This window comes from Neobacillus sp. GCM10023253 (assembly GCF_042653105.1).
Classification (GTDB): Bacteria; Bacillota; Bacilli; order Bacillales; family Cytobacillaceae; genus Neobacillus; species Neobacillus citreus.
This window is the reverse complement of the sequence record NZ_JBHSHV010000001.1, coordinates 1-57671: the sequence shown is the minus strand read 5'-3', so window position 1 is coordinate 57671 and position 57671 is coordinate 1. Positions and strand designations below refer to the sequence as shown.

At 39.8% G+C, this 57671-nt stretch carries 55 protein-coding genes, 9 tRNA genes and 1 pseudogene (1 of these 65 running past the window's edge); 20 read left to right on the top strand and 45 right to left on the bottom strand.

Translation table 11 applies throughout. The features are described from left to right. The 3 genes from ACFPA1_RS00325 to ACFPA1_RS00315 form a co-directional block, all read right to left on the bottom strand. A protein-coding gene (locus tag ACFPA1_RS00325; RefSeq protein WP_378580765.1) for a J domain-containing protein crosses the window boundary here: on the bottom strand, positions 1 to 30 show its 5' portion. 336 nt of this gene lie to the left of the window's left edge; 30 of the gene's 366 nt are visible here — the first part of the coding sequence; its start codon is at positions 28 to 30; its stop codon lies off the left edge, out of view. A 141-nt stretch (positions 31 to 171) separates the two neighbouring features. Continuing rightward, the gene (locus ACFPA1_RS00320; RefSeq protein ID WP_378580764.1) at positions 172 to 1326 is read right to left on the bottom strand and encodes a serine hydrolase domain-containing protein; all 1155 of its coding nucleotides are present in this window, start codon (positions 1324 to 1326) and stop codon (positions 172 to 174) included. A gap of 144 nt (positions 1327 to 1470) precedes the next feature. Then, positions 1471 to 3762: an ATP-binding cassette domain-containing protein gene (locus ACFPA1_RS00315; protein ID WP_378580763.1), complete on the bottom strand. Its 2292-nt coding sequence runs from the start codon at positions 3760 to 3762 to the stop codon at positions 1471 to 1473. A 317-nt stretch (positions 3763 to 4079) separates the two neighbouring features. On the opposite strand from ACFPA1_RS00315, the gene ACFPA1_RS00310 reads away from it, so the two are divergent. Continuing rightward, positions 4080 to 4322, top strand: a complete 243-nt coding sequence (locus ACFPA1_RS00310; protein WP_378580762.1) for a hypothetical protein — start codon at positions 4080 to 4082, stop codon at positions 4320 to 4322. Between the two features lie 137 nt (positions 4323 to 4459). Here ACFPA1_RS00310 and ACFPA1_RS00305 read toward each other — a convergent pair whose 3' ends face one another. The 3 genes from ACFPA1_RS00305 to ACFPA1_RS00295 form a co-directional block, all read right to left on the bottom strand. Beyond that, positions 4460 to 5617 (bottom strand): trans-sulfuration enzyme family protein, encoded by a 1158-nt coding sequence (locus ACFPA1_RS00305; RefSeq protein ID WP_378580761.1) that lies wholly within the window; start codon positions 5615 to 5617, stop codon positions 4460 to 4462. Positions 5618 to 5908: 291 nt separating this feature from the next. Then, on the bottom strand, positions 5909 to 7414 hold the full coding sequence (locus ACFPA1_RS00300; protein ID WP_378580781.1) for a tripartite tricarboxylate transporter permease: 1506 nt from the start codon (positions 7412 to 7414) through the stop codon (positions 5909 to 5911). Positions 7415 to 7462: 48 nt separating this feature from the next. Beyond that, a complete protein-coding gene (locus ACFPA1_RS00295; protein ID WP_378580760.1) occupies positions 7463 to 7915 on the bottom strand; it encodes a tripartite tricarboxylate transporter TctB family protein in 453 nt (150 codons plus the stop codon). 296 nt (positions 7916 to 8211) lie between these two features. Here ACFPA1_RS00295 and ACFPA1_RS00290 point away from each other — a divergent pair, with 296 nt between their 5' ends. Then, positions 8212 to 9255 (top strand): tripartite tricarboxylate transporter substrate binding protein, encoded by a 1044-nt coding sequence (locus ACFPA1_RS00290; protein ID WP_378580759.1) that lies wholly within the window; start codon positions 8212 to 8214, stop codon positions 9253 to 9255. Between the two features lie 92 nt (positions 9256 to 9347). Here ACFPA1_RS00290 and ACFPA1_RS00285 read toward each other — a convergent pair whose 3' ends face one another. The 3 genes from ACFPA1_RS00285 to ACFPA1_RS00275 form a co-directional block, all read right to left on the bottom strand. Then, a complete protein-coding gene (locus ACFPA1_RS00285) occupies positions 9348 to 10049 on the bottom strand; it encodes a response regulator (protein ID WP_378580758.1) in 702 nt (233 codons plus the stop codon). Positions 10050 to 10060: 11 nt separating this feature from the next. Next, a complete protein-coding gene (locus ACFPA1_RS00280; RefSeq protein ID WP_378580757.1) occupies positions 10061 to 11656 on the bottom strand; it encodes an ATP-binding protein in 1596 nt (531 codons plus the stop codon). Positions 11657 to 11852: 196 nt separating this feature from the next. Beyond that, positions 11853 to 12596 (bottom strand): amidohydrolase family protein, encoded by a 744-nt coding sequence (locus ACFPA1_RS00275; protein ID WP_378580756.1) that lies wholly within the window; start codon positions 12594 to 12596, stop codon positions 11853 to 11855. Positions 12597 to 12707: 111 nt separating this feature from the next. Here ACFPA1_RS00275 and ACFPA1_RS00270 point away from each other — a divergent pair, with 111 nt between their 5' ends. Next, the gene (locus ACFPA1_RS00270; RefSeq protein ID WP_378580779.1) at positions 12708 to 12908 is read left to right on the top strand and encodes a PepSY domain-containing protein; all 201 of its coding nucleotides are present in this window, start codon (positions 12708 to 12710) and stop codon (positions 12906 to 12908) included. After that, the gene (locus ACFPA1_RS00265) at positions 12899 to 13033 is read left to right on the top strand and encodes a PepSY domain-containing protein (protein ID WP_378580777.1); all 135 of its coding nucleotides are present in this window, start codon (positions 12899 to 12901) and stop codon (positions 13031 to 13033) included. The genes ACFPA1_RS00270 and ACFPA1_RS00265 overlap by 10 nt, the downstream gene beginning before the upstream one ends. Positions 13034 to 13655: 622 nt before the next feature. On the opposite strand, the gene ACFPA1_RS00260 is transcribed toward ACFPA1_RS00265, so the two are convergent. The 10 genes from ACFPA1_RS00260 to ACFPA1_RS00215 all read right to left on the bottom strand — a co-directional run bounded on the left by ACFPA1_RS00260 (position 13656) and on the right by ACFPA1_RS00215 (position 27334). Continuing rightward, entirely contained in the window at positions 13656 to 13985 is a 330-nt protein-coding gene (locus ACFPA1_RS00260; RefSeq protein ID WP_378580755.1) for a hypothetical protein, read from the bottom strand. Positions 13986 to 15048: 1063 nt separating this feature from the next. Beyond that, complete coding sequence (locus tag ACFPA1_RS00255) at positions 15049 to 16512, bottom strand: Na+/H+ antiporter NhaC family protein (RefSeq protein WP_378580753.1); 1464 nt, start codon at positions 16510 to 16512, stop codon at positions 15049 to 15051. A gap of 58 nt (positions 16513 to 16570) precedes the next feature. Continuing rightward, positions 16571 to 17620 carry an aldo/keto reductase gene (locus ACFPA1_RS00250; RefSeq protein ID WP_378580750.1) on the bottom strand — a complete coding sequence of 350 codons (1050 nt, stop codon included), beginning with the start codon at positions 17618 to 17620 and terminating at the stop codon, positions 16571 to 16573. Next, positions 17620 to 17964, bottom strand: a complete 345-nt coding sequence (locus tag ACFPA1_RS00245) for a TIGR04076 family protein (RefSeq protein WP_378580747.1) — start codon at positions 17962 to 17964, stop codon at positions 17620 to 17622. Before ACFPA1_RS00245 ends, ACFPA1_RS00250 begins: the two co-directional genes overlap by 1 nt. A gap of 619 nt (positions 17965 to 18583) precedes the next feature. Next, positions 18584 to 19591: a DUF3231 family protein gene (locus tag ACFPA1_RS00240; protein WP_378580744.1), complete on the bottom strand. Its 1008-nt coding sequence runs from the start codon at positions 19589 to 19591 to the stop codon at positions 18584 to 18586. Between the two features lie 409 nt (positions 19592 to 20000). Next, positions 20001 to 21182 carry a cyclically-permuted mutarotase family protein gene (locus tag ACFPA1_RS00235; protein WP_378580741.1) on the bottom strand — a complete coding sequence of 394 codons (1182 nt, stop codon included), beginning with the start codon at positions 21180 to 21182 and terminating at the stop codon, positions 20001 to 20003. A 76-nt stretch (positions 21183 to 21258) separates the two neighbouring features. Next, positions 21259 to 22107 (bottom strand): MurR/RpiR family transcriptional regulator, encoded by an 849-nt coding sequence (locus tag ACFPA1_RS00230; protein ID WP_378580738.1) that lies wholly within the window; start codon positions 22105 to 22107, stop codon positions 21259 to 21261. A 178-nt stretch (positions 22108 to 22285) separates the two neighbouring features. Next, on the bottom strand, positions 22286 to 24691 hold the full coding sequence (locus ACFPA1_RS00225; protein WP_378580735.1) for a sialidase domain-containing protein: 2406 nt from the start codon (positions 24689 to 24691) through the stop codon (positions 22286 to 22288). Between the two features lie 600 nt (positions 24692 to 25291). Beyond that, entirely contained in the window at positions 25292 to 25756 is a 465-nt protein-coding gene (locus ACFPA1_RS00220; protein WP_378580775.1) for a cupin domain-containing protein, read from the bottom strand. A 174-nt stretch (positions 25757 to 25930) separates the two neighbouring features. Next, on the bottom strand, positions 25931 to 27334 hold the full coding sequence (locus ACFPA1_RS00215) for a PLP-dependent aminotransferase family protein (protein WP_378580732.1): 1404 nt from the start codon (positions 27332 to 27334) through the stop codon (positions 25931 to 25933). A gap of 114 nt (positions 27335 to 27448) precedes the next feature. On the opposite strand from ACFPA1_RS00215, the gene ACFPA1_RS00210 reads away from it, so the two are divergent. After that, positions 27449 to 28168 carry an AzlC family ABC transporter permease gene (locus ACFPA1_RS00210; RefSeq protein WP_378580773.1) on the top strand — a complete coding sequence of 240 codons (720 nt, stop codon included), beginning with the start codon at positions 27449 to 27451 and terminating at the stop codon, positions 28166 to 28168. Continuing rightward, complete coding sequence (locus ACFPA1_RS00205; protein WP_378580729.1) at positions 28159 to 28485, top strand: AzlD domain-containing protein; 327 nt, start codon at positions 28159 to 28161, stop codon at positions 28483 to 28485. The genes ACFPA1_RS00210 and ACFPA1_RS00205 overlap by 10 nt, the downstream gene beginning before the upstream one ends. A 202-nt stretch (positions 28486 to 28687) precedes the next feature. Here ACFPA1_RS00205 and ACFPA1_RS00200 read toward each other — a convergent pair whose 3' ends face one another. After that, positions 28688 to 29332, bottom strand: a complete 645-nt coding sequence (locus tag ACFPA1_RS00200; protein ID WP_378580726.1) for an SdpI family protein — start codon at positions 29330 to 29332, stop codon at positions 28688 to 28690. Continuing rightward, entirely contained in the window at positions 29319 to 29594 is a 276-nt protein-coding gene (locus ACFPA1_RS00195) for an autorepressor SdpR family transcription factor (RefSeq protein ID WP_213146116.1), read from the bottom strand. Before ACFPA1_RS00195 ends, ACFPA1_RS00200 begins: the two co-directional genes overlap by 14 nt. Positions 29595 to 29884: 290 nt before the next feature. Between ACFPA1_RS00195 and ACFPA1_RS00190 the strand changes: the two genes are divergently transcribed. Continuing rightward, a complete protein-coding gene (locus ACFPA1_RS00190; protein ID WP_378580723.1) occupies positions 29885 to 30814 on the top strand; it encodes an ABC transporter ATP-binding protein in 930 nt (309 codons plus the stop codon). 1 nt (position 30815) lies between these two features. Continuing rightward, positions 30816 to 31937, top strand: coding sequence for an ABC transporter permease (locus tag ACFPA1_RS00185; RefSeq protein WP_378580720.1), 1122 nt, complete (start codon positions 30816 to 30818; stop codon positions 31935 to 31937). 531 nt (positions 31938 to 32468) lie between these two features. On the opposite strand, the gene ACFPA1_RS00180 is transcribed toward ACFPA1_RS00185, so the two are convergent. The 3 genes from ACFPA1_RS00180 to yycF form a co-directional block, all read right to left on the bottom strand. Next, a complete protein-coding gene (locus ACFPA1_RS00180; protein ID WP_378580717.1) occupies positions 32469 to 33254 on the bottom strand; it encodes a nitroreductase family protein in 786 nt (261 codons plus the stop codon). Positions 33255 to 33460: 206 nt separating this feature from the next. Continuing rightward, the gene (locus ACFPA1_RS00175) at positions 33461 to 33709 is read right to left on the bottom strand and encodes a hypothetical protein (protein ID WP_378580714.1); all 249 of its coding nucleotides are present in this window, start codon (positions 33707 to 33709) and stop codon (positions 33461 to 33463) included. Between the two features lie 210 nt (positions 33710 to 33919). After that, positions 33920 to 34645 carry a response regulator YycF gene (yycF, locus tag ACFPA1_RS00170; RefSeq protein WP_378580711.1) on the bottom strand — a complete coding sequence of 242 codons (726 nt, stop codon included), beginning with the start codon at positions 34643 to 34645 and terminating at the stop codon, positions 33920 to 33922. Between the two features lie 651 nt (positions 34646 to 35296). Between yycF and ACFPA1_RS00165 the strand changes: the two genes are divergently transcribed. Next, a complete protein-coding gene (locus tag ACFPA1_RS00165) occupies positions 35297 to 36529 on the top strand; it encodes an NAD(P)/FAD-dependent oxidoreductase (protein WP_378580708.1) in 1233 nt (410 codons plus the stop codon). 146 nt (positions 36530 to 36675) lie between these two features. Here ACFPA1_RS00165 and ACFPA1_RS00160 read toward each other — a convergent pair whose 3' ends face one another. Both ACFPA1_RS00160 and ACFPA1_RS00155 read right to left on the bottom strand, forming a co-directional pair. After that, a complete protein-coding gene (locus ACFPA1_RS00160) occupies positions 36676 to 37446 on the bottom strand; it encodes a type VI secretion system tube protein Hcp (RefSeq protein WP_378580705.1) in 771 nt (256 codons plus the stop codon). Positions 37447 to 37776: 330 nt separating this feature from the next. Beyond that, positions 37777 to 38613, bottom strand: coding sequence for an aldo/keto reductase (locus ACFPA1_RS00155; protein ID WP_378580702.1), 837 nt, complete (start codon positions 38611 to 38613; stop codon positions 37777 to 37779). Between the two features lie 228 nt (positions 38614 to 38841). On the opposite strand from ACFPA1_RS00155, the gene ACFPA1_RS00150 reads away from it, so the two are divergent. Beyond that, on the top strand, positions 38842 to 39846 hold the full coding sequence (locus ACFPA1_RS00150; protein ID WP_378580699.1) for a DUF3231 family protein: 1005 nt from the start codon (positions 38842 to 38844) through the stop codon (positions 39844 to 39846). A 105-nt stretch (positions 39847 to 39951) separates the two neighbouring features. Here ACFPA1_RS00150 and ACFPA1_RS00145 read toward each other — a convergent pair whose 3' ends face one another. Further along, positions 39952 to 41853, bottom strand: coding sequence for an FAD-dependent oxidoreductase (locus ACFPA1_RS00145; protein WP_378580696.1), 1902 nt, complete (start codon positions 41851 to 41853; stop codon positions 39952 to 39954). Positions 41854 to 42240: 387 nt separating this feature from the next. Between ACFPA1_RS00145 and ACFPA1_RS00140 the strand changes: the two genes are divergently transcribed. Next, positions 42241 to 43155 (top strand): SDR family NAD(P)-dependent oxidoreductase, encoded by a 915-nt coding sequence (locus tag ACFPA1_RS00140; protein WP_378580693.1) that lies wholly within the window; start codon positions 42241 to 42243, stop codon positions 43153 to 43155. A gap of 32 nt (positions 43156 to 43187) precedes the next feature. Further along, positions 43188 to 43778 (top strand): TetR/AcrR family transcriptional regulator, encoded by a 591-nt coding sequence (locus ACFPA1_RS00135; protein ID WP_378580690.1) that lies wholly within the window; start codon positions 43188 to 43190, stop codon positions 43776 to 43778. Positions 43779 to 44000: 222 nt separating this feature from the next. Here ACFPA1_RS00135 and ACFPA1_RS00130 read toward each other — a convergent pair whose 3' ends face one another. From ACFPA1_RS00130 to ACFPA1_RS00120, 3 genes are all read right to left on the bottom strand, one after another. Then, positions 44001 to 45407 (bottom strand): hypothetical protein, encoded by a 1407-nt coding sequence (locus tag ACFPA1_RS00130; RefSeq protein ID WP_378580687.1) that lies wholly within the window; start codon positions 45405 to 45407, stop codon positions 44001 to 44003. A gap of 39 nt (positions 45408 to 45446) precedes the next feature. Beyond that, on the bottom strand, positions 45447 to 46325 hold the full coding sequence (locus tag ACFPA1_RS00125; RefSeq protein WP_378580684.1) for a hypothetical protein: 879 nt from the start codon (positions 46323 to 46325) through the stop codon (positions 45447 to 45449). 1064 nt (positions 46326 to 47389) lie between these two features. Next, a complete protein-coding gene (locus tag ACFPA1_RS00120; protein ID WP_378580681.1) occupies positions 47390 to 48115 on the bottom strand; it encodes a 3-ketoacyl-ACP reductase in 726 nt (241 codons plus the stop codon). Between the two features lie 232 nt (positions 48116 to 48347). Between ACFPA1_RS00120 and ACFPA1_RS00115 the strand changes: the two genes are divergently transcribed. Beyond that, positions 48348 to 48881: a CueP family metal-binding protein gene (locus tag ACFPA1_RS00115; RefSeq protein WP_378580678.1), complete on the top strand. Its 534-nt coding sequence runs from the start codon at positions 48348 to 48350 to the stop codon at positions 48879 to 48881. Between the two features lie 582 nt (positions 48882 to 49463). Here the strand turns inward: ACFPA1_RS00115 and ACFPA1_RS00110 are convergent. The 3 genes from ACFPA1_RS00110 to ACFPA1_RS00100 all read right to left on the bottom strand — a co-directional run bounded on the left by ACFPA1_RS00110 (position 49464) and on the right by ACFPA1_RS00100 (position 51589). Then, positions 49464 to 50171: a M48 family metallopeptidase gene (locus tag ACFPA1_RS00110; protein WP_378580675.1), complete on the bottom strand. Its 708-nt coding sequence runs from the start codon at positions 50169 to 50171 to the stop codon at positions 49464 to 49466. 17 nt (positions 50172 to 50188) lie between these two features. After that, positions 50189 to 50677 carry a DUF1456 family protein gene (locus ACFPA1_RS00105; RefSeq protein ID WP_378580672.1) on the bottom strand — a complete coding sequence of 163 codons (489 nt, stop codon included), beginning with the start codon at positions 50675 to 50677 and terminating at the stop codon, positions 50189 to 50191. A gap of 138 nt (positions 50678 to 50815) precedes the next feature. Next, entirely contained in the window at positions 50816 to 51589 is a 774-nt protein-coding gene (locus ACFPA1_RS00100) for a CPBP family intramembrane glutamic endopeptidase (RefSeq protein ID WP_378580669.1), read from the bottom strand. A 138-nt stretch (positions 51590 to 51727) separates the two neighbouring features. Here ACFPA1_RS00100 and ACFPA1_RS00095 point away from each other — a divergent pair, with 138 nt between their 5' ends. The 7 genes and pseudogenes from ACFPA1_RS00095 (at position 51728) to ACFPA1_RS00065 (ending at position 55492) form a co-directional block, all read left to right on the top strand. After that, a complete protein-coding gene (locus ACFPA1_RS00095) occupies positions 51728 to 52267 on the top strand; it encodes a hypothetical protein (RefSeq protein ID WP_378580666.1) in 540 nt (179 codons plus the stop codon). A gap of 128 nt (positions 52268 to 52395) precedes the next feature. Next, positions 52396 to 53076 carry an SIMPL domain-containing protein gene (locus ACFPA1_RS00090; RefSeq protein WP_378580663.1) on the top strand — a complete coding sequence of 227 codons (681 nt, stop codon included), beginning with the start codon at positions 52396 to 52398 and terminating at the stop codon, positions 53074 to 53076. A gap of 121 nt (positions 53077 to 53197) precedes the next feature. Further along, positions 53198 to 53999 (top strand): annotated as a pseudogene (locus ACFPA1_RS00085) (putative protein N(5)-glutamine methyltransferase). 196 nt (positions 54000 to 54195) lie between these two features. Then, positions 54196 to 54405 carry a hypothetical protein gene (locus tag ACFPA1_RS00080; protein WP_378580660.1) on the top strand — a complete coding sequence of 70 codons (210 nt, stop codon included), beginning with the start codon at positions 54196 to 54198 and terminating at the stop codon, positions 54403 to 54405. A 92-nt stretch (positions 54406 to 54497) separates the two neighbouring features. Further along, entirely contained in the window at positions 54498 to 54992 is a 495-nt protein-coding gene (locus tag ACFPA1_RS00075; protein ID WP_378580657.1) for a DUF2321 domain-containing protein, read from the top strand. A 19-nt stretch (positions 54993 to 55011) separates the two neighbouring features. Further along, on the top strand, positions 55012 to 55191 hold the full coding sequence (locus ACFPA1_RS00070; RefSeq protein ID WP_378580654.1) for a hypothetical protein: 180 nt from the start codon (positions 55012 to 55014) through the stop codon (positions 55189 to 55191). A 109-nt stretch (positions 55192 to 55300) separates the two neighbouring features. Then, positions 55301 to 55492 (top strand): hypothetical protein, encoded by a 192-nt coding sequence (locus ACFPA1_RS00065; RefSeq protein ID WP_378580651.1) that lies wholly within the window; start codon positions 55301 to 55303, stop codon positions 55490 to 55492. A gap of 141 nt (positions 55493 to 55633) precedes the next feature. On the opposite strand, the gene ACFPA1_RS00060 is transcribed toward ACFPA1_RS00065, so the two are convergent. The 12 genes from ACFPA1_RS00060 to ACFPA1_RS00005 form a co-directional block, all read right to left on the bottom strand. Beyond that, entirely contained in the window at positions 55634 to 55771 is a 138-nt protein-coding gene (locus tag ACFPA1_RS00060; RefSeq protein ID WP_378580771.1) for a tyrosine-type recombinase/integrase, read from the bottom strand. Continuing rightward, the gene (locus ACFPA1_RS00055) at positions 55753 to 56073 is read right to left on the bottom strand and encodes a tyrosine-type recombinase/integrase (RefSeq protein ID WP_378580648.1); all 321 of its coding nucleotides are present in this window, start codon (positions 56071 to 56073) and stop codon (positions 55753 to 55755) included. Before ACFPA1_RS00055 ends, ACFPA1_RS00060 begins: the two co-directional genes overlap by 19 nt. Further along, positions 56027 to 56518 carry a phage integrase SAM-like domain-containing protein gene (locus ACFPA1_RS00050; protein WP_378580646.1) on the bottom strand — a complete coding sequence of 164 codons (492 nt, stop codon included), beginning with the start codon at positions 56516 to 56518 and terminating at the stop codon, positions 56027 to 56029. The genes ACFPA1_RS00055 and ACFPA1_RS00050 overlap by 47 nt, the downstream gene beginning before the upstream one ends. Positions 56519 to 56710: 192 nt before the next feature. Then, positions 56711 to 56784: transfer RNA gene (locus ACFPA1_RS00045), tRNA-Arg, on the bottom strand. A gap of 10 nt (positions 56785 to 56794) precedes the next feature. Continuing rightward, positions 56795 to 56885 (bottom strand) — tRNA-Ser (locus ACFPA1_RS00040). Between the two features lie 10 nt (positions 56886 to 56895). Next, a tRNA-Asn gene (locus ACFPA1_RS00035) sits at positions 56896 to 56970 on the bottom strand. A gap of 15 nt (positions 56971 to 56985) precedes the next feature. Continuing rightward, positions 56986 to 57062 (bottom strand) — tRNA-Ile (locus tag ACFPA1_RS00030). A gap of 5 nt (positions 57063 to 57067) precedes the next feature. Further along, positions 57068 to 57141: transfer RNA gene (locus ACFPA1_RS00025), tRNA-Met, on the bottom strand. A gap of 167 nt (positions 57142 to 57308) precedes the next feature. Continuing rightward, positions 57309 to 57401 (bottom strand) — tRNA-Ser (locus ACFPA1_RS00020). Positions 57402 to 57413: 12 nt separating this feature from the next. Continuing rightward, positions 57414 to 57490 (bottom strand) — tRNA-Met (locus ACFPA1_RS00015). Positions 57491 to 57511: 21 nt separating this feature from the next. Next, a tRNA-Ala gene (locus ACFPA1_RS00010) sits at positions 57512 to 57587 on the bottom strand. A 7-nt stretch (positions 57588 to 57594) separates the two neighbouring features. Continuing rightward, positions 57595 to 57671: transfer RNA gene (locus tag ACFPA1_RS00005), tRNA-Pro, on the bottom strand.

The window sequence follows — 57671 nt, the reverse complement described above, 5'->3', positions numbered from 1 at the left end:
AATACGATAGTAATTTCTAAAGGATCCCATGTATTTTCCACCCTCTTTTGCTTACTTGCTTGCCCTTTTTAATCCTTCCAAAATAGTATTCTGTTTGTTTATGAAATATTCATGTTTTAAAACCGCTAAAATATCCATTTTCAAAATACAGGAGTTAACAGCGTACTTTAACTAAACCGCACCATATATAACATTCCGCAGCCTTGGGTGGTGAACTGCTTCAAAGTTCGGAACCATTTGCTGCATGTAAACAGCTGATAAATTTTCTTTCATATCGACCATTAGCCATGTACCGGCCCTGCCCATCCATCCAAATTCGCCTAACGAGCTATTGCTGCCCCCGGCGGCTGGATTGATCATCGTGCGAACACCAAGGCCATACCCATAACCTTTCAGAGCATCCCAATTATAATGCTGCAAAAGTTCTGGTGATAGATGGTTGGTAGACATGAGCTCAATGGTTTTCCGCCCTAAAATGCGAATACCATCCAGCTCTCCTCCATTCGCCAGCATATGCCCGAAGCGGCTATAATCCTCCAGCGTAGACAGAAGTCCCCCTCCTCCGCTTTCAATAAGAGTACCCGGCTGGTATCGCGAATCCATGCTGGTATTTTTGATTAACTGACCTTCTTCGCTGCGGTCATATAAGCTGCAAAGCCGGTGCTTCTTCTCCTCAGGAATCTTGAAAAATGTGTCCTTCATTCCAAGCGGCTTAAAGATTTCATCCTTTAAAAATTGACCAAAGGTTTTACCGGACAACACTTCAATCAGGGCGCCAAGAATATCATGGCTAAATCCATAATGCCAACGGGTCCCCGGATCAAATGCGAGTGGAATGGATGCAAGGGTTTTTGACAAGCTTCGTACATTCCAATCCTCGCGTTCAGCTTCTGTTTCTAACCTCTTGGCCACTTGGCGTTCCGTTTCAAACTGGTTTCCTGCGTATGTCAGACCGGAAGTCATCGTAAATAAGTCTTTAACGGTAATAGACCTTGTGGCAGGTACTATTTCAAGCTCATTATCTTTGCCAGTTTGATAGACTTGAGGATGTTTAAATTCTGGCAAATACTCTTCAAGCGGATCATTTAGCAAAAAGAGGCCGCGCTCATATAACATTAAAGCAGCCACGCAGGTAATCACTTTTGAGTTTGAATAAATTCGATAAATGGTGTCGGGTGCAATCGGCTTTTTCGTTTCCATGTCCTCATTGCCAACATAATCTTCAAACACAACTTCTCCATTATGCATGACTGATAAAGCACAGCCTGCAGGACCGTTTTCTACAAATCTTTTTAATAACGAGCTTAATCTATCTAAGTATTCCAACTGCTTCCTCTCCTTTTTTGTTAGATGACTGCTAATTAAAATTAGTAAAACAAGAAACATAAGAAGGCAAATAACACCCAGGGTGTTATTTGCCTTCTTTATGTTTCTGTTCAATACTCCTAGCACCTCTTGAACTCTATAATATCACCATACCGCCTGTCCTGAATGTTTGCTAACTCCATCCCTTAACCATTTCGCTGTCAATGTTTCTGCATGTAACATCTCTTCCGGTGTGCCTTCGAATATAATTTGTCCGCCTTGTTTTCCTCCTCCTGGACCCAATTCGATTACCCAGTCGCTCGCCGCTATAAAGTTTTGATTGTGTTCGATTATGATGACAGAATTTCCTCTGTTTACGAGCTTTTGAAATACGTCTAGGAGTTTTTCATTATCTTCCGTGTGTAGTCCTAAGGATGGCTCGTCTAATAAGTAGATTTGCCCTTCTTTTTGTAAGTGGCTTGCGAGTTTCAGACGTTGGATTTCTCCTCCGCTTAGGGAACTTGTCGTCTGTCCTAAGGTCAGATACCCTAATCCTACATCTTTTAGCGTTTGCACTCTTTTTATGATTTTTGGTATTTCAACATAATTAATAGCCTCGTCTATTGTTAAATCTAAAATCTCCACTATATTTTTATCTCGATATCGATATGATAGTGCCTCGTTTGAATATCTCGTTCCGGCGCACGCTTCGCAAGGGATTGTCACCGGATCTGCAAATGCTACTTCTGGAGTCAGGACTCCCTTTCCTTTGCAGATAGGACATGCTCCCGACGAGTTAAAGCTGAACAAACCTGCTGGCTGTCCGGTTTCTTTTGAAAATATGGTGCGAATATCGTCCATTATTCCCATATATGTAGCCAGGGTCGAACGGCTGGAGATTCCTATGCCGCCTTGTTCTACCATTATGGTTCCCGGATACTTTTCCGTGAAGGCTTCCAACATGAGGGAGCTTTTACCTGAACCAGATACTCCACTTATACAGACTAAAACATTTTTAGGAATATCTACGCTTATATTTTTTAAGTTATTATTACTTGCTCTTTTTATTGAAAAATAACTTTTTATATCCCTTGGATATTTATTTATTTTTAGCTTGTGGTTTAGGGCTGCGGCGGTGGGAGAGTTTTTTAGCCCTTCCAATTTTCCTTGATAGACAACTTCCCCTCCATTTACACCTGCTCCAGGACCCATCTCTATTATTTCATCCGCTACTTTTATGACTGATAGATTATGTTCGATTATGATGACAGTATTATGTTGGTCTTTTAGCCTTTTTAGCATTTGTATTAACATATCCACTTCTTCTGGATGAAGTCCCGCACTTGGTTCGTCGAAAATGTAGGTAATATTGTTGAGACTGCTCCCCAAATGACGGGCGATTTTTACCCTTTGGGCTTCGCCAGCGGACAGGGTGCCCATTTTTCTTGATAGGCTCAAATATCCTAGTCCCATGTCGACTAGTTGTTTTACATGCGGGATTGCTTGTCGGGCTATTGATTCTCCCATAGGATCTTTTATGTTCTTTAGTTCTTCCTGTATTTCTGGAAGCTCTAATTGATCGTATTCTGCGATATTTAGGCCATTTATTCTACATTTTAATACCTCTGGGTTTAGGCCTGAACCTTGGCAAGTCGGGCATAATGAATGTGTTGATACGGCTAAGACGTCATCTTGGGATACTTGTTTTAGTTTTGAGATGTCTCTATTGATATAGACGCGCGTAAATCTAGGCAATAACCCATCCCATTCTGCGTTATGAGGTCCATTTTTTGTATGAAACGGCGCATAGGCTCTTTCACCTTCTTGGGGACCATATAAAAACAGATGGAGATTCTCTTCTGAGTAGTCCTTTAATGGTTTATCCGGATCGAATAATCCGCAGGTCATCATCCAATGGCCTTGCCAGCCTGAAGGCGATAATGGCTTAAATTTCACGGCATAATCCCGTAGTGACTTATCGAAATCAATCATCTTCTTTAGGTCGGGCGCAATTACCTCCCCAAATCCGCCACATTCAGGACATCTGCCAAAGGAACTTTGGCTCGAAAAATCGTTGGCAGACCCTATTGGCGGATTTCCTATTCTCGAGAACAACAGTCTAATTAATGGATTTATATCCATATAGGTGCCTACTGTTGAGCGAGAATTGCCCCCTATTTGCCTTTGTTCTACTACGATAACCGGGCTTAAGTTTTGCATCAGATCGGCGTGGGGTCTTTCGTATCTTGGCATTTGATTTCTCACATAAAGAGGATAGTTCAACGTCATTTGTCTTCTGCTTTCCGTTGCTAATGTATCAAAGACGACTGAGCTCTTTCCTGAGCCTGAAAGACCGGTAAATACGATGATTTTTTCTTTTGGTATATTTAAATCTATATTTTTTAAATTATGTTCTTTAAGCCCTCTTAAAATGATTTCATCTTTCATTTCAGACATTTTGCCATCCTTTCTGATTTTATCTACCAGTATTACTTCATTTGAATAAGGCAAAACCCTATTAATAGAATTACTGTTTTTGCCTAAATCCCCTTCCATTCAATCCTCTAATGATACTCCCCTGTATACCCATTTTTTAGCAAAGTTATTTACTGCCATTGTAACAAAAATCAGCTCTGCCATGAGACATTATGGGATAAATTATTTACTTGTTTATAAAATGAAAAATCCAGTGTGATCAAAGGGTCTGCGTTTTGTAGACGTGCCTATTTTTACATCTTACAATATAGGGAAAATAAACACTGGGAGCTGGTAATATGGGAAAATACGTTTGGGATATGATTCATAATCGCCCATTGAAAATCAAAAATGGGTTGGTTCATGATGAAGTAGTCGGCGCGGAATTTCCATATGATGAAATGAAACATTTAGAAGATTTCATTCCTATTATGGAATCATCTTATGATTTATTCATGACGAATTTAGTTTTGTATCATGCTACTGAAAATCCAGCTTGTATAATGGACATAAACGAAGAATTGAGAAAATACGGACTATGAGGAACTGGTAGGAGTGGCGGATTTTAGACATATTTAATATTTCAGTAACTATGGGGACGGTTCTTATGCATCCATTTTTGTCTTTGGACAAAATGATGCAACAGAACCGTCCCCATGCATCTACTTAAGCCGCACCGTTATTGCAAGGCCATTTCGAGATCCTTCCAGATATCTTCTACATCTTCAATTCCGACCGAAAAACGAACGAGTCCATCATCGAGACCTGCTTTTTCTCTTTCTTCCTTAGGGATGATTGCATGTGTCATCGAAGCTGGATGTTGAATTAATGTACCTACATCCCCCAGGGAAACTGCTAAAGTGCTCAGTTTTACTGAATTCATAAGTTTAACACCAGCCTCGTATCCCCCATTCAAGACAAAAGAAATCATTGCTCCAGGACCTTTCATTTGTTTCTCCATGATTTTTTTATCTTCAAAACTAGCTAATCCTGGAAAGTAAACCTTCTCTATAGCCTTATGTTTTTCCAAGCGTTCCGCCAAAATTTGTGCATTTTCTTGTGAGCGATCCATGCGAATGTGTAATGTACGTATCCCTTGATAGAGAAGCCAGGCATCCATAGGGGACAAATTGGCTCCCATCGTCTTCTGCACTTCTTTTCGCATCGGCTCAATTATTTCCTTGCTAGAAATCACAAGTCCGCCAATAAGGTATCCATGACCCGACAAGTATTTTGTTGCACTGTGGACGACAATATCAATTCCACATTGAATAGGATTTTGTAAATAGGGGGACAAAAACGTATTATCAACAACAGTCAAGATTCCTTTTTGCTTAGCGACCGCCGCTACACTTTTCATATCCACTAAGAAAAGTGTAGGATTGGATGGGGTCTCAAAGTAGACCACTTTTGTTCGATCTGTAATGTGTGGTTCCAGCTCTTCCCCTGTCTTAAACGGTACAAATGTTACATCAATTCCAAACTTTTTTACCGTTTTGGATAGAAATGCGTGTGTCGCCCCATACAACGCTGTGTGTGCAACCACATGATCTCCCGCCTGCAAAACACCAAAAAGGCAGCCGGTAATGGCAGCCATTCCGGATGAAAAAGCCAAACAACCTTCACCAAATTCCAATTCTGCTACCTTCTCTTCCAGTTCTCTTACATTTGGATTACCCAGGCGTGAATACATAAATCCTGGATCTTCTCCTGCGAAACGTTGTGCTCCTACTTCTGCATTGTCAAAAACAAATGTTGAGGTCAAATAAACAGGGGCGATGTGTGAGCCATGCCCTGGATCTTTATTTACTTTTACCAGTTTTGATGAATAGTTCATGAAATGACGCCTCCTAATTTTAGTGAATCTGAAATGCTGCCGTTTTTATTTCTTCCTATTAGCAGTATATGCAGAAGTTATGCCAACTCTGTAAACCTTATAAAATCTACAGTTTTACTATTAAATTTCTTTATTTATTCTCATTTTCGCTAAGGTGGCATGCAAAACATAATTATTATCAAACTTGCCACATTAGCAATATTGATAATATTTTTTTCAAAATTGGGAGGGATATTACCTTATGTCCTAAAAAGGAAAACGAAGCAGGGGAACCTTCCCCTGCTTCAAAAATTACCCCTCTATATTAATGATTACTTCTTTTCCTCTTCTTTTCATCATGAACGGTATAATCAGCCATAGAACGGTGATGATGAGAAAAGCGAGTGAGATGGGGCGTGTGAAAAATACACTGTAGTCCCCATTGGAAATAGTTAACGCTCTTCGTAAATTATTTTCAACCATTGGCCCTAAAACGAGGCCGAGTACGAGCGGGGCAATCGGATAATCGTTTTTACTAAGAAAGTATCCAAAGATACCGCAGCCTAGTAAAAGCAAAAGATCGTAAGTAGAAACCTGCACGGCATACACCCCAAATATCGAGATGGCGATAATCATGGGGATTAAATACTTCTTCGGTGTTTCAATAATTTTCGCAAAAACTTTGACGAGCGGCAGGTTCAGGATCAGCAGCATCACATTTCCGATAAACATGCTGGCAATCAAACCCCATGCCACCTGTGGATGGTCTTCAAATAATAACGGACCCGGCTGCACATTATACATCATTAAGGCGCCCATTAAAATGGCCGTTGTCCCCGAACCGGGAATTCCTAGTGTTAACAACGGAATCATCGCGCCTCCAGATGCCGCGTTATTTGCCGATTCAGGGGCAGCAACTCCTGCGATTGTTCCTGTTCCGAATTTAGCAGGATTTTTCGAAATCTTCTTTTCAAGAATGTAAGAAAAAAAGGAAGCTAATGTTGCACCTGCACCTGGCAAAATTCCAACAAAGAAACCTAAGAGTGATCCACGGGCAATCGGTCCTGCCGATTCCTTAAACTCCTCTTTAGAGGGAAGTAGATTATCGATCTTGGCAATATCACCATCTTCCTCTTCTTTTTCTAAGATGGTCTTGAATACTTCCCCTAGTGCAAACAATCCAACCGCAATCGTTAAAAACTCAAGTCCTTGATAAAGCCATGGTACATCGAAGGTAAATCTAGCAATCCCTGACACACTGTCAATTCCGATTGTTCCAAGCAATAGCCCCAAGACCGTCATAATTAATGCTTTCGTTATCGAATTTCCCGCTAAACCACTTACTGCCCCGAGCCCTAAAAGCATGAGCGAAAAATATTCTGCCGGGCCAAATTTAAGGGCAACTGATGATAATGGCTGGGCTAAGGCAATCAACGCTATTAGTGTGATAATCCCTGCAACAAACGAGCCTATCGCCGCAATCGATAAAGCGCTCCCTGCCCTTCCCTTCTTGGCCATCTGATAGCCATCAAGCGTCGTGACAACAGAAGAGGATTCTCCTGGCGTGTTTAATAAAATCGAAGTAGTGGAACCACCATACATCGCTCCGTAATAGACTCCCGCTAACAAGATGATGGCGCTCGTTGCGGCCTGATCTGGCGGAAGCCCCCCTGTTACAGATGCTGTCACGGGGATCAGCAGCGCAACCCCGCTCATCGGTCCAATCCCTGGTAACACCCCTACTGCTGTACCGATTAACACCCCAACAAACGCAAAAAGCAAATTATACCAAATAAATGCTGTACTAAATCCCTGCATTAAATAATCGATTGTACTCAACTTTCGTCCTCCCTTCTCCTAGCTTTCTTAAAACCAAATCGGCCAGCCTGGCAGTGTTCCTTTTAACACTTCAACGAATAAGACATAAACAAAACCTGAAAAACAGGCGGAAATAATAATAGACTTTACTACATTTGTACGTTCCATCGTCTGAAAGCAAACAAATAGAAAAAGAAAGGTGGTAATCACATAGCCAATCGTTTCTAGCGTCAAAATATAAAGCAATGTTGCAACAAATATGATTAAAAACGGTTTATACTGCAGCTTTTCTTTTTTCTCATTTTGTCTTTGACCAATAAACGTTTCAAAAAACAAACGGATACTTAACAATACAAGGAGAATTCCAAGTATTAAAGGAAAAATATCAGGACCGACAACACTGCCATAAGAAGAGTTGGCGATATGCTTGCTCCCGATGATAAAGAGCACTCCCACTGTTAGAAATAACACAGAAGCAAAGCGGTCGAATTTGATGCTCATCTGTTAACCCCCTCTTTTGAAAATGGACAAAACTAAATCAACCTGCGACTGCAATCGCTTTCTAGAATTATCATCGAATTTTAAAAGCAAGAGAAGCTTTTAATCATAAAGAAAATAGTTTTTATTTTTTCCTATTATTTTCATATTTTTCACAGAAGAATACCAATTTCCGTGAAAAATATGAAAAAAAAGATAGTTTATGAGATTTATTCAATGAATGTTCATAAACTGTTCACAAATTATCGAGGATGGTAGGATTAACAATGAAAACGCTACCAACAAAAGGGGGAAGAGATATGATATCTTTAAAATGGAAAAAATGGGGAAGTGTATTGGTAAGCGGAGCATTAGCTCTCAGTTTGACAGCCTGCGGAGGGTCAGGGTCCTCTAAAGAAGCAAGCAGCGGTACAAAACAGAAAGACCCTGCTTATCCTGAAAAAGCAATTTCTATTAATGCACCATCAGGCGCAGGCGGCGGTCTTGATACCACAGCTCGTTCATTAACAAAAGTATTGGCTGAAACCGGAATGGTAAAACAGCCTATGACAGTTGAAAACAAACCTGGCGGCGGTCAAGCTGTCGGTCTTGCTGATTTTATCAGTCAGGATCCTAAAGACCCTTACCGCTTGTACCTGCCTTCTGTTCCATTACTTATTAATAACTTGCGGAAAGAAGCAAACAGCCCCTATTCTTATAAAGACTTAACACCTTTGGCACAGCTGACAAAAGATTATGGAGCCATTGTGGTTCCTGCCAATTCAAAATATAAAGATTTGAAAACCTTATTTGCTGATTTGAAGAAAAATCCGGAAAGTTTCACCTTGGCTGGCGGCTCTGCTCCAGGTTCACAAGATCACTTAGTAGCCATGCTTCCGGCAGTAAAAGCTGGTGTGGCAGCTACAAAAATTAAATATGTCTCCTATGACGGCGGCGGTGAGGCCATGATTGCCCTTCTTGGCGGAAATGCCGATTTCCTTGCCACCGACATTTCAGGTACTGGAGAATATTTAAAGGCTGGGAAAGTTCGAGTCCTTGGCGTATCTTCACCTGAAAGACTTAAAGGCGACTATGCAGATATTCCAACCTATAAGGAAGAAGGAATTAATGCAGAGTTTACCATCTGGCGCGGCCTGTTCGGACCAAAAGAAATGCCAAAATATGCAGTTGATTATTGGAATAAAACATTAACCGAAATGACCCAAAAGCCTGAGTGGAAAACCGTCCTAGAAACAAATGGCTGGGAAGACGGTTACAAAAACTCTGCAGATTTTAAGAAGTTTTTAGAAGAGCAGGAAGTATTGGTACAAGAAATTCTTGAATCCTTAAATATGCAAAAATAAGCACTAGCTAAACAAAACCGGATGTCAACCGACCATGGAAGTCGCTTACATCCGGTTTTTAACATTTCATTCCTATGCGGGCTTTCCTATCATTACCTCTTTCGATACCTACGCTCTGGCCTTCCAATCGTTCCGTAGATAATTTCTACTTCCATCTCATCATTCGCAACCAAATATTCCAGGTATCGTCTTACGGTGGAGTGACTCGCCCCAATCACTTTAGCTAACTCTTCAGCATTTATACTAGCTTTCGTTTCCTTCATACTCTGCCTGACTTTCTTTAACGTATGTTTATCAATTCCTTTCGGTAATTCTCTTACCTTTTCATCCTCTCCCTCCGGTTCTGTCTGGCTGTTCTTTCCAAAAAAGTTGTTCACATCATCTTGGTCGATGGTTTTTAAATTTAACAACGCCAATCTTGATTCTTTATATTGTTTAAGTGTTTCTAAAAACTTATCAATCATAATAGGTTTCATTAAATAGCTGAATGCTCCGCCTCTGATCGCCTCACTTAATGTATCCACATCATTCGCAGCGGTGATCAGGATTACATCAACACCACGCAGCTGTTTTCTAATTTCCCACAAAAGGTCCGTTCCTTTCATATCCGGGAGGAATACGTCTAATAAAATAAGATCCGGCGTAAAGACATTAATCAATTCCAGCGCCTGTTTTCCTGTACTAGTTGTGGCTACTACCTGAAATCCATCTACTTTTTGCGTAAATTTCTCATAAATTTTTGTCGCGGTTTCATCGTCTTCGATAATCATGACTTGAATCGGATGTTTCAACATGTCCGCCCCCCTTACACCATATCTTTCGGGATCACAATCGTAAATCTTGCGCCGCCAAAATCACTGGTAGATAAATAGATTTCTCCATTTAGCAAATCTATTATATTTTTCACTATTACCAATCCAAGACCGTGATTTTCCCCATCCTTTGTCGTAAAGCCGACAGAGAAAATCTTTTCTTGCCATTCGGCAGGAACACCACCACCGTTATCTTCAATATCGAAAATGATGTCACTTCCAAAATCGGTAAACGATACTTTTACATGTGCCCGTTCACCCTTGACCTTACTTGCAGCTTCCATGGCATTATCGATAATATTTCCAAGAACTGTCACGAACAATTTTGTGTTAAATGACGACGGAATCTGTACTAAATTACTCTCTTCATCAATTTCAAGTTGTACCTTTAATTCTTTTGATCTATTAATCTTACCAAGGAGACAGGCGGCAATAAATGGATCTTTCACAGAAGAAGTTAAGAAAACAACAATATCCTGACGCTCCTTCACTTCATCGGAGATCAGCTCCCTTGCTTCATCATACTGCTCTAGTGTAATCAGCCCATAAATCGTATTTAACTTATTTAAATATTCATGGTTTTGTGCACGAATATTATCTGAGATACTCTTAATTTGTGTGACCTCATTTGTTATTTCTTCAATTTCTGATACTGGCCTGATGGTTAATACCGCTCCGCTCGGCTGCTGTTTTAGTATAATGGGGGCGACATCTATCAAATAAAGCTGGTGGCCAAGCAGGAATTTTTGATTAATGAGACTTTGATTTGTTTGAATGACTGATTGAATCATGCTATTCAGCCGGCTATTCACAACTTTGCCGCCCAATTCAACCTGATCATCCTTTAATAAATCTCTTGCCCGCTTATTAATGGATGTTATTTCATTATGTTTATTGACTGCGACTGTTGCATCCCTAATCGACTCAATCGTTGCTTCCTTTTCTTTAAATAAAAATGAAATTTCCTCCGGTTCAAGGTTAAAAATTAGCTTTTTCACCTTTCTAGCAATAATAATAGCCCCTATTATGCCAATCATAAAAATAAAGATTGAAATTTGAAATAATTTAAGGCGGTACTCTCTCACTCTTCTCTCTGCTTCATCTGTTAAAAAGCCAACAGAGGAAACACCAATAATCACTCCATCTTTATTAACAATAGGGGTTTTTGCTTTGATTGCTCTTCCTGATATCCCAGTTCCTTCATATATAATGGAAGCACCCTCTTCAAACACTTGACGGTTGCTCGTCCCCATCGTTTTCCCGATATTTTCCGTTTTGTGGTGAGAATAACGAATATTTTGTGTATTGCCAATAACCACATATCCTGCGCCAGTTGATTTGCGAATCTCCTCAGCAATGGGCTGAATCGTTAAAGAAGGGTCTGCATCATCAAAGGCCTGAATAATTTTTTCCTTCTGAGCTGCCATCTTCGCCACCGTCATCGCTTGATTTCCAAGCGACTTTTTTGTCATATTTTCAATGATAGAAGAAAAGATAACGCTTTCAGATAGGACCATAATAAACACAACAAGTGAAATAAATCCAATTAATTGTGTAAGTAGTTTAGGCTGTTTAAACAACTTTCTCAAAATCTGCCTCGCTTTCAAAAAGAAGTCCTGCCATTACAGGAGTTGGGGTATTATACTTTCTTTTTTTTATATGCTCCATTATACGATAAAAATAGACATATTTCCTCCATAAATTCATGTTCATGCGGTAGCCACTACTAAGGGCGTAAACAATAAAATAGTCCCGGCCTATCCATGAAGGCCGGGACTTGATTCCTTATTTTAAGTACCAGTTAAGTGCATTTTTGTATAAAACTTTTTCGGCCTGTTCTTCGTCTAGATTATGAATAATCAAATCAACATCAGCAAGCTCGAAAGGACGCTTGGCTCTGGTTGATGGTAAATCAGTTCCAAACATCAGGGCATCTGGATTTAAAGAATAAATACTTTTGATAGCACCGATTGGGTCTAAATCAATTCTTCCAAAACCAGTTGCTTTTACCTTAACGCCTTTATCGACCAATGAAAGAAGATGATGAAATCCATCCTTGGATAAGCCAAGATGGTCCACTGAAACAGCGGGGAGTTTTTCAATAATGGCTGCTACTTCTGGCAATTGAGTGGAGCTTATATAGATTTCTGTGTGCCAATTTACCAATTCATAAACTCTTCTCGAAAAATAGTCCAAACGTGAAATATCTTCGGAACCTCCACGATTAACATTAAATCGAAGTGCTTTTACCCCTAATTGGTTCAGTCTAATGATTTCTTCATCAGAGGTGTCATAAGGAAGCTGGGTAACTCCAACAAAGTTTTCACCAAGTGTTTTAATGGCATCGATCAAATAGGACTGGTCAAAGCCTTGAAATGAACCCGAAACGATCGCTCCTCCAACCACACTCAACTGATTGACACTCTTTCGATAATCATCGCAGGAAAAATAGTTTGGAAGATATCCTTGGTTTGGTATTAATGGAAACCTTTCGTCAATGATATGTAGGTGAGAATCAAAAATTTTCATTTATACCTCCGGCAGAATAGAGTTTATTTAAGGGTACTCTATTTTCAGAATTAATTAAATTCAATGTTTTTTATATAATTCAATAAGAAAAACTTATCAACCTATTATGCTCTGGTCACAAAGTGCGAGCTAGAGCAGGATAACGGCACGGCTAAATATGAAATCGCGATCATCAAGCAAAATGAAGAATTTGAAGTGGATGTAAATGCAGCAACCGGTAAAGCTTTAAAATTTGAACATGAAATACTGGATAAAGAGGATGATGACGATGGCGCTACACCCCTCAAGGCTTTTCAGCAACTATTTCATTAGAAAGCGCCAAGAAAACAGCACTGGATGCAATCAAAGGCTCCATTACGAAAGTAGAATTGGATGATGAGGAAGGGCAGCTAGTCGGTTCACCAACTTATATTGGATGTTTTCTAAGTATTGTTTGATTTCTTCGATGTCAGAGCGCTCGAGTTCGATATTAACTAGACTTTTCTATTTACTACTTGAGGAGGTTGTTCAAACCATTTTTCTTTTATAGCTAAAAGTAGACCTTGACCATAATACTTCTTCAATATCCTCACATATTTTGTCCAATTTAGAAACAATATCCGTTCTAAAATGTTGATAGTATGAAGTTGATATATAACCATTATCCTAAATCAACAATTTTTGTCTTTGGACAAAAATGATGCAACAGAACCGTCCCCATGCACCTATTCGTTCTTCATCCCTGATACTCCTCTTTACAAATGTGTACATTAAAAATTCCTAATATTAGAGTTGTTGAAACTAGTTATCCGTCATATGAAAGCTTCATTATTTCCTTCTCACTTTCATTAATTGGTTTAATAGAAAACATCATATAAAACTGAAGAATGTTATGCTGCTTGTCGATAGAGATATTTAATAGAGTACAAGGTGTGGTTTTGTTAGTAAGGAATATATGTCTAAGACTAGCAGGTGTTTTTTGGGGGGAAAATAAATACATAAGATTGGCTGTAATGGCTATTTTGAATAGCTATAGAGATCGGCAGCGAAATGGAGTAATTCAGTAACAGTCTTCAAAAATTAACCAAAAAACACTCTTACACTTCCCTCTTTTTGAGCTGTTGCTAAACAGTTTAGTATAAAATTCAGGATTTGTTTTTGATCCCAATTTAAAGAATCATTATCTGATAGGGAATCACTTTTATCAAATAAATGATTGTAGGAATTCAAGGCCATTTCAATTTGTTGTATTGAGTACGTAGAACTGTCACCTGATCCACTAACTCCTGCATTGTAATCATTTGCATCAAAAAAACTGTACAGTAAGATAGCATTATAATTCCCCATGCTAAACCGCGCATAAGCAATTTCTTCTCCTGCTTTATTGTATCCTGAAATATCGTGACCCATTTTATAATCCTCCTTCAAAAATAAATTTGTAAACCAGAAATGATATACTGCGCCTTAGGAAGTTGAAAAATGATAATAAATAAACTACATGTCTTATCACTCCTTTCACGTTTGTTTATATATTCAGAACCTTTTGTTTAAACATTACGCAAGGAAAAAGGATACTACGGTAGAAAAATGTGGAGATTCAATTAAGAGGGTGTTCGGAAACGTTTGAATAATTCATGAGGTGTTACATTCTTAAGGATTCCATGATACCGTGGTTTTGATGGGGAAATTATGAAGGACAGAAGCGGAATTATTTATTTTTATTTGTCTTGTTTCCATCTTGCTACATTCCTACGAAAAAATAATATCACATTACATTTCAAATAAAATTAGTCTTTTCTAAATCTTTTCTACATTTATGTGAACATCTTCTTCAGAAGACCATTTGTACCTTAAAAGCAAAAACGGGGTCAGCCCCCCAATCATTTAAAGCTTAACTTATATATATCAAACAATAAAAAAACCTCCACACCAAACTAGTAAAGGGTTCCGTTTTGAGGTACTTTTCTTAAAATAGTGCCAAAATGACAAGCGGCGTATTGGCAAAAAAGTAAAACTCGCCATTAGAATTGGCGAGTTTCTTTATTAGTAATACAATAACCTTATTTATATAAAACCTCACTTATTTGTGATACGATTCACCGTTAACTTGGAAAAACTCACTCCCTATTAAATATGATGCCTTGTCCTTAATCGAGTAACCAGCAAAAGTAAAATAAGCGAATGTTTTACGGTTAAATATAGAAAAGAGCTCGTTTTGCGGTAAATAAGGGAAGATTTTTCGATTATGCAAGNTCCCCCATTTTTGCATTTTTAAAGTCAATAAGCGAAAATTCTCCGTCTATTTAGGCCTTTTTTAATAGCAATCACTAAATAAGCGAAATTTTTCCGTCTATTTTTCAGCTTGGGTGTTTAACCTGATCCCCCAACCGATAAGTGCGGACCCACCTCTCGATCCTAGACGCGGGAATCAGAATACCAGCAACATTATTTTGAACCGTCCCTATGCAATTGTTTAAATTGAAGCACGAGAACCGTCCCCATGCTTCAATTCTTGAGAATTTCTTACCACTTTCCCGCCAGGTCCTTCATATTCCCGGCCCCATCCCGTTAATACAGAGGACAATAGAACCAAGAACAGGACCATACAGTAGATCATGCCGCTGCTGACCTGTGTTAGTGATAGCGGTGCAACAAAATCATACCCTTTCGAAAGCAACGCACCGATGAATACAAACACACTTAAAAATGGGATGACTAGAACAATCGCATTCGCAAAACCATCCAGCAGGTAAGCACGACGGTATGGATGCAAACCAACACGTTTGCCAATCTCATTCTGTACCTTTCCAAATGTCGTCATCGATGCACTGGTGACGCCACCGAAGATCAAAGTGGTAAACGAAATGCCTAACATCATGGCGATCTCAGCCCCGCGGACTGTCCTGCCCATTTTGCTGTTAAGGATGCCGTTTGTGACTTTTTCAAGTACTCCTGCACCATTGAGCACACCCATGATACCGTAAACTGAAATAACCAAAGTGACGGTTGCCATCATGCTGCTGATCCCGCCCGTTAGGAATCCTTTCGGAGCCCCATCCTTAACTGAGATCACATTGTCGAAAGTTAACAGATTAAACGCCAGACCTGTTATCGTCCCTAAAATGATACCTATTGTAATAGCTATATAGATATTGCGAGTTTTGATGGCTGCAATTAACATGACGGCTACCGGAACCAGCATGACCAGTGTGGTAGGATTCATGCTTTTCGTAAGAATTTCCGAAGCGCCATCACCTACCGTGCCACCTCCGCCGAAGATCCAGAACAGAACAAAAGAGATAGAACCTGCGACCAAGGAATACTTCAGCCGGCTGGCAACACAGCCCCCCACATCAGCAAACCCTTCCTTTTTTGTGTATGCTTGAGTTCCTGCAGAGATGATCGTGGTATCTGATATTGGCGCTAAGTTATCACCAAAAATAGAAGCACTGACGATAGCGCCCGCAAGAACAGCAGGGTCACATCCCAACAATACTCCTGCCGGATAGAAAATTGGGAAGCAAGTAAACATGGTCCCAATGGATGACCCTGTAGCAGTAGAAATGACACAAACTGCTAGGAATGTGAACGCCGTGAATAGTCCCCCATCCACGCCCAGCAAGTCGGCAAGCCATACGAAACCTGATGAAATGTTCGTGCTTTTGATCAACTCCGAGAACATCCCAATGACGAACAGCAAAATGGCAATCGGAACGGCTTCCTTTACGCCGTCATAGACCGAATCCCAGAAGCGATCGTAGTGACCCTTTTTTACAAAAAGGGCACCGACCATCAGTGCGACGAAAGCACCCATTGCGAGAGCATACATTTCAAACGCTTTAAAGACGATAAAATACAATACGCAAAAAAACAGAAAGATCGCGACTGGAATAAACGCAGTACCCCATCCACCTCTAAATTCAAGTCTCTGATTCATATCTAAACTCCCTCTCCTCTACTAAACTCTCTATTCTAGACTAAACATACACTCTCGCTTACTCTTCATTTAAATTCATCTTCATAATATTGCGATACTTTGAACCAACCGTACGCTCTAACTCAAATGGTTCGCCCTCCAAGATTGGATAGTGGCCTAAGAATTGTTTGATTTCATCGATATCGGATTGATCGAGTTCGAACGTAAATATTTGCGCATTGGACTCAACATGCCGGCTATTTCTAACTCCAATAATAGATGCCCCGACGCCTTGTCGGCTTAATATATATTTTGTAGCAATTTGAGAAGCCTTGACTGAATACTTTTTAGCGATTCTTTGCAGCATTAACAATAATTCCTGATAGTCATCCCAACCCAAGGTATCCTCAATCACCTGAAAATATTTAACATGTGAGCGTGTTTCCGGTTGAATCGATGGTTGGCCAATCCATTTTTCCGCTAGCAAACCTCCTGACAATGTACCGTAGCATAGCAGGGAAATTCCGTTGCTTTTACAATAATCGAGTAATTTTTTTTCTGGACGTCGATCAAAAACCGAGTATTGATTTTGGCAAGACACAATCGGTATACCGGCATCAACGAGCTCGCTCAAATGCTTCGTGTCAAAGTTGGTAACGGCGATATTACGGATCTTTCCTTTTTCTTTAAGTTTCAACAGATCTCCCGCTGTCTCAATATAGCCAGGCACATCATAATCCCACCAATGAAACTGCACCAGATCCAAGACTTCTCGTTTTTGACGTTGGAGGCTTCTGTCAATTATCTTTTCTGTGTAGTTGTAATCCACCTCACGAAGCAAATTGATATCCGGTACATACTTAGTATGGATTTGAATATCATGCGGTGAAAGGGTGCTCCCAGATTTTAGTTCCGTTAAAAATTCACCGAGGAATTCTTCCGTACCCGTATAGATATCTGCACAATCAAATGTCGTAAATCCTCTTTCCGCAAGCATATGGAAGGCCTTCATAGCATCTTGCATATCTAACTTTGTTTCTAAGCTATGGCCTTCCGACAGCTGCCAGCAACCGTTGATCACTCTGCTGATTGTATAATCTTTTGCTAATTCAAATCGTTCTGCTGCCATTATGGTTGATCTCCTTTATGTATAGGTTCTATTGTGCATTCAGCATGACTAAATTCTTTCGTTCCGGTGCGGGTTATTCTGAATCTGGCACCACAGTTTGGATCTGGGCAGGCAATTAGACTGTCAGACAACATCCAGTCATTCGCGTGCAATGGCCGCTGCTTTGCCGGCAGTAATGGCAAAATCGCGCTTAAAGCATACATGGAAAATGAATTCGTTTCCGGGAAGATCAGGTCCTCCCCAATCACTAAGAAATAGTCCCCTTCCTTATGCCCGCATACCATTGGTTGATCGGTAGCGACAACCTCTACTTTTAAGTTATATAGCGTAAATTTATCTTCCATTGGCACCTACTCCTTTCAACACTTGCAGCTGATTAAGGTTATAAAAAAATAAAAAACACCTGTCCTCAAATAATAATTCAAGGACAAGTGTTTATAACCTGCGGTACCACCTTGTTTGATATGTATCCTACATATCCGCTCTGTAGAGTGCTCTCACACCCTTAGCCCTGTAACGCTGGCTCTCGCGTCTTAGCTACTAAAAAAATTCGTTCACTTCGCCCTCGGAGGCCCACTTGCTGTGACTGCATCTGTCCGGCTTACACCATCCCGGATTCGCTATGAGACCGTTTAACAGTTTAACTCCCTCGTCTTCGGTTTATAGAAATGTTAGCATCCTAGTTTTAAATTGTCAATAATAGTTTTAATTTTTAGATAACTATATCAAAAAGCTAGTTAAAGAAGATGATAAAAATCTAACTGTTAACGATATTAAAGTTTGGTGTATAAATGAGGCCAAATCTTTACCGCCATTCATGTGAATGGTTAAAGCAAACGGATCTGTTTTTAAATTAATAGCTGCATTAAAAAGGCGTAATTCTTGCTCCAGAATTGCGCCCTGTCGTTGAAGATTCCCTTTGTACATTCAAGTTATGCCTGTTTAGCTAAAGCAATCTATTAACTAGACTTTTCTATTTACTACTTGAGGAGGTTGTTCAAACCATTTTTCTTTTATAGCTAAAAGTAGACCTTGGCCATAATACTTCTTCATATCCTCAGATATTTTGTCCAATTTAGAAACAATATCTGTTCTTAAGCTGGAAGTCATAGCCTGACTTATCATAGCAAAACAGAAAATTCCCAGACATGTATTCGTAAAAAACAACATTAACTTATCGGAAAATGGAGACATCTCTACATCGGAAATTTTGTAGTCCCCTGATGCTGATATAGGAATATTTTCTTTTTCAAGAATTTCTTGAAGTGAATCTAACACTTTTTGAAGTCCATCTCTGCCTTTACTAAAATGTTGTTTTAGGTCCTTTGTTTGCGCTAATTTACTAAACGTGACAAATACCATTTTTGAAAACTGTGCTCGATGAACAATTCTGGATAGATTCGCAATTTCAGGAGCATTTAAAGGTCTAGATCCACCAAAAAACCCATTCAGATATAGCATGGAATCAGCTATTTCTACCTCGTTATCGATCGCTACTTGCGGAGGACTCAAATATACTCCTTGTGATAACATCAAATCTAAAAGTTCATTCTGGATTTTTACAAAAAAGGCAATGTTTTTTTGAAAATGTTCTCGGACATCGTTTCTAGTGCAATCTGATAATGCAATTGGATATGTACTCATCGCTAGGTATGTAAGATCAAAACAAAAATATAAAATAAATGTATCGGAAAATACCTTGGGTACACCAACCCTTACGTCTTCATCCGTAAAACCAAGAGGAATAGTGAGATTATCTTTGATAAAAATCTCCTTGAGTTCATTTATACTATTTTCAGTTTGATTTAACATTTTTTCGATGACTTGTTTTGTTTCGTTACTTTCAATACTTGCATAAAAATATTCAAAAAATCTAAGTTCCATATTGCTCTTTAAATAGGATGACCAAAGGTTAGATACCTCGCTTGAGGTTAATTCTGCAAGAGGCATATGGTTTTTTGTATCACTCATTTTATTCACTCCTTTCCAATTAGTTTTTCCAATCTATCACTTAATATTATTCTCCTCGTACCCCTTTTTTATAGATGGGAATCGAAGCAGGAAAGGGCGGAGTTACAACGATAAGGAAATTACAATAATAAAAAAGACCAATTTCTCAGTAGCAATTGAGAAATTGGCCTTTTTTCGTTATCCTGAAATGCGCCCGGTTACAGAAGAACAATAATAATTAGTCAAAAACCAGGACTTCTTTCGCTCCTGCTATACGTTGTGCGTAACAAAAAATTGGCCCCTTTGACGAATCTCTCGTCAGGTTAACGGGGAGGGTTCTCATTCACCACTGATGTTGTTAGCCAAAATGATACCGCAAACCGTCTCCCTGTCCCTAAAATTGAGGCACAAGAACCGTCCCCATGCCTCATTAATGGCTTAGTATGGTCCCTGAATAAATGGCGTTTGTTCTTACTCCAGGTTTTATTTCTCCGTTTATAGAGAAAATTTGGTTATCCATTAAAACTAAGCCTTCTCCACATGGTGCATCAAATGGAACCTTTCCTACAGATCTCCAGGTATCGTTTTTGGCATTGTAGATTAGTATTTGTTTATTCCAATTAAACTCATAAGGATCAGCCGTAAAATATTTTGTTCTAAAGGCTGCTAGTTCTTCTCCTTGTAATGTGTTTAAATTTTTGACCGCATAATCATATACTTCCTTATTAAATCCTCCAATTACTAGCATTTCATCATTATTTAATTTGACAGAATTGGCACCAAGCAGGGATATTTCTTTATCACCGACTTTTACGGAGGAAACCTTTGACCAGCTATTTGTTTGGATATTATATTGATACCCATCTGTGTAAGCAATCGATCCGCCGCCACTAAATACATATAGGTTTCCATTTAATAATTGAGCTACACTTTGATTTCTGACCGTTTCTCCTGGTATGGATGCCAGCTCCCTAGTAGTGGACGTTTTTAGATCATATTCATATAATTTATTGCTATCCTTGCCATTCTGCTGTCCCAGTCCAATATATAATTTTCCATCCTTCTCCACTGCGATTCCATTACTTATCGTAAATGGCAGATCTCCTACTTTTTCCACTTTGAGTTTTTTATTTTTATCGATCGTAAGGAACAGGATATCGTCTGCATATTCCTTTTCAGGACTTCCTCCAACATAATAAACACCTTTATCTGTCGTGATTGACGCCCCATATCCTATCTTATGGTCAAGATTCGTATGTTCTACCATCGTTAAACCACTATCTTCTTTTTTGAAAACATAAATATCAGAGTAATGTTCCTTTGCCCCTCCATTTAGAACGGATTCATAAGGAAAATTCGCTCCTCCACCAACCATTAAATAATTTTTATAGGATCCTGATAACACTCCTGCTGTACCTATGTTCTTATCAAATCCCTTTTGTGCCTCCAGCTCTCCTGCATGTTCCCATGTGATTCTTTTTACGGATTTAACATTTTCAGAAGCATATGCTTTGAGCTCTATTTTTGCGTTTTTGGAAGCGTTAGCGTTCGTCCCAATATAACCTCCAATAACAAGCATGGTTGTAATGGCTGCGATCCAAACTTTTTTCAAGATATTTCCTCCCCATTTTAGTAACGCATCATTTGGAATCTAGCGATTTCCAAATACGGTACTTTATTCAGAAATTCTAGTAAAGCTTACTTGATAAATTTTTCGATATTTTCATATTGATCTCTTTTGCCGTTTCAACATTTTGCATGGCAATGCCGGTACATAGGAGGTCAATAAGATAAAGCTGAGAGATTTTAGATACTAGTGATCCACTGTCTAATGGACTCTCCTTCGAAGATGATAATAAGACTAAATCTGCAAACCTTGTTAACGGAGATTTAACATAACTAGTTAAGGCAATCACTTTCGCATGATTTCCCTTGGCAATCACCACCGCATCTACGATGTCTTTTGTACTTCCAGTAAGGCTGATGGCAATCACAACTGTTTTCTCGGTCATACACGAAGCTCTCATGATTTGAAAATGCGAATCCGTCACAACATCGGAATGTTTGCCAATTCTCATTAAGCGATTTTGCATATCTAACCCGGCTATTCCTGAAGCCCCGATGCCAAAGATGACAACATCATCCGACTGGTTGATCATTTCAATTCCCGCTTGCAATTCTTCCAATCGGATGACTTCCGAGGATTCATTTATCGCCAGTATCATATGATTTCTGACTTTTTTAATGATCGTTTCATGGTCATCTTTTTGTGCAGCCAGCGAGACTTCTTGGGCTAACAAAAATTTAAAATCCTGAAACCCTTTAAACCCCAGTTTTCTAAAAAAACGTAAAACGGTGGCTTCCGCTGCTCCACTAGCCTCCGATAACTCCGTTAGAGAATGATATAGCAATTGTTGTGTATGGTCCCGAATGTATTCATATATCTTGTTTTCTGATTTAGTAAAGGTATGCTTATTTTGCTCCATGACAATGGACGGTTTAATACCTTTCATTTTATCGATCGTGTTCGCTGTCATTTTCATCCACCTCCAAAATTGGAAAAGCCTCCAATGTTTATATTATAAACAAGAAGCAGATGGTTAGCGTATAGGGTGGATAAAAATGTCATATACAGAGTTATATAGGCAGAATTTTTCCGTTCGGTAAGCAACTGTTACAAAGCGATGATGGCTTCGTAACAGCTCTCATCCTACATTAATCAGCTCTGATAATAATCTGATTGGTGAATTTGGCCGCCTCTTGATTTGAATCAAATAATTCCCCATAAACATTATAAATAGAAAGATCAGGGTCCAATTCAAACTCCGCGGTATATGCTCTTGGTTTGATATCCGGGACGATTCCTTCAAAAACGAAACGGCGATTATCGATTTTTTCTGCTAAATCAAGCTGGACTACTTTTCCGTCGATGATGGCGTTAATTCGTTTATTTCCCATTAACATAACAAAGTCATCAAATACAATCTCTACTTTGATTTTCTCTCCTGGACGATAAGGCTTTGGATTTTTAGATAAAACATCAAATGATTGTATGGCTGGCTTTGGTGCTTGTTTATATCGCTGCCATTTTAAGTAGTCCGTATTAAATTGAATATAGGACATGACCGTATTGGCCGTTCCTTCATAAAATAGACCAATGTCACCGTTTGAAAGGTTGGTGAGGCTGGAATATCCGTACTGGCCTTCTTTCACAAGCTGGCTGTATTTCCAGTTAAAAGAATATTTTGTCCGGCCATTCTCATAGGTTCCAGCTTCCTCGATTAACCCTGCCTTAACAGTGCCATTTATTCTGCTCCCGGAATCACTGGCGCTGGAAAAGATGACAGCTTCCTTTCCATCAATCTGGCCATTATAGCGAATCGCTGACATTTGACTGTATGGTGCAGTTAACGCCTTTTCCGTCACTACTTCAGACTCCCAAGTTTCTCCGCCGTCAAAGCTTGTCGCAATTTGTGCATATCCTGAGTGATTGCGCATGAATAATTTCAGCTGGCCGTCCGGCATTTCTACCACTTGCGATTCTGTAATTTCATGATCATAATTGGTAAAATATCGTTCATTGATGGTCTCACCGTTTACGATCCTGCCTTCGTTTGGAGACTCTCCGCGATGCCATGTTTTACCGTGGTCATCACTATAAATAACGGCACTAGCTTGTCTGTTATATTCATTTAAAAAATAAACAGGAAATACTAGTCTTCCTTTGTAAGGGCCCTCGGTCAGCTGGATGCCGTTTCCTGGACCTGTCCCTAAGAAAATCATCCATTCTTCTTTTGTTTCATCATTTAAATCAATTGGTCCTGTCCACGTTTTTCCTTCGTCATCACTGTAATACAGCTCAAGGTAAGATGTTTTAAAAGGCTTTAATGGAGAGGTTTGGCTGAAATAGTTATCTATTTTTTCGCCATTCAAATATAAATTTCTATCTTCATCAACTGAATAGGCAGTAGGAGTTCCACTTTCGTCATAGACGATTCCATTCTCTCTAATCGTGTATTCCTTGTTGTTTGCATCTTTTAAATACAGGTACTGTTTGCCATCTATCGTTTTAAACCCAGTTCCTTTATACGCATTTGTGCCAAAGCCCCCCATGAGTCCAGCTCCATGCGGAAACCCGTCAACAAGTGCAAAAATTCTCTCATTGGAAGCATCCTGTAATAATGACAAGTCAATATTAGAGGCTTTATCCGTGTAATCATTGATGACTATACCGTCAGCTTCCCATGTTTGACCTTGATCAAAGCTTCGTCTGACGACAGCATCGATATTGTTTGGAGAATCTCCTCCATTTTCTACACGGCGGTCGATACCGGCAATCAATGTTCCTTTTTTACTATAAAGTAACGCAGGAATTCGGTAGTTATTGGAGTTCATGAAGCCTGGATAAAATACGCTGAAAGGATTGGTGAGCTTAGCTGTATCGGGCATAGGGTTCACTAATGATGCAGCTTTGGTTTCACCGGTAATGGTTGTTAGCGACTCATCAGATAGCGGCTGATTGTAAACTTTGACAAAATCAATATTGCCGTTAAATGGATATTGATTGCCTGATAACCTTTCCGTTCTTCCTAATTGCGCGCTGTTTGGCGCATAAATGTTACTTAAAAATTTCCTTGGAGACTGTGAATCTTCCTTGATTAATTCACCATCTAAAAAGTACTTATACCCTTTATCCTTGTCTACCACCATCGCAAGGGTATACACTTTATTTTCTTTCAAATTCACTGGGGCACTCACATGGACATTTGTCTTGGCTTCTCCCGGTTTTTCAAAGCGATTTTCACTTCCGATCGCTGAAGGAGAAATGTACAGATGAAAATGGCCATCCCGGACCTGCTTATTACTTAACGAAAAAAGTGACATAATGGACGAGCCAGTGTATTGAAATCTTACAATAATGGTTCCTTCATCCATTGCTTTCAGCTTATCAACTTGATTATTTAAGTCAGTGAAATATCCGTCTTTAATCCTCTGGTTTTCTACTTGTAAAATCGGCTCAGGCATATCATCCGTGGACACTGCTGAAACATACGCACCCTGTCCACAGACGAAAATGGCTATAAGCATTAATAATAAGAATTTTGAAAATCTTTTTGCCAAAAAAATCTCTCCTTCCATAAATGGTCATGTTATACCTTTCTTCTAAGCTTACTGGCGGATCAAACATATGATATCGCTTACAATATTCACCTCGCTTCTCATTCCTTTTAACATGATGCTAGATTTCTATTATGCTAGGGAAATATTAACACAATTGACAGTTTATTGTCTATAATTTTTAAAAAGTGACAATCACTTGTCATTTTAAGCACTAAGGTTACTGTGGACGATTCTTTTTTTAAAATGGGGTTAGCAAAAAGGGGAAGCGTCTATTTATATGAGAAATTCCCCAATCCTGGAAAATATCACTGCGAACCATCATATTTATCAAAGAGATGCTGTCATTTTGGAAAAAATGGGCTGAAAACCGGACAAATTCTTTCTTGGGAGGAAATCGAGTCTTGCATCCGAAGGTCAGTCGTGCCATCCGACCTTCCAATCATCTGTGAATCTTGTTCGTGGCGTTCGTTGGGGTTTGCGAGGAAAGAATTGAAGATATTCAGAAGGGAAGGGATTACGGGAAATCCTGAAAGGCCTTTCCCCTTTACTCTGCTTTGAAGTAAAGCCCCCTCCCTTGAAGAGGTATTCATGAGGTTTGGATTATTCCGCAGCTAAAGCCTGTGCTTTAGTTACATGAACTGTTCCGGCTGGGTGTTGTGGAGGAGCGTATATAGAATAAAGTTTTAAAGGGATATTACCTGTATTGGTCACATTATGCCAGGTGCCTGCAGGGATCATAATGGCAAAATCATCATAAACGTTTTGAACAAAGTCTAAACGCTCTTTTGTCTTGCCCATTTGCACAACACCTTGACCTTGTTCAATCCGTAAGAATTGGTCAACGTGAGGGTGAATTTCTAAACCAATATCTTCACCAACATTGATACTCATCAATGTAACTTGCAAATGATTTCCTGTCCATAATGCGGTACGATAGGTATTGTTCTGCCTCGCAGCCTCATTAATATTGACTACAAATGGTTTCCGCCCATAATCTTTTGCCTGGATTCTTGCGTTATCATACATATTCCAGTAATTAGGATGTCTTGTATAATTATTATACATTGGGACATTGGGTTGATATGGATATGGATATGAATACATCCAAGGGGTATAGTTCATCAAATTCAATCCCTTCATAGATTAATACAAATTATCGTATGCACTATTTTATGGGAATGTACTTAATGTACGGGGCGAACTTTTCCGTTTAAAAGCTTCATTTAATACTTCAACGTTTTATTTGCGCAGTACCTCTTCCGACTCTAGCAAAAACCTTTTTAGGATTCGAAGCCCTTTCTCCAATTCATCCGAGTCCTTAGGAGATGTAAGCGAAATTCGAATAAATTGGGGAGATTCATCTTTTTTGACCAAGAAACGATGAGAATGATAAACATGGATTCCCTGGCTTAAAGCCATATGCTCAAACTGGTTTAGCTGCCATTCTTTATGCAGTGGTATCCAGCGAAAAAAACTAATCGGGTTTTCGCTTGGATCATCGATTTTAAAATATTTCTGGTAAATCTCGTTTCGTTCTTGCGAAATTTCCCGCTTTTTCCTAATGATTTGTTCAGCAGCCCCTGTATTAATTAATTCTGTGATAATTTCTGCATTTAAGGCAGATGTTTTTACATTGAGATTGAAAATTCCATACGTTATTTTTTCAACAAACTGATCAGCATAAGCGATAAAGGCAACGCGAACACCAGAGCTGAGTGATTTGGCAACGCTCAGGATATAAACAAACCGTTCCGGCACAAAATGGGAAATCGGGTAATAGCCATCCGGTGCCAGGAACGAGTATACATCATCCTCTATTAAAATAAGCCCGTGTTTATTGATGACCTCAGCTATTTCCTTTCTGCGCTTCATACTCATAGTCACAGCAGTTGGATTGTTGCAGGAGGGACTCAAATAGATTCCCTGCAATGGATTTGTTCGGCAGACGGCCTCTAATTTCTCCGGCTTCATGCCTTGCTCATCGCCCTCAATAGGGATTAATTGGATATTCATTGTTTTGGCCAGTTCAATAAAATTAGGATACGTATAGATATCCACCGCAATTTTATCTCCCGGATGAAACAAGGACATTAGAATCAGCGAAAACGAATTTTGCCCGCCTGAAGTGATCGCAATATTTTCAATGGGGGCATCCATGTTAAAGCGCTGCATCCACTTTTTGGCTGCCATTCGATGATAAGGCATTCCCAACGGGTGCCTGTAATCTAGTAAATTTTCCAGATAATCTTTGGCGGCAATGCTTTTAATCGCTTGTGCGACGAATGAGTTTGTGTGATCAAGGGGCTTGATGATCCCCATCTCTATGTAATTCTTATGCTCATCACTATCTGCCATGAAAATAGCATTTTTTACATTGGGCGTCACAAAGGTTCCCCTTCCGGTAACGGCATAGATTAACCCTTTCACTTCGCAGATTTTGAATGCCCTTGTGACAGTGCTGAGGTTAATATCAAGATAATCTGCTAATTCCCTCTGCGGAGGAAGCTTCGTATTGGGTGCAAGAAAACCATTGATAATATCATATTCCAACAAACTAGCAACCGATCGATACAATGGAAGGACAAGCTGTTTTTTATCCGGCTTCCACGACATCGGATAATTTTCAAATGAATTAACCGGCATACCACACCTTCTCCTTGAAAAATTGTATTGCATACAATTATATCATTGAACCCATACAATGATGATGATAAAGTAATTTTTATACAAATAATTTATATCAGGGGGTGAAGGATGATGAACATTAGTGAAAACACGTATTTGCGGGAAGAAAGCAGCTTCCTTGCCGGTGTACGGGATTGTCTGCCCACTGTACTTGGTTACTTAAGCATTGGATTTGCGGCCGGTGTGGTGGAAAAAACGGCAGGACTTTCGATTGTTGAAATTGGACTGATCTCCTTGCTTTTATACGCAGGTTCTGGTCAATTTATTGCTGCCGCGATGATTGGGGCTAATAGTCCCGCTCTAGCGATTATCTTTACTATTTTCTTTATTAACCTCCGCCATCTTTTAATGAGCGCGGCGATATCGCCTTATTTCCGTCATCTTACACCCTTCAAGAATGTATTGATCGGTTCTTTACTTACAGATGAAACATTTGGTGTAGCCATGAATGAAGCAGCAAGGAAGAAATGGCTTAGCGAAAAATGGATGTATGGTCTAAATGTAACGGCTTATTTAAATTGGTTCCTAGCCAATATTGCAGGAGCATTTTTCGGAGAATGGATTTCAGACCCGGAAAAATTCGGCCTTGATTTTGCCTTGCCTGGAATGTTTATCGGCCTGCTTGTCCTGCAAATGGTCAGCCGAGGAAAATTGAGGAAAGATATTCTTGTTGCCCTAAGTGCTGTTGCCATTGTTGTCGGGGTAAGTTTAGTGGCATCTGGAAGCGTAGGGGTTATTGTCGCAACCATCATTGCCTCTAGCGTAGGAATGGCGGTGGAGAAATGGAAGTAAGATGGTCGATCTTTTTAATTATTTTAGGCTCAGCCCTTGTTACATTCATTCCAAGAGTGCTTCCAATTGCAATCTTAAGTCGTGTTGAACTGCCAGAATGGGCGATGCGCTGGTTGAGCTATGTTCCCATTGCCGTTATGGCAGCCTTAGTCGGGCAAGAGTTGCTTATGCCAAACGGAAAATTGGCACCTTTGACAGATAACCTTGAACTTATCGCCGCACTGCCCACTTTTATCATTGCCATTGTGACTCGCAGCTTATTGGGAACGGTTGTAGCTGGAATCATCTCTATCATGGTATTGCGGTTTATGTTTTAAAGTGGTACAACGTGATTGGCAAACATGAGGGATTAATCTTCTAACCTATCAATAATATTTTTGTTAAAAACTCTTCAAAAACTTTTTTTGGGGAGTTTTTTAATATTAGAGTGCCTGTCACCACCCAAGTAATGCTTATGAAAATCAACTAATTACGGATAGTGACCTGCACTTGCTATACTCCTCTTATATATCCGGAAAATTACTCATCACCTTTTTCCCTTTTAAACAGCGAATAGGAATAAATCATGATCATCGCAATTCCAACCGCTAATGCCGCGAGGAAAAAGTACATTCCCATGGAACCTATGAAGGTGGTGATTAATGGTACAAGGCCAATAACGACAAAAACATATCCTCCAAACCGGTGTGTTTTTTTCCAGACATATTCTGATGCCAGCGTCCAAGGGGTCCGAATGCCAAAGAAATAGTTATGCCGGATTTGCGTCATGAAATTTCCAAGAACGATAAACAAAATACCTAGTAGTACCGGTACAACTTTTTGAAAAGGTATATTGTATCCCAGTCCACTGAACAGCCCCAATAAATTCGTGATGACAAGAAATAAGATAATGACAGAGTTGATGATAGAAAATGCGCCGCTATGCTTTTTATAAGATTCTCTCTTCGGATCAATGGACGGCAGAAAATTTAAAAACACAAACAGGACAAGGGGTAATGCACTCATGGTGAGCTGTTCGATTCTTGACCCATACCGATCTGGTTCGCCGCTAGATCCCCAGTGAACCGGAAACTTATTAGGAATATGTGGAAAGGCAATAAGATTTACAATCAATGGAATGATGGAAATGATTAGCGTAATATAAAAAAGTTTATTTTTTTTCATGAAGCCCATCCCCCTTTTTGTCTAATAACCATTTGATTACATCCTGCAAAACGGTTGAGTTTAAGGAGTAAATAATAAACTGCCCTTTTTTCTCATCCATCACCAATCCTGCAGATTTCAGGATTTTTAGATGATTGCTAATTGATGGCTTACTCATTTCAAATTGCTCAGCTATGTCCCCTGCCGTTAAATCCTGATCCTTTAACAAATCCAGTATCTTTCTTCGGGTTGGGTCTGCCAAAGCCTTAAAAACCTCATTCATGATATTCCCTTCTTTGTTATTTAGTTAATTATCTAAATATATAATAACATATTTTTCTATCTCTAAAAGAGGGTATTAACAACATTTTGATTCATAAAAAATTGCTGGCTTTTGATGACAGAGAAATTAAAAGCTAAATAAAAAATGAGGCATGAGAACCGTCCCCATGCCTCTTAAAAAATTTATGAATCCTTTCCTATTTCACAACATAGGTATAACGTGGTATGCAACTTTTGGAATTTAGACTTATGTGACAAAATGGCTGGTTTCCAAGGAAAGGTGATGTAACGATGAATATTTTAGAGGTCCAGAATTTAAAGAAATCGTTCGGATCCATTCAAGCCGTAAAAGATATTAGCTTTTCTGTAAAAGAGGGTGAGATTTTCACCATCATTGGGCCAAATGGGGCAGGAAAAACGACCACACTTGAGATGATTGAAGGCTTGGTTACACCAGATCATGGAGAAATACAGTTTCGCGAATTGAACTGGAACAAGCATGCTGTAACGATTAAAAAGAAAATTGGCGTACAGCCGCAATCTAGTGCCATGTTTGATTTATTGACCCCTGAAGAAAATTTGAATCTATTTGCTACATTTTATGATAAGGCACGGCCTACTGAAGAAATTCTCAAATTGGTCAATTTGACCGAGCATCGAAAGAATCAAGTCAAGAAATTATCCGGCGGTCAGCGGCAACGACTTGCGATTGGGCTTGCCATGATTAGTGACCCTGACATCGTATTTCTGGATGAACCAACAACCGGACTCGATCCTCAGGCACGACGAAATGTTTGGGAGATTATTCTGGAGCTTAAGAAATTAGGGAAAACGACTATTCTCACCACTCATTATATGGAAGAAGCCGAAAAACTAAGCGACCGAGTGTGCATTGTGGACCAAGGATTGGTTGTAACCCTGGATTCTCCCTCCGCATTAATAGAAAAGTTAACTAATGAACGAGAGGTACGATTATCATTCCTTGATGGAGAAAAAGCCGCCCAGGATGCAGAGCTTTTTGCAAAGGGACTTGATTCTGTAACGCGTACAGAACGGGAAGGCACCGCACTTAAGCTATGGACCATTAAACCCCAGGATTTACTGTTTGACCTTTTTCAATTTACAAAAGAAAAGGACTATCAAGTCGAGCAAGTTTCGATTCGCGAAATGAGTCTTGAAGATGTCTTTATCGCTTTTACCGGCAAAGAGTGGAGGGATTAGGATGAATAATTTCAAGCAATTTAAGCAAATGTTCCTTGCTCAATTAAAATTAACGCTCCGCGAAAAACAAGCGTGGTTTTGGGGGATTTTTTTTCCGGTAATCTTACTGGTCATCTTTATGACGATATTTGGCGGCGGTTCAAATGATGATTTTAGCACGAAAGTTGCCATTGTTAACGAATCTCCAAATGAAACGTCTACTATGATGGCTAAGCAATTGCAGCAAATTCCGATTATTGAAGTTAGTAAAAATGAACCTGCTAGTGAAAAAAAAGCAAAAGTGTTGGTAAAAGAGAAGAAAGTCGATGCTGCCATCATTTTGCCAGATTCTGCACATGCTACCTCGATTAAACTGATTGTAAATAAAGAAAATGAAAAAAGTGTCTCAACCCAAGTCGTTTCGGGTGTCCTGGATCAATTCATTCAGCAGGCAAACTTGCAAGCAGTGGGTGCAACTCCAACCTTCAAGCAGCAATTTGAAACCATTTCTTCAGGCAGTGCGGAATTAAAATATACTGATTTTCTCTTGACTGGGATGATTGCCTTATCGATAGCCCAGGGCGGCTTATTCGGAATGGTTGACTTAGTGGATATGCGCAGAAAAGGGTTAATCAAAAGACTCCGAATGACCCCGGCTAAAATGGGGATCTTTGGGCTTAGCGATATGGTGATGCGCCTGTTATTCAGCACCATTCAAATCATCCTCTTATCTTTAATTGGCGTTTTCGTATTCGGTGCTAATCTATTTATTAATTTCCCTAGTTTACTCATGGTCTTCTTAATGGGGGCCCTCTCCTTCAACGGAATTGGCTATTTGATTTCTTCTTTTAGTAATACGAATGAGGCATATATGGGTGTAGCAAACATTGTCAGCTTCCTGATGATGTTTGTCAGCGGCATTTTCTTTCCGGTAGAAACCATGCCTGAATGGCTGCAGCCTATATCAAATATTCTCCCGCTCACCTATTTTGCAGACGGTCTAAGAGACAGTATGGTCTATCATACTTCTATTCTTTCATCCCCACTCTGGTATGGATTTGGGATTATGCTCCTTTGGGGTGGAATTGCCTTTATCATTGGTTCCTTGTTGTATAAACGGAAATCAATTGTATCTGTTAGGTAATCCGATAAAACAAGGGAGAACGCCAGTCACCCCCCGTATATTGTTGAGAAGATATCGGCAATATATGGGCAGTGACTGGCACTTTTTTCATGGAAAAATAACATGTCCGGTCGCATATAGCCTTTCTATACGCCCCAACTCTTGATAAATTCAGCGGTCCGGTCGCATATTGCCCTTCTATGAACCCCAACACTTGATAAAATCGGCAGTCCGGTCGCATATAGCCTTTCTATGCTCCCCAACTCTTGATAAATTCAGCGGTCCGGTCGCATATAGCCTTTCTATACGCCCCAACTCCTGATAAATCAGCGGTCCGGTCGCATATAGCCTTTCTATGCTCCCCAACTCTTGATAAAATCAGCGGTCCGGTCGCATATAGCCTTTCTATGAACCTCAACACTTGAAAAAATCGGCAGTCCGGTCGCATATAGCCTTTCTATGAACCCCAATACTTTAAAAAATCAGCGGTTGGGTCGCATAGGAGCTAAAACAACAATGTTTTCGAAAACATCATAAATAAAACCCTACTCCCTACTCATTTTCCATAAAATTCTGCCTCTCCAAGTAGTTCAGCACTGTCTGTGAAAACTCGAGGTGAGATTCTTTCGTATACTTGGCAATGGTATAGATTTGGGCGAGGTTTTTCAATCCTAATTGTTCGGTCATTTCCTTAAGCCTCGGGTTGGCCATGTACCTTTTCCAGCCCTTTTCATTTCTATCTTTATAGATTTCTAGGATGTCTTCATCTGAATAATCATGATACTGGTCGTAGTGAACGAGTCCATGCCTAGGCAATCGATCGCGCGGGGCAGGGTTTTCTGAGGGATATCCTAATGAATAACCCACTATTGGTACGACATTTGGCGGCAGGTTGAGCAGCTCGCCAATTTGATCACAATTGGCCAGCGTTGAGCCCATATAGCAAATGCCCAGTCCGGCATTCTCTGCCGCTAACGCACAGTTTTGTGCAGCCAACGTGGCATCAATGGCGCCAATCATAAAGCTCATAAAGTTATCGAAATGCACAGGTGCATCATTGAGGGCAAGCCATTTTCGCATTCTATTAAAATCGGCACAAAATGTTAATAGAATAGGTGCATCTACTACCATCGATTGCTCCATATGGGCAGAGTATAATTTTCCCCTAAGCTCTTTGTCTTTGGTAACGATAATTGAATACGTTTGCATATTTCCGCTAGAAGAGGCCCGAATCCCCGCATCTAGGATTTGATCCAACAGTTCTTGACTGACTTCCCTATCTTCATATTCTCGTATTGATCTGTGCCCGAAGATAACATCGTTTAATTCCAAAGCCATCACTCCTTAAAAATAGTATAGCATGGGCAAAGACATGAGGACGGTTCGAAATATGATAGATAAAAAAGTTAATCCAAGCCATACTCATTCAGATCAGCTAAAAAGAAGTCCAATTAAATAAGACTTAGGTAACGCTGATCCCGCCATAAAAGACTCATGCTCAGGGCACAAAAAAACCCTCCATTTAAGAGGGAATTCCATTCCGCTCAGGTAGCAGCGGTTTCTTTGTTCATTACGATACTTTTTTTAGTGACCTTTCCAAATGCCTTGAGAAGATTATGTAAACATTGAATTCGTAGAGTATCTTCAAACAAAAAAGAATTTAGGATTTCCTTTTCCAGCAAGGCAAAAACTTTTTTGGCAACATCTTCTTTATCAGAGCTGTATCTATTAGATAGATAATGAACTATTTCTCCTTCATAGTATTCGACTGTCCCAAATAAAACAGATGCCACTAACCTCACCTCCTAGTCACCTTCGTTGTCTTTTGATCATATAACTCTAGTATCCAAGCTTCAACTAAATCCGACATTTTTTAACAAAAGTGTTAGGATTGTTTAATATCATACGAGATTTTAATACTACTGAAACACAGTCGACATTAAAATTATTCTTTTAATATGTATTTTTAAGAGATCCATTAGAAGATTAGTTATCAACGGACATTACTGCTGTTCAAGATTCCGAAAATAATATCCAACTCCGCGGCGTGTAACAATCATAGCTGGATGGCTCGGTGTATCCTCAATTTTTTCTCTTAATCTTCGGACCGTTACATCCACAGTTCTAACTTCCCCATAATAATTGTAACCCCATACTGTTTGCAGCAGATGTTCCCTTGTCATGACTTGACCGATATGCTGCACTAAATAGTAAAGCAATTCAAACTCACGGTACGTCAAATCAATCTTATCCCCGCGCTTTGAAACAACATAAGCATCTGGATGAATAACCAGGGAACCAATGACAATATCATTTGTATCACTTTCAAATTCCGTTTGGGCAATACTTGTATTTTGACGGCGCAGATTCGCTTTGACATGGGCGATTAATTCCCGTGTGCTAAATGGTTTTGTTACAAAGTCGTCAGCCCCAAGTTCAAGCCCGAGCACTTTATCAATTTCAGAGTCTTTTGCGGTCAGCATAATGATGGGCATTTCATATTTTTTTCTGACCTCCCGGCAAACTTCCATTCCATCTAGGACCGGCAGCATAATATCGAGAAGGATTAAATCCGGCTGAACCTCCTTCACCAATTGGAGAGCTTCATTTCCATCATAGGCGGAATAGACATTGTAGCCTTCTTTTTTTAAATTAAACTGCAAAATATCCGCAATTGGCTTTTCATCATCAACGACAAGAATATTCACTTGTACCAATGCTCCTTTCATTAATATTTTGGATACAAATAGAGCCAGCACCTTAATAAAAAGATAGCTAGCTCTATTTTCTGCATGGAGGGTACATGATGTATTTATTACTTTATCATAGTTGTTTTACAGTTTAGTTAAAGAAATAGAACAATTTGGTAAAGCTTCTGTCTCTAACACTTTGCTTACTTGACGCTCCGTTTCAAAGAGGTTTCCTCCGTATATTAGTCCCGCTGTCATCCTGTCTGTCCCATTTACTTCCTTACCGTAAACAAGTCTGTACCTAACTTAAAATGAGGCACAAGAACCGTCCCCATGCCTCATCTTTTTTACCGGTGCCCTTCTTTTTCTTGGGCTCTCGGGTAGAATAGAACATTGATTTTTTTAAACAAACATTTGGTTAAAAGTAAGAAAAACTCAACAAAGATAAGCTTTATATCCTTGTTAAAGCTAAAAACATTGTCGTTTACACAAACGTTTGATTAAATATCGAAAAAACATTGTTACTAAACGGATTTTACGCAATAAGCATACAAAATAATGGCAGACGTTGACGACAAAAAAACAAATAGCCAAATAATGAGGCACGAGAACCGTCCCCATGCTTCACGTATGTATAATATGAGGCTGGTTATATTAACCTTATATATTTTTAATAACTGGGGGATATATATGAATTTACAATCTGGAACTTATTATTGGCCTACTACTTTTCCTGATGCTCCCTCGTACCCGGCGTTGGAAGAAGACCTATCTTGTGATGTATTAATCATTGGGGGTGGAAGCTCGGGGGCACAGTGTGCCTATTATCTTGCTGATGCAAATGCAAATTTAGAGGTGGCTGTCATTGAAAAATCAACCATTGGCAGCGGCAGTACTAGTACGAATACCGCCCTCCTTCAATACTCCGGCGAAAAAATGTTTACAGATCTGATCAACACCTTTGGAGCAGATTACATAAGAAGGCATTTAGAATTACTAAAGGAAGCTATTAATGAAATGGAAGAGGCTTCAAAGAAAGTCTCAATTGATTGTGAATTCAACAGAAGAGATACCCTATACTCTGCTAGCTGTCCAGAGGACGTTGAAAAACTAAGAAAGGAATACGAATTTTTAAAGCAGCATAACTGTGACCTTACCTTTTTAACAAAGGAAGAGATTGAAACAAACTATCCATTTAGCAGGGATGCCGCTATTTACTCATACAATGATGCAGAAATCAATCCTTTCCGATTCAACCATGCACTATTGGAGTACGCCGCAAGTAAAGGGATCCGTATATATGAAAATACGGAAATGAATGGCCACCACTATGATGAAGAACGAGGAAGAATGATTGTTTCGACAAAGAATGGGCGTTCGATTCTAGCACGCTATATTATTTTTGCGGCGGGTTATGAAGGATTGGAAATCAAAAAAGAGAAAAAAGCCTCCTTTGTCAGTACCTATACGGTCACAACCAATCCAGTCGACAATCTCTCCGAATGGTATAACAGGACACTCATTTGGGAAACTGCCCGTCCCTATTTATTTATGCGGACCACTAGAGATAACCGGATTATCATCGGAGGACTTGATGATAATACTCCATACCCTGAAGATCGCGATAGTAAACTGATTCACAAAAAGGATAAACTGATTGAAGAGTTTAATAAAATGTTTCCCACTATTAAGGTCCAGCCAGAATATTATTTAGCTGCATTTTATGGCGGCATAGCAGATGGCATTCCGATAATTGGCCAATATGAAGAATATCCTAATAGCTATTTTCTATTTGCCTTTGGTGATAATGGGACGGTCTACAGCCAATTGCTGTCGAAGATTATTGTAAAGGAGATTGTTGAGGGTAATTGTCCAGATTTGCCTCTTTACTTGCAGGATCGCCCTTTGCTAAATAAGTCATGAAAAAATGGGGATGGTTTTCCCCATTTTTCTTGTTTTATACGATTCTCCACTCCTCAAGAGCAGTGCCTCTCACTTCCCGAATAGTGTCGTAGAATTCGATAAAATTTGGGAGGTAACAAGCACTTATACTAAGTATTCTTTTAAAACTATTTATTTGTCTTGAAATCAAAATCACCGGTAATTGGAGGATTTACACCAGAATAGGTCGACTTAATCCTAGTAAAATTCAGCCCAATTGTTTCAAACATATTGTCAAAGTTATAATCTGAGATCAGGACGTCGAGTAACTCAATTGTGAGAATAGGTGTTGGGGATTCACCGCGTGATACGAACACAATCTTGCAATCAGCGCTGTGTCTTCCTGTAAGCAAATCCTGAAATATTGGGATTGAAGAAGCATCGTAGCTTTTCTTGACAACGAACTCATTGAGCGAGGGTTTCCCTACACTTCCTCCCCCGCCTGCTCCTGTACTGAGCACTTGAGAAGCATCAAATTCAACTCCAGTTAATACGATCCAATCTTTATATTGTTCTGCTGAGGACTCCCCTTTTATATTACCTAATTTCATATAAACATCATAATTAAGAACAGGACTTCCTTCACCAGCAGGCACAGACACTCCTGGCGGCCCTTGTGGTCCTACAGCACCGTCTTTTCCGTCAGTCCCATCTTTTCCTGCAGGACCTTGTGCTCCCGGTGGTCCCTGCTTCCCCTCTACGTTCCAGGAAATCATTTTCTCATTTGGACCACATGATGTATCTTTTTCAACCAAACGGATTTGTCCATTGTCTTTCGTGCAAGCATAAAGAGTTTGGTTGTCATCATCCTGCTGTGCAGCCGCATAAACGCCAAAGCCTGAGAAAATTACCACGATTACACTTATCAAAATGGTAATGGTCTTTTTACTAAGATACAATAAGTCTCCCTCCCCTTCTGAATATTACAAATGACTCACTCCCTACTAACTATATTTCGTTAAGAGGGTAGATATGTACGGTTCATGAGCCCTTTGACTATTATGGAAAAGTTTTTATTGCTTAGCTGATTTCCCTTCCATGCATTCCTATTCTTATCATCTGGGCGCATTTCAACCGATGTGGTGGAAGCACAAAAACTCCCTCAACTCTTAGTCTGAGGAAGCATACCATGTACTTCTATATTAGATTTTTTTCTTGCAGACATTATGCCATTCTTAGTAATTTCCCACCAAATCGAATCCAGAATAAACTGCTGGCCACATCCTCAATTAGAATCCTACTCTCATGGTATCTGGATTCGATCCAGAGCGGCTGTTTTGGTTGAGTCCATCAATTTTTTCCATGTCTTCTGCGGTCAGTTCAAAGTCAAATACGTCGGCGTTTTCAATGATGCGATGCTCTTTGATGGATTTTGGAATTGTTACGACGCCATGTTGCAGATCCCAGCACAGAATTACTTGTGCAACGGATTTATTATATTTAGCCGCAATATCTTCGAGAACTGGTTCATTTAACAGTTCTCCCTTTTTTAATGGCGACCATGCTTCTAGTTGAATTCCTTCTTTTTTACAATAAGCGAGAAGCTCTTTTTGAGTTAAATGGGGATGGAATTCAACCTGGTTGACCATTGGTTTAATTTCAGCTTCCCGAATCAAATCTTCTAAATGATGAACATGAAAGTTACTGACGCCAATGGCACGGACACGACCGTCTTTGTATAGCTTTTCGAAAGCCTTCCATGTTTCTTTATATTTATCAACACCTGGCCAGTGAATTAAATATAGATCCAAATAGTCGATTCCAAGCTTGTTAAGACTTGTTTCAAACGCTTCCAATGTAGATTCATATCCCTGCTCGGTATTCCAAAGCTTTGTTGTAATAAACAAATTCTCACGAGGTACACCTGATTCACGAATCGCCTGCCCCACACCTTCTTCATTTAAATAGATTGCAGCGGTGTCGATGCTGATGTATCCGTTCCGAATTGCCGCCTTTACAGACTGAATAACCTCTTCCCCTTCACTTACTTTAAAAACTCCTAAGCCTAACCACGGCATTTCCACGCCATTAGATAAAGTAACCGTATCTTTTAAACTTGTTGGCATATTGAATCCTCCTATCAAAAAAGATTTCACTAAGAATATTCCTCTCTATAAAAAGAAAATACCACAGCCCTAATGACTATGGTAGCCCTCAATTTTTATACCTTCATATCGATTGACAAAAGGGACTTTCAGGATTAGTGCCTTTTCAATCGATGTTTAGGGAGGTTGTCAATTTATGTTTTCCGCTTTTTAGGAAATATTATTAATGTAAAATAGGAGGTTGTTCTAATGGATGATAAAACAAATATTCCTTTAACTGCTGCGGAAATGTCTGGTTTATGGACTCAATACATGGGTGATACAATCGTTGTTTGTATGAACAGCTATTTCTTAGAAAAAGTAGAGGATGAAGAAATACGTCCTATTATTGAATGGACACTTGATACAGCAAAAGAAAATGTTTCCATCATGCAGGAACTGTTTCAAAAGGAGAATTTTCCTATACCCATTGGATTTACAGAACAAGATGTCAATACCAAAGCTCCCAGACTTTTTACAGATACTTTTTTCTTAAAGCATTTAAGTCAACTGGCGGTATTTGCCATGACAGCCAGCTGTGCAGCACTAACAGTTGCGACACGTCCAGATGTTATTTCTTTTCATAAGCGTATATTAAATAAAGGGGTTGAATTGCAGGATCGAACACGAGATTTAATGCTAAAACAAGGGATTTATATAAAACCTCCTTCTATACCTATTCCTGAAAGAATCGATTTTATAGAAAAACAACATTATTTAACTGGTTTTTTTGGGAAAAAGAGATCGATTAATTCACAAGAAATCACACACTTATACTTAAACACTCTAATAAATGTGATCGGTAAAGAATTAGTAACGTGCTTTGCCCAGACCGCTCAAAACGAAGAGGTAAAACAGTACTTTTTAAGGGGAAAAGAGCTTGCCCAGAAATATATAGATACATTTAGCAATTTTTTAACCAAGGAGGATCTGCCAGCCCCTATAAGTTCAGGTTCGGCTGTTTTAAATACAACGGCAAGTATTTTTTCAGATAAACTAATGATGTTTCATGTTACAGCCATGGTTGCAGCTGGAATCGGCTATTATGGAACTGCATTAGTAGCAAGTCCAAGGAGAGATTTAGGTCTTAAATATATATCATTGATTCCAGAAGTCGCACTGTATGTGGAAGATGGAGCCAATATTATGATTAAACAAGGCTGGATGGAGGAACCTCCACAAGCAGTCGACCGTGATAAATTAATACAACAATAATATTCTACAATATGGGGTGTTCTTTTCTTGGGGGAGAATCAGGATTAGATGAACACAGGGACGGTTCTTCTGCTTCAGAAGCAGAAGAACCGTCCCCGTGTCCTCTTAAATAGTAGCAGCAGCTAAAAATGCCTCTGCTGTTGCATCGATAATTCTTCTTGGTTTGTTTACATCACCGATTGTTTGAAGGCTTGGATATTGTTTATTTAATTCTTCGATAAAATCATTGTTTGGTGTATAACCAGCGGCTATGATTACCTGATCTGCTAATACTTCACGGTCTTCTAGAACCACTTTATTTTCTTTGATTTCAACGACTTTTGCACTGGTAATCTGTTGGACATGTCTTTTTTCCAGAAAGTCAAACAGATGTCCTGCAAAGGTAGGACCAACACCATTGCCAATGGAATCTGCCATTTCAATAATTGTTACCTGTTTACCAGCTTCAGAAAGGAGTTTAGCCGTTTCTGTACCAACTAGCCCGCCTCCGATAATCGCTACAGTCTCACCAACCTCTCTTCCATTTAATACGTCTTCAGCTAACAGAACATTTGCTAGTTCTGTACCTTTGATTGGCGGCATGGACTGATGGGCTCCTGTGGCCACGATAATCTCATCTGCTTGATATTTTTCAAGGTCTTGAACCGATTTGATATTCTCATGTACAAATGGAACCCCAAGCTTTTCTAACTGGCTGATTAAAAAATCCTTGTAGAGAAGGAAGCTATCTTTTTCAGGCGGTGCTGCTAATGTGTCAAATTTTCCTCCGACTGTCTGATCCCTATCAATAATCCTAACATCGTGTCCACGTAAACGTGCAACCCTGGCTGCTTCCATTCCAGCAGGCCCTGCTCCAATGACAAGGACTTTTTTCTTATGATCAGTCTCAGAAATATTGCGCTCCGCTTCAAACCCTGCCCTGGCATTTACTAAACAAGTGATGCCCTTTCCTTGGAAAACATTATCGATACAGCCCTGATTGCAAGCTACACAATAACGGATGTCTTCATATTGTTGATTTTTCATTTTAACGACGATTTCTTCGTCAGAAATAAGACCTCGGCCAATGGCAATCATATCTGCATCATTTTTTTCCATAATGTTTTCAATTAGATCTGCACTATTTAAACGTCCTGCCACAATAATCGGAACATCCACAAATTCTTTTAATTTCTTGCTAAAAGAGACTAAGAAACCTTGTTCAATGAACATTGGTTGAATCGTGTATTCAACAGAATCATAGCTTCCTGCTGTTAAGCTGATTGCTTGTGCCCCAGCTTCGACCGCTTTTTGACAAATGGTAATGACTTCTTCAAACTTTAAGCCGTCTTCTAAATATTCATCGGCACTAATCCGGATCGTAACAGCCACTTTGTCACCAAAAAGCTCCGAAATTTCCTGCAATACTTCCATCGGAAAACGCATCCGGTTTTCTAAGCTCTCTCCGAATTCGTCCGTCCGTTTATTACTGTGAGGAGATAAGAAGCTGTGCAGAAGATAGCCATGGGCAAAATGGACTTCGATCATGTCGAATCCGGCTTCCACACTCCGTCTGGCTGCTTCAACAAACTTCTCCTTCATCTCATATATTTCTTCTTTGGTCATTTCCCGTGGGTCATTTCCAACAACCAAACACGGAACCGCACTTGGAGCAATTGGCTGGATACCAGTAATCGCCTCGGACGCCTGACGGCCGGCATGATAAATCTGCGCGCCAATTTTAGAGCCTGCATTATGAACAGCATCAGTAAGCTCCCTTAATCCAGGGATGAATTGGTCATCGTAAATACTTAGCTGTGTTGGCAGTCCCCGCCCTTCCGGTGAAATCCCAACCGAGCCAGTGATAATAATACCCACTTCATTTTTTGCTCTTTCTTCAAAGAATTTCGTTATTCTATCATTAATAAAACCGCCAGGAGCAGCCAAGCCATTCTCCATTGGGGCCATCATAAAGCGATTTTTGATTGTAATAGGGCCTATTTTTATTGGGGTAAATAATTTGGACATCTAATTTCCCTCGCCTTCATTTCATTTACAAATTTATTATAAATAATTTATGTGAAGTTTTTCACAAATAATATGACAAACTTGGAAGCATTTAATGAAGAAACAGTGAAATCCTGCTCGTTTCAAGTAGATTAATATGTATGCTGAAGTATCCATTACCGAGCAGGGAATTTGGATTTTCAAAAATGGATTCGGACAAAAGAGGCACAAGAACCGTCTACATGCCTTAGCGTTTTTTCCATAAAAAGCAGTGCCTGTCAATCCCAGCTTCTTATTTTTCAATCTCTTTTCCCATTTAAAAAATGATTGGTACTTTTTTTAAAGTCGTGAAATATATTGATTTTAGAAATGAATGAATCGTTCATTCAAAAGGAGAGAGCTAAAAAAATGGCGAATAATACTGTAATAAAAGGCTGGAACTTACAGGACAAATATGTATTGATTACAGGTGCCACAAGCGGAATTGGCCTTGCAGCGGCACAGGCAATGGCAGCACGTGGAGCCAATCTCGGGATCATTGCTCGAAATCACCGCAAAGCTAAAGAAATTTCAACCCTATTAAAGTCGCAAACAAGCAAACCAATTCATGTAGATGTATTTATTGCTGATCTTTCCTCCCAAAAGTCCATCCGCCAAGTCGCAGCGGAGATTCTTGAACGGTGTCCAAGGAATGATATTTTAGTCAATAATGCAGGCGCTTTATTCGATACCTTCCAGAAAACAGAAGAAGGGGTGGAATTGACCTGGGCTGTGAACCACTTAGCCCCTTTTCTCCTCACCTCACTGCTTTTAGAACGACTTAAGGAAAGTGATTCCGCTCGGGTGATTAATACGGCTTCTCATGGCCATAAGATGGCAAAAGACGGCTTTGACTTTACCGATATAAATGGAGAGGGCCTTTATAGAGGTTTTAAAAAAATAATGGGAGGACCGACCATACGCTATGCACAGACAAAGCTCGCCAATATCTTATTTACATCTGAATTGGCGCGTCGTCTTGAAGGAACAAATGTCACCGTTCATTGTTTCGATCCAGGACTTGTGGCAACAAATTTTAATCAAAATAATGGAATGATGGCCAAGGCAACTATGGCTGTAATGAATCTTTTTTCCCGTACCCCAGAAAAGGGTGCAGATACATTGATATGGCTTGCAGAAACAAAAGATGTCTCAAGTCTTAACGGCAAATATTGTGTTGATCGACAACAGAAGGAACCGGCAGAAGTGGCAGTTGACAAAGAATTAGCAAGGAAACTATGGAACATTAGTGAAGAACAAGTTAAGTTATCGATGAATGGATGAATATATTCGAAAAAAAGAAAAGAGTGAAGAAGATGCCTCCATTAAATGAGCAGCAACTAGACCAGAACCGTGAAGAACGAAGAGAACAAATAAAGAAAGCGGCCCAAAAAGTATTTGCAAAACGCGGAATTATTGGCACGAAAATAAGTATGATAGCCAAGGAGGCAGGCATCAGTCAGGGGCTTACCTATCGATATTACCATTCAAAGGATGAACTTTTTATTGAACTTGTTAAGGATGCTATGGAAGAGACTGCCGAGGCATTTGCATCATTGGAGAATGTGTCGGGCTCCCCATTAGAAAAAATCAAAGAATTAACCAAGAAAATGCTCGATACAAGCAATAAACATTCGTTTATGCTCATTCAACAAGTACAAACCTCTGATGAAGTCCCAGCCAAGGCAAAGGAAATTGTCCGACAATATCCAATCCCTTCTTTCATTGAGCAGTTGATTCCCGTTTTTAAAAAGGGACAGGCGATAGGAGAATTTTGTAAGGGCGACCCTGCTAAGCTTTTGATGCTCTTCTTCTCGGTCATTTCCGGTTTGATGTTACTCCCGAATAAGGATGAGGAGGATCAAGCCCTGGATGTAGATATTTTAATGAAACTTATAAGAGAATAGATCCTCTTACGATTATTTCTATTAAGACTTCCACAGGGACGGGTCACCAATTTATGTCATTCGGCAAAAATGATGCAGCATAACCGTCCCCATGCCTCACAATTAATTTATCTCCATTCAGAAGTTTTGCACGTAAAAAAGGCCCGACTACTGGATAGAAGCTAGTCGGGCCTTTTTTGTATTTCAGGGATTGTTCAGTGGGACAGTCCCTAAACATACAAATTATTCTTTTGTTGCAGCTTCAACAGTTGTATCTTCAGCAACTGCTTCGTCTGTAGTTTCATCAACTGTTACAACTGTTTCCGCGTCTTCCACAGTTACAGCTTGTACAGCTGAATTGTCAGCAGCGACAGCTTTTGCTTGCGCGCTTGCTTTTACGCTAGCCTGTGCGTTTGCTTTGTTTGATAGGGATGGGTTTACATTTTCTGTATCAACTGTTTCTTCTTCAGTTACTTCTGCAGTTTCATCAGTAACGACTTCTGTTTCAACTTTAACTGCATCTTCAGTTCCTGCCTCAACAGTACCATCTTCTGCAACAACCGCATCAGCTTCTTCCGTGGCATCAGTTGTTTCTTCAGTAGCTTCATCAGTTACAACTGCTGCATCCTCTGCAACTTTATCTTCAGTTGTTTCATCTGCTACAACCTCGGAATTGTCCTCTACGGTAACTTCAGCTGTTTCTTCAGTAGCTTCATCAGTTACAACTGCTGCATCCTCTGCAACTTCATCTTCAGTCGTTTCATCTGCTACAACCTGAGTATTGTCTTCCACTGTCACTTCAGTTGCATCTTCAGCTTTTTCTTCAGATGCTGCTTCTTCGGAAACTTCCCCAGAAGCATGGACAGCTGCGTTTGCATTCGCGTGAGCTTTAGCCGTATCACTTGCATGTTCGTATGCTTGTGAGTTTATTTTATTGGCAGCTGAAGGATTAACCTTAGGCTCTTTATCTGTGTCTGTGTCTTCGTCATCTGAATCTGCATCTTCTTCAGTCTTCGAAGTTACAATACCTTCGTGATTATAATCGACCTTCTTTGAATCAGAATTTTGGTCGGCATTTTCGGTATCCTCTGCAGCGTCTTCTGAATCAAGATCTGTTGCTTGTACATCTTCCTTAACGGTCGCTTCATCTTCAACTGTTACAGGCTCATCTGCTTCCACTTCGGTTTCCGTACCTTGCTCTACTGCAGGCTCTTGTACCGGAGCTTCCTCGATTACCGGCTCTACTGCAACGGGTTCTTGTACCGGAGCTTCCTCGATTACTGGCTCTTCTGCAGCAGGTTCTTGTACTGGAGTTTCTTCCACTTTTCCAATCTTGCCGAGAACGGCTGAGTTCGGATTAGCATTTGCTTTTGCCGTTTCACTGGCATGCGCACTCGCTTGAGATTTAGCTGCTTGTTGTGCCTTCGGCTGTTCCTTAACAACTGGTGACGCTTGTGTTACAGGGACTGCAGGTTTTGTCACGTTAGCCTTCACTTTTTGTTCGGCATTTACTTGAACGGTGTGTTGTGCTTTTGCCTTATCAGGTCCAGCCGCCTCAGTAAAATGTGCACCCGCAAATACTCCAAATGATACTGCTCCTGCTAATACAAAAGATTTCATAACCTTATTAGTGTTTAAATAATGTTTCATTATTGAATTCGCTCCTTTAATTTTCGTATTCCGTGGCATTTAGCTTCGGTTAACGGTTTTAAAAAAAGGAGCTGCTTGCGGCGGTGGTGAAGGCGGGGCATTCACCCATTGAGTATTCAGTAATGCATGGCGAGAAAGGAATGGTTGGACAAGTCTTATTTCAAAGTACTTATTCCACTCAAACCACTTGTCTGCCAAACTGGCCGTTCCTATTCCCGTGCTAACTCGATCATTTGATGAGCCGCCGGTATTGGTTGAACGTTGTGCCGGGTCCATTGCCTGATCGACTGGAGGCAGCTCTTCCCTACTTGAAGGAGACTTGTCCTTTTCTACAGGAGCGGGCGACGGTGATTCAATACTCACCGCAGGATTACTATTTGATATGTTTGGTTCTTCCTCTTGAGACTGAAGTCGATCTTTTGTCTCATGATCAGAGGGATTTTCAGTCATATCATATGTAAGTAGTTGTTTCGTTTTAAACCCGCTATCTTTTTCCTGAGCAGCTGCCCTTTTCTCCTGGCCTGGAGTATTTACGGTTTTCTCAGTCTTTTTTATATCTGATAATCCATACCCGTTCCCATTGGCCTGCGCCGGCAAAGTTCTTGCCGTTTCATTAGCAGGTTGAGGGGAAACGACCTGTTTAGGAGCGGCATTGGAAGAAGGTGGTTTAACTGCCTCGCTATTTTGTTTCGCTTGTTCAGGTACTTGCACCGTTTTTTCTATTGGTTTAGTACTTTCAGCAATTGAAGGAACGTTAGCTTGTGCAGCTGAGTTCTTCGATGTTTCAGAAGTTTGTACCATTTCTTTATTGGACTGTAACGGTCCATTTTGTTCACCCTTCTCAGCGAAAGCATTTCCTGGCAAAAATAGAGCTGCCCCCATCATAAGAGCTGGTATTAGAAAATGGCGGAAGTGCATTGTCTCACCCCCTTTCCTCTTAACGACATTTTCTTAGACAGTATTCGGGGTATTTAAACACTTTTTGACCATTTTTTCGCCCATTTGCAAGAAACGATTCCTTTCTCCTACAAGAATGATTCTAAAGAAGCAGGGGACGGTTCTATGCTTCATTTGTTAATAGGTTTCTTGTACCTACACTTTCGAGTGCTGGGGAAATGCTAATAGGACTACGCCACTGGAAGGAAAAATCCAATTTGATTTTGAAAAGGGAATCGCTATGGGAAGAAGAGGACATGAGTGGAATCCTAATACCTACCACAATTACGAGGGAACAATCGGCATATACGGACCCAATCTTCTTCGGCTCAAGGGCAAAATAGATGGCTTAATAAAGAGATTTTTGCCTTCACCCCAAGCAGTTTGTCCTTAAGAAGGCAAGGTAAGAAGTGTTTTTCGCGGTCTCGGAAGGTTCTCATTCACCAATTTAGTCTTTCGACAAAAATGATGCACGAGAACCGTCCCCATGCCTCATCCTACCTACGGCATAAATAATTTTAACAAGAAAAAAGGTATGTAAGTTTTGAAATATTTAGAAACGACTATTCCCTATAGAGGATATTTTTAAAAAGAAAAGTACAAAAAAACAAGAATTTTGTCGAATAATATAAGCGGTAAGCAGAAAGTCCGATTACAATAAGCAATTTTAATTTTTTCGAGGTGCAAATATGTCATTAAATCTTAAAAGGAAAGTGGTAGACAAGAAAAAAAAGAAGGAAATACTTGTTCGTAGATTAGATTTGCTGTTGCAACAAAACAAAAAAAAGAAGACTCATGGAAAAGAATCTTAAATTCCAGTTATTTAACTCCCCCCTAAAGACTTGCCTCTAAATTTCACAAAGGGCGACTAGCACCTATCCTCTAGCTAACAATGGCTCCTCCTAACATAGCAGCATCATTCAGATAAGCCACTAAATGCTAAGATCGAAGAGCTAAAAGGTATGTTATAAGTCAAAAAGCAGCGGGGGTCAGCCCTCCGCCGCTTTTTTTCATAATTACTCCATTAATGAGCTAGCACCAAAAGATTAAAATGGATTCGTCGCCAGAATGCCTGCTGTTTTTACATAAATGCGTGGATGCAATTTTAATTGGGCAACGATAAATTCAGCAATGTCTTCCGGCTGCATATATTTTTCATCATTGTTTTCTGCGATTAGGCTTGTTTTTATCGCTAGTTCAGTAGCCACTGTACTCGGGGTTAAGGCGGTAACGCGGATATTGTTTCTTCTAACTTCCTGTGCCAATGATTCCGTTAAACCAATAACTCCAAATTTAGATGCACTGTACGCACTGGATGTGGCAGCCCCGTTTAATCCATTTGTAGACGAAATATTGATAATGTCGCCACGATTTTTTTCGATTAATTGCGGAAGGACCGCACGCGTTACATAATAGGTCCCCATCAAGTTAACATCAATAATTTGCTTCCATTCCTGCGGGTCCATCTCTAAAAGAGTAGCAAATTTTCCAATGCCGGCATTGTTAATCAGTATGTCAGCCGTTCCCAGCGCTTCCGTCAATTTACTCACAGCTTGTTCTACGTCTTCTTGAGAGGCAATATCCACTGCCGCGTAAGCTGCTTTCACCCCTAAACCTTCTACTTCACTTACGACCTTCTTTAATTCAGCCTCTGTTCTGGCAAGCAAACCGATGTTTACACCTTCATTCGCTAAGGCCAAGGCTGCGGCCTTGCCAATGCCTCTTCCAGCACCAGTGATGAAAGCTACTTTTCCTTTTAATGATTGTGCCAATTTCAACAACTCCTTCCACATCTCATTATATTATTTTAGGAAAATGATTCTAACTATATGCTCTCCAAACTGATAAATCGTCGATTTAGGAAGGAAACTGTTCATCCGACAAGTGTGAGGTGCTTTTGATCATAAAACCGAATAAATTGTGAAAAGGTCTGGAAAAAGCGGAGAACAAAAATTTTATATAGTATACTAGGGTATAGTAAATAGACGGAGGTGAATCCATACCATGAAGTTGAAAGTAATCACAGCGCTATTATTGGCTTCCAGTTTGTTGGCTGCTTGTTCTGGAAATAGCCAGGATCAAGGGGCCGCTGAAAAAGCAAAGCCGAGTGACGTTAAGGAAATGGTTGGCGATTACAGCGCACGGAAATTAAAAGCCGAAAATGCATCCATTACCTCTCAACAACTTATTGTTACGGACAAGTCTGGAAAAGAGACCAGTTATGATTTGCCGAAGGACGAATTTTTCGTGTCGATCGCACCTTATACCAATCAAACTCATCCTTGAACGAATCATAGCTTGACAGGTTGTCAAGGTGAACTAGCAAATGAAAAGTTTGATGTATATATGGAAGACAGTGATGGGAACGTGGTCGTAGACAAAACCGTTACATCACTATCAAACGGCTTTATCGATTTCTGGCTCCCACGCGATAAAACCTATCAGATTAAGATTTCACACGATGGAAAAAAGGCAGAATCAAAGATTTCCACATTTGAAAAGGACGCCACTTGTATTACGGACATCCAGTTATTTTAGAAAAGAAGGGCAGTCCCTCGCTATGCTGAAACTTTAAAGCGACGGGGGACTGACCCCTATTTTTCGGGTCACCGGCCTACATAATTCCCCATTTATTTTTTCAAACAAACGTTTGTATAAAAGTAATAAAAATTCAACAATAATAAGCTTTCCATCCTTTTATGGTTAAAAACATTGTCGTTTACACAAACGTCTGATTAAATCTGGTAAAAATCTTAGTGCAGCGGGAAAATGGCGCTTTAGGGGGCAAAAAAATTGTTGAACAAACAAGAAAAAAGTTCGAAGCTACCTATTTAAAAACTTCAAATGCTCTTACCTTCGCCAATCTTCACCAAATTTCCCTTCTACCAATCTACTCAAACGTTTAGTTAAAAACTCTGGGATGTCTGTTATGAAAGTACAAACCTATACAATCACATAAAATATTTGTCAGTTACGCAATCGTTTGATTAAATCTGTTCAAAACCAACGTGAAACGGGAAATTAGCTGCTTTTGTTGGCAAAAAAATTGCCGACTTTTGGCTCCGAACAAAATAAATAGAATTTAAAAATGAGGCATGAGAACCTTCCCCATGCCTCACGCTAAACCGTCATTTTCCAACTGGATAATGTCAGCCAGTCTTCTTTTTCTTTATAGTCAGGCATTAGTTTCCCTACCAAGCGCCAGAAGGAGCGGTCGTGATTTAGATGGACCATGTGGCACATTTCATGAACGACTACATAGTCAATTACCTCTTGCGGTGCCATTGCCAGTCTCCAGTTAAAGGTTAACTGCAGTTTTGAATCACAGGTTCCCCATGTGGTTTTGCTATCCGTGATCCGAATGCCACGTGGTTTTGTCTTGAAGTGGCTTTGATAGGAGGAGATGCTTTTCTCCACTAATGCCTTACATTGCTGGTAGTAGAATCGTTTTAGAGCTTGTTGTATTTTTTCAAGGTCATGCTGTTTTACATATATATAAAGCCTATCTTCTTTAAACTGCACATGTTCTTGCATAATAGTTACATCTTCGATAATCTCGATGGGATAGGTGTTTCCTAAATAAAGAAAACCCACACCATGCTCATAGACCTTTTCCTGTGGCCCGTCCAGTCTGCCCTTCATTTCCATTAATTTTTGCTGAATGATGCCCCATTTTTCCTCTAATAACTGAAGCACTTTTTCATCAGATGTCCCTTTCGGAGCCTGGACTTCCACATTTCCATAACTATCGATCTTTATTCCTATAGACGTGCGATTTTTATACTTGATTTCAAAACGTATTGTCGCCCCTAAGTAGGTATGTATCATCTCATCACCTGCATGGCTTATCCTCTGTATTTAACCGCCAGCCCTTTTAAGAAGTTCCTGGCGAATTTATCGCCGCATTCTTTATAATTCTTGTGCCCTTCTTTTCTTAATAAAGCGCCGAGTTCCCCTTTTGAAACCGTGATTCCTGCTTCCTCAAAAATATCCAACATATCTTCAGTCGTTAATGCTAATGCTATTTTTACTTTTTTCAACAGGAGATTATTAACGTTTGCACTTTTCTTAATTGACGGTTCGGATGATTCAGGCTGTCCTGGTTTAGGCTCTTGCTTTCCTCTTTTATAGACAATAAATCCATTTAAAAACGAATCGAACATACTGTTATTACATTTGAGCTGGTCGTCGCTTTCATCATCTTCCTTCGTGAGGATCTTTATTACGTCTGGCACTGTTACATCCACACCGCCAAGCTGAAAGATCTCAGCCATTTCTTTATTTTTTAGTTCCAGCGCATATCTAAGCCGTATTAAAATATCGTTATTATCCACAATTGGCCTCCAAATAAAAAATTAGTGCGTTTCGCATATCCAAGCACCATTTGATTTATCTAATATTACAGGATTGCCAACCGGATTTCAAAAATGAAACATGGGGACGGTTCTCATGCCTCAATTTATTTATTTCTACTAAAATGATGCAGGAGAACCGTCCCCATGCCTCAACTTGTTTCTCACCAAATATAAAAACAGGAACATGAGTAGCGGGATGATGTAGCTGATAGATTCTAGTAGCAATGATGGTGGGCCGTCTTTTGTTATGATAATTCCCCCGCCAGTACTTCCAAGTGTTCCGTTAAAAATTCCGTAGCAGACGTTCAGTCCCCAGTGGATTCCGGTGTCAGCCCAGATGCTGCCGGTTTTATAAATGGCATAGGTGAGAGATAGGCCAAGAAGAAGGGAAAAGAGCGTGTTAGAGAGGCTGAGACCTTCATTCCACGAATCATCAAGCGCGTAGAGCACAAGAGAGAGTATGAACACCCATTTCATCGGTATTTTTCCTTTTAAATGACCAAATACATATCCCCGAACGATGATATCGTTTAAAAATGAACCTACGAAAAACGTCAGCATGATCATGAGCAGGGAAAGAATCATTTGAGAAAACGGCATTGCTCCCATAATCTCATATCCATTTAAGGAATATTCGATACCGTACTTGATTAGCCAAAAGGAAAAGCCAATCGCAAACCCCAACATCATATTCTTCCACCATTTTGGATGAAAGCTGATTCCGATTCTTCGAAAATCCTTTTTTGTTAAAAACAGAATTCCTTTCAATAACGGAAAAAGCAGGAGGACCAATACAACCTGAACCAAAAATGAACCTGCTCCTGCAATTCCAACGTTCAAATACGCATCTAAAATGATAAAACCAACTATTGCTTTGACAAAATAGCTCATGTTTCACTTCCCTATTTTATGTTTTTCTTCAGTACGCACCAGCTAAATGAAATCCACTCCCAACTATAGTAAAATATTTCATTTTTTACCACAATTATATTATGATAGAAGCATTCTAGGAAATAAAGGAGTTTAGTCATGCGTCCTTCTAACCAGCAGCAGCCAATATGGGCATGGGTTGTCCTCATTGGCGGTGGATTATTTTTATTTACGTCTCTTCCTGGTCTACCCTTTATCATTTTCATGACCTTTTGGAAAGCAAATGAACTGAGTTTCTTCTCGCTGATTTTTATAGTCATTTCATTAGCCATTATCAGCGTCATCATTTGGGGAATGAAGCGAGCGTACAATGCACTGAGGGATTATAATCGGGCCAAAAAGGCCTATGAGCTTGAATCTTTGCAAGATCCAAAACTATTAAACAGTCATTCTTATGAGACGAAAAAACTGATTTGGCCTTGGGTTGTGATTGGTCTTGGGGCTCTGCTTGTAGTAGGTGCAGGTCCAGGCATCATCATGCTGCCGATAGCACCACTCTTTTTAGCCGGCATGTCTACCGATTCAGGTACCACTCCGGACTATGTGCCCATCCTCATTTTAGTCATCGGATATGGATTAATGGCAGGCTATGTTATTCTTCTCATCAAAGCAATTAAAGCACTGAGAGCGAAAAAATAAAGGTAAAAACCACATTAAAACATAACCTTCACCCTCATAATAGTTGGCAGCGAGAATATTTTAACTATTTTAATCGTCTCTTCTTAATACAATGAATGGAGGGAGTTTTAAGGGAAAGGAGTGCTCAAATGTATTATCAGAACCCATGGGTGCGGGCACAGCCTGAATGGAGAGCCTTTTCTAGAAATGGCCAAAATATCTTGGAAGTCACAGGTGAAGGTTCGGTGTCTGTGGCACCAGACATGTCCATCGTTACATTAGGTGCGAATTCGGAGAATATGAATCTTACAGATGCCCAACAAGATAATAATGAAAAAACGACTAAAGTGATACAGTCACTCATAAGCTTAGGGATTTTAAAGGAGAATATTAAAACGGCAGATTACCGAATCGAAATGGTATATGATTACGAAAACGGTAAACAAACATTACGAGGATACAGAGTGGTCCATTTGCTTCAAGTCCTAAATGATAAGATTGAACAAACAGGGCTTATTGTCGATACTGCTGTTAAAAACGGGGCAAATACTGTCACAAATATTGAATTTAAAGTAAAAAATCAGCAAATATACTACAATCAAGCATTGTCGCTTGCCCTCCATGATGCTCAATTAAAGGCTGCAGAACTAACAAAGGAAATGGGAGTAACGTTAAATAAGGTGCCATTTTCATTACAGGAATTGAGCCAAACTTCACCAATCATTCCTTTGCAAACTACTATGTTTGCAAAAAGTGAAGCTGCAACGCCGATACAGCCTGGTAAACTTAAAATTTCCGCGTCCATTCAGGCAAAGTTTTCATATTTTTAACAGATTGAAGCACTCACAAACGCAATAGTGAGTGCTTTTGAAAATCTACTAAACTATTTAAAATAGCCGCTATGAAGGTTGGGTGGTTTTTATAGGAAAAAAGCTTCTTATTAATGACCAAATAAAAAAAAGTATAATCAAACGACTCCGGACTGCTGGGTGTGTTTTCGCTGAAGAAGAGGCTGAGCTTCTTCTTGCTGAGGCGCGGACATTGGATGCTCTCTCCGATATGGTCAATAATAGAATAAACGGTTCTCCACTTGAGTATGTCCTCGGTTGGGCGGAGTTCTGTGGGCATAGGATTGCAGTAGAACCTGGAGTCTTTGTCCCTCGCCGTCGTACTGAGTTTCTCGTCCACCAGGCAGTAGCTTTTTCTATACCTGGAGTCACCGTTGTTGACCTTTGCTGCGGTTCTGGCGCAATTGGTGTCGGGATTGCCAAAGATCTGGGTTGGATTGAGTTGCATTTGACCGACATTGAACCTACTGCAGTTCGCTGCGCACTCCGAAATGTTACCAGCCTTGGTGGTCATGTATATGAAGGTGACCTTTATAAGCCTCTCCCTTCTAAACTTCGTGGGAAAGTGGACATCCTAGTAGCAAATGCACCATACGTTCCCACAGACCAAATCAACCTGCTTCCCCAAGAAGCCCGTCTACATGAACCGAGTGTGGCCCTTGACGGGGGAGTTGACGGACTTGACATTCAGCAAAGAGTGGCAAAAGAAGCAACCCTTTGGCTGAAAGCCGGAGGGCACTTATTGATTTGAGACGAGCAAAATGCAGGCACCTCAAACCGTTGAAATTTTCTCCCAAAATGGGCTACTACCACAGTTGGTACACTATGCTGAACTAGACTCTACTATAGTAATTGGCACCAATCCCCTTCCCAGAATAAATACGGAAAGCAAATCTTCAAAATAAACTTGGGGTTTGCATAAAAAAAACCTCCAAACATCTTGTTTGGAAGTTTTTGCTTTAAGACTTTTTCAGAGAAATTCATTCAGGTTAGAATATCTTTATTTCCCCCTAACCTCGAAACCCATTGGTTATCAAGTTTATTTCTTTGAGGAAACACCAGAACTTCTTGAAGACTTGAAACTGCTAGAGAATGAATACCATGAAAAAGTTTAAGAACCTTGTGAAAACAACACTGCTTGGAATCAGTGCAATATTGATATTATTTTCAATGGCGGTAATGGTATGGATCCATGCGTTCCCTAAAGACCCTGAAATTGAAAAATGGATACCATTTTTCAAAGAACGTGCGGAGAAACGTGCCGAAGCAATCAAGGCAATTCAAGCGGAAGGAATGAAGCAACATAAATAGGATTTGAGGTGGTCACGATTAGACCACCTTTTTTAATTTGTTTTCAAGGAAATTAGTCCCATATGTCGAATAATGTAATGGGAGGTGAAAATATGCGAAATGGTGAAGGTTGGTATGATACTGCTCAAGTTTGTTTAAATGGACATGTATTCAATTCTACGTCAATTAAGTTCCCTAAACCGAATCAAAATTTTTGTGGTGCTTGTGGAGCAGATATTATTTCTAAATGTGCGGAATGCGGAGAAGAGATACGAGGGAAATTGCATACACCTGGTGTGACTGTCGTTGGCAGATGGAATCCCCCAAGTTATTGCCATCATTGCGGTAAACCATTTCCATGGATTGCTGAAAAATTGAATGCTGCCAAAGAACTTGCGGAATTACTTGACAATTTAACCCCTGAGGAACAGGAGCAGTTGAAAATGTCGCTTGATGATTTGATTAAGGACGGACCTAGAACGGTTGTAGCACAAACGAGATTTAAGCGAATCTTAAGTAAAGCAGGTCCCGAAATTGCTACAGGGTTTAAAGATATTTTAGTAGACGTTGTCAGTGAAACCGTAAAAAAAGCAATATGGGGACCCTAAAAATCGAGAGGTGAAAACCATGAATAAAACAACTTGTAAGAAATGCGGAAAAGATTTTCATTACAAAGTTACGGATATGGGTGTGCCTGGTGGCAAAGACCGAGAATACATTTATTGTCCTTATTGCGGTGAAAAGAATGGTTCCAAAGTGACGAGTGGTTTCATTTACACCTACAAAATTGAAGATGTTAAACCATAATTGGCAAGGGGGCCATAAAACGGCTTCCTTTTTTATTTGTCATAAGGAAATATCCTATATGTCAAATTATGGTAAATGAGTTGATTACCATAAGAAAGTAGGAGGAATAATGAAAACATCATCTAAGATTATATTTACCCTGTTGTTTTTAATCTTATTAGCCAGTGGATTTACTTACCTTCAAATAAAAAATGATATTGATAAAATGAGAATAGATAATTGTATAAAAACACATCAAGAGACATGGTTTATATCTATGGAAGAAATAGTAAAACAATGTAAAACTGGTGAATTGAAATGATGATTGCATTAAAATTGGGTATATTTGTATTAAGCAAATGTTCATATATTTGTAGATGTCTCGAAAAACGGAGGCATCTTTCTTTTTTATGCAATAAATTATGGGAAATATCGTGCGTAAATCATCAGAAACCGTGAAGAATCAACAATGTATAAAAATATGATATTGCGTAGTAACTGCCAAGTTTGAATGTCCCAATGCTTTACTGATTAAAGCAATATTGGCACCTTTGTCATATAAACTTTTAGCGTATGCTCGTCTTATGGCATGTGGGTTAATGTTTGGTAAATGTATTCTTTCGCATATTTCGTTAGTTGCTTCGAGATTGCATTGTTCGTTGACCTGCTGTTAATCATACCGCCCCGCCTCGTGATAAATAGGAAATCATTGTCCTGTTTGTAATACGTGCGGATTTTTCGATTCTGTTCAATAAGGACCTTGTACAATTCAATTAACTGTTCGTCTAATGGCAATTTCAAATTCTTGTGATTCTTCATTATGAAACCTTCGAGGTTTAACAATCCATTAGTGAAATCAATGTGGCACTCCTTGATTTGCCCTAATGTATTGATACGGAACACCTTTTTTATAAAGCTGCAATATTGCTACTGCATCTCGTAGACCAATAAATGTTGAAGTATCCAATAATGATAACAATACGTTTAAATCGTTTCGCTTTGTACCTGATTTGACTTTTTTATCAAGTTTGATTTGTACCGTTAACCAAAACTTTGATTGTAGCCACCCATTGTTAAAGCATTTGCCTAAAACTGCCTTCAGACATTTTAATCGTGTGCTTTTTGTAGATGCGGATACGTTCATGCTGTCCAACCATCGGTAAATGATATCAACCGTTATTTCTTCTAAATATTTAACATTTGTTGCTTTGAGAAAATGATTGAAGATTAAAATGTAATCGTTTAGCGTCCGTTCACGATAACTGTTCAATGTCATTTTGCGGTGAATGGTTTCTAATGCTTTTTCAGCATCCATTCCTTTTGTAATTTCGGCTTTTGGTTTTAACACTTCCGCTTTAATTCAAACATCGAAAATACCAGTCTTTTTTGGCAAATAAAAAACCTCCTAAATATCATTTAGGAAGTTGATTTGCTTAACGACTTTTTTAAGGTATTTCATTGAAGTTAGAATACCATACCGTTAGTTTTACCTAAAGTCATTAAAGCATTGATACTATTGAGTTTCTTAAATTTTGAAATACGCGCCTTAGAGGATTCGAACCTCTGACCGTACGCTTAGAAGGCGTATGCTCTATCCTGCTGAGCTAAAGGCGCATGATATTTATGGCGGAGAAGGAGGGATTTGAACCCTCGCGCCGGTTGCCCGACCTACACCCTTAGCAGGGGCGCCTCTTCAGCCTCTTGAGTACTTCCCCATAAAAAAAATGGCTCCGCAGGTAGGATTCGAACCTACGACCGTTCGGTTAACAGCCGAATGCTCTACCACTGAGCTACTGCGGAACAATTAGAATTAAATGGTGGGCCTAAATGGACTCGAACCATCGACCTCACGCTTATCAGGCGTGCGCTCTAACCAGCTGAGCTATAGGCCCATATATTGCGGGGGCAGGATTTGAACCTGCGACCTTCGGGTTATGAGCCCGACGAGCTACCGGACTGCTCCACCCCGCGATAATAAGAAGTATTTAGTTTACGTCATGCTAAAAGCTAACGTAGGACTGTATCAATCTCAGAAAGCTTATTCAAGCAGCAGCTCGATTGATACAACTCGCAGATTATTCATTGAAGCAACGCTCGTTGCTCCACCCCGCGATAATATAAATACCATTAAATTAATATGGCGGAGGAAGAGGGATTCGAACCCCCGCGCGGTTTAACCCGCCTGTCGGTTTTCAAGACCGATCCCTTCAGCCGGACTTGGGTATTCCTCCGAGATAATAAATTGGTAGCGGCGGAGGGGATCGAACCCCCGACCTTACGGGTATGAACCGTACGCTCTAGCCAGCTGAGCTACACCGCCAAATTACATATTTAAATCTAATGGTGGAGCCTAGCGGGATCGAACCGCTGACCTCCTGCGTGCAAAGCAGGCGCTCTCCCAGCTGAGCTAAGGCCCCATTAAAATGGTCGGGAAAACAGGATTCGAACCTGCGACCCCTTGGTCCCAAACCAAGTGCTCTACCAAGCTGAGCTATTTCCCG

Excerpts from the sequence above, each read along its gene's own strand:
- ACFPA1_RS00315 (WP_378580763.1), bottom strand. The coding sequence starts at position 3,762 with ATGTCTGAAATGAAAGATGAAATCATTTTAAGAGGGCTTAAAGAACAT.
- ACFPA1_RS00310 (WP_378580762.1), top strand. The coding sequence starts at position 4,080 with ATGGGAAAATACGTTTGGGATATGATTCATAATCGCCCATTGAAAATC.
- ACFPA1_RS00305 (WP_378580761.1), bottom strand. The coding sequence starts at position 5,617 with ATGAACTATTCATCAAAACTGGTAAAAGTAAATAAAGATCCAGGGCAT.
- ACFPA1_RS00300 (WP_378580781.1), bottom strand. The coding sequence starts at position 7,414 with ATGCAGGGATTTAGTACAGCATTTATTTGGTATAATTTGCTTTTTGCG.
- ACFPA1_RS00295 (WP_378580760.1), bottom strand. The coding sequence starts at position 7,915 with ATGAGCATCAAATTCGACCGCTTTGCTTCTGTGTTATTTCTAACAGTG.
- ACFPA1_RS00290 (WP_378580759.1), top strand. The coding sequence starts at position 8,212 with ATGATATCTTTAAAATGGAAAAAATGGGGAAGTGTATTGGTAAGCGGA.
- ACFPA1_RS00285 (WP_378580758.1), bottom strand. The coding sequence starts at position 10,049 with ATGTTGAAACATCCGATTCAAGTCATGATTATCGAAGACGATGAAACC.
- ACFPA1_RS00275 (WP_378580756.1), bottom strand. The coding sequence starts at position 12,596 with ATGAAAATTTTTGATTCTCACCTACATATCATTGACGAAAGGTTTCCA.
- ACFPA1_RS00260 (WP_378580755.1), bottom strand. The coding sequence starts at position 13,985 with ATGGGTCACGATATTTCAGGATACAATAAAGCAGGAGAAGAAATTGCT.
- ACFPA1_RS00255 (WP_378580753.1), bottom strand. The coding sequence starts at position 16,512 with ATGAATCAGAGACTTGAATTTAGAGGTGGATGGGGTACTGCGTTTATT.
- ACFPA1_RS00250 (WP_378580750.1), bottom strand. The coding sequence starts at position 17,620 with ATGGCAGCAGAACGATTTGAATTAGCAAAAGATTATACAATCAGCAGA.
- ACFPA1_RS00245 (WP_378580747.1), bottom strand. The coding sequence starts at position 17,964 with ATGGAAGATAAATTTACGCTATATAACTTAAAAGTAGAGGTTGTCGCT.
- ACFPA1_RS00240 (WP_378580744.1), bottom strand. The coding sequence starts at position 19,591 with ATGAGTGATACAAAAAACCATATGCCTCTTGCAGAATTAACCTCAAGC.
- ACFPA1_RS00230 (WP_378580738.1), bottom strand. The coding sequence starts at position 22,107 with ATGACAGCGAACACGATCGATAAAATGAAAGGTATTAAACCGTCCATT.
- ACFPA1_RS00220 (WP_378580775.1), bottom strand. The coding sequence starts at position 25,756 with ATGTATAATAATTATACAAGACATCCTAATTACTGGAATATGTATGAT.
- ACFPA1_RS00215 (WP_378580732.1), bottom strand. The coding sequence starts at position 27,334 with ATGCCGGTTAATTCATTTGAAAATTATCCGATGTCGTGGAAGCCGGAT.
- ACFPA1_RS00210 (WP_378580773.1), top strand. The coding sequence starts at position 27,449 with ATGAACATTAGTGAAAACACGTATTTGCGGGAAGAAAGCAGCTTCCTT.
- ACFPA1_RS00205 (WP_378580729.1), top strand. The coding sequence starts at position 28,159 with ATGGAAGTAAGATGGTCGATCTTTTTAATTATTTTAGGCTCAGCCCTT.
- ACFPA1_RS00200 (WP_378580726.1), bottom strand. The coding sequence starts at position 29,332 with ATGAAAAAAAATAAACTTTTTTATATTACGCTAATCATTTCCATCATT.
- ACFPA1_RS00195 (WP_213146116.1), bottom strand. The coding sequence starts at position 29,594 with ATGAATGAGGTTTTTAAGGCTTTGGCAGACCCAACCCGAAGAAAGATA.
- ACFPA1_RS00190 (WP_378580723.1), top strand. The coding sequence starts at position 29,885 with ATGAATATTTTAGAGGTCCAGAATTTAAAGAAATCGTTCGGATCCATT.
- ACFPA1_RS00185 (WP_378580720.1), top strand. The coding sequence starts at position 30,816 with ATGAATAATTTCAAGCAATTTAAGCAAATGTTCCTTGCTCAATTAAAA.
- ACFPA1_RS00180 (WP_378580717.1), bottom strand. The coding sequence starts at position 33,254 with ATGGCTTTGGAATTAAACGATGTTATCTTCGGGCACAGATCAATACGA.
- yycF (WP_378580711.1), bottom strand. The coding sequence starts at position 34,645 with ATGAAAGGAGCATTGGTACAAGTGAATATTCTTGTCGTTGATGATGAA.
- ACFPA1_RS00165 (WP_378580708.1), top strand. The coding sequence starts at position 35,297 with ATGAATTTACAATCTGGAACTTATTATTGGCCTACTACTTTTCCTGAT.
- ACFPA1_RS00155 (WP_378580702.1), bottom strand. The coding sequence starts at position 38,613 with ATGCCAACAAGTTTAAAAGATACGGTTACTTTATCTAATGGCGTGGAA.
- ACFPA1_RS00150 (WP_378580699.1), top strand. The coding sequence starts at position 38,842 with ATGGATGATAAAACAAATATTCCTTTAACTGCTGCGGAAATGTCTGGT.
- ACFPA1_RS00145 (WP_378580696.1), bottom strand. The coding sequence starts at position 41,853 with ATGTCCAAATTATTTACCCCAATAAAAATAGGCCCTATTACAATCAAA.
- ACFPA1_RS00140 (WP_378580693.1), top strand. The coding sequence starts at position 42,241 with ATGGCGAATAATACTGTAATAAAAGGCTGGAACTTACAGGACAAATAT.
- ACFPA1_RS00135 (WP_378580690.1), top strand. The coding sequence starts at position 43,188 with ATGCCTCCATTAAATGAGCAGCAACTAGACCAGAACCGTGAAGAACGA.
- ACFPA1_RS00130 (WP_378580687.1), bottom strand. The coding sequence starts at position 45,407 with ATGAAACATTATTTAAACACTAATAAGGTTATGAAATCTTTTGTATTA.
- ACFPA1_RS00125 (WP_378580684.1), bottom strand. The coding sequence starts at position 46,325 with ATGCACTTCCGCCATTTTCTAATACCAGCTCTTATGATGGGGGCAGCT.
- ACFPA1_RS00110 (WP_378580675.1), bottom strand. The coding sequence starts at position 50,171 with ATGATACATACCTACTTAGGGGCGACAATACGTTTTGAAATCAAGTAT.
- ACFPA1_RS00100 (WP_378580669.1), bottom strand. The coding sequence starts at position 51,589 with ATGAGCTATTTTGTCAAAGCAATAGTTGGTTTTATCATTTTAGATGCG.
- ACFPA1_RS00095 (WP_378580666.1), top strand. The coding sequence starts at position 51,728 with ATGCGTCCTTCTAACCAGCAGCAGCCAATATGGGCATGGGTTGTCCTC.
- ACFPA1_RS00090 (WP_378580663.1), top strand. The coding sequence starts at position 52,396 with ATGTATTATCAGAACCCATGGGTGCGGGCACAGCCTGAATGGAGAGCC.
- ACFPA1_RS00080 (WP_378580660.1), top strand. The coding sequence starts at position 54,196 with ATGAAAAAGTTTAAGAACCTTGTGAAAACAACACTGCTTGGAATCAGT.
- ACFPA1_RS00075 (WP_378580657.1), top strand. The coding sequence starts at position 54,498 with ATGCGAAATGGTGAAGGTTGGTATGATACTGCTCAAGTTTGTTTAAAT.
- ACFPA1_RS00070 (WP_378580654.1), top strand. The coding sequence starts at position 55,012 with ATGAATAAAACAACTTGTAAGAAATGCGGAAAAGATTTTCATTACAAA.
- ACFPA1_RS00065 (WP_378580651.1), top strand. The coding sequence starts at position 55,301 with ATGAAAACATCATCTAAGATTATATTTACCCTGTTGTTTTTAATCTTA.